The sequence below is a fragment of the Undibacterium sp. RTI2.2 genome (assembly GCF_035018705.1).
Taxonomy (GTDB): Bacteria; Pseudomonadota; Gammaproteobacteria; order Burkholderiales; family Burkholderiaceae_D; genus Undibacterium.
In genome coordinates this window covers 1-57,671 of record NZ_JASJXN010000025.1, presented here as the reverse complement: position 1 = coordinate 57,671, position 57,671 = coordinate 1, and the positions used below count along the sequence as shown (strand labels likewise).

45 protein-coding genes and 2 tRNA genes (1 of these 47 running past the window's edge) are annotated in these 57,671 nt (G+C 47.4%); 30 read left to right on the top strand and 17 right to left on the bottom strand.

Annotated elements, in window-relative coordinates; all coding sequences use genetic code 11:
• The 6 genes from QN395_RS14250 to mutL all read right to left on the bottom strand — a co-directional run.
• Positions 1–1,204 carry the 5' end (the start) of a DUF3320 domain-containing protein gene (locus tag QN395_RS14250; RefSeq protein ID WP_323492232.1) on the bottom strand. It extends 4,628 nt beyond the left edge of the window, so only the first 1,204 of its 5,832 coding nucleotides appear in the window; it begins with the start codon at positions 1,202–1,204; its stop codon lies beyond the left edge, outside the window.
• 121 nt (positions 1,205–1,325) lie between these two features.
• A complete protein-coding gene (locus QN395_RS14245) occupies positions 1,326–1,964 on the bottom strand; it encodes an ORF6N domain-containing protein (protein ID WP_323492233.1) in 639 nt (212 codons plus the stop codon).
• A gap of 39 nt (positions 1,965–2,003) precedes the next feature.
• Positions 2,004–2,402 (bottom strand): hypothetical protein, encoded by a 399-nt coding sequence (locus tag QN395_RS14240; RefSeq protein ID WP_416352055.1) that lies wholly within the window; start codon positions 2,400–2,402, stop codon positions 2,004–2,006.
• A 301-nt stretch (positions 2,403–2,703) separates the two neighbouring features.
• Positions 2,704–2,780: transfer RNA gene (locus tag QN395_RS14235), tRNA-Met, on the bottom strand.
• Positions 2,781–2,870: 90 nt separating this feature from the next.
• The gene (miaA, locus tag QN395_RS14230; protein WP_323492234.1) at positions 2,871–3,809 is read right to left on the bottom strand and encodes a tRNA (adenosine(37)-N6)-dimethylallyltransferase MiaA; all 939 of its coding nucleotides are present in this window, start codon (positions 3,807–3,809) and stop codon (positions 2,871–2,873) included.
• 40 nt (positions 3,810–3,849) lie between these two features.
• A complete protein-coding gene (gene mutL, locus QN395_RS14225; protein WP_323492235.1) occupies positions 3,850–5,751 on the bottom strand; it encodes a DNA mismatch repair endonuclease MutL in 1,902 nt (633 codons plus the stop codon).
• A 76-nt stretch (positions 5,752–5,827) separates the two neighbouring features.
• Between mutL and QN395_RS14220 the strand changes: the two genes are divergently transcribed.
• Positions 5,828–6,472 carry a VTT domain-containing protein gene (locus QN395_RS14220; protein WP_322119960.1) on the top strand — a complete coding sequence of 215 codons (645 nt, stop codon included), beginning with the start codon at positions 5,828–5,830 and terminating at the stop codon, positions 6,470–6,472.
• Positions 6,473–6,557: 85 nt separating this feature from the next.
• Here the strand turns inward: QN395_RS14220 and QN395_RS14215 are convergent, their stop codons facing one another.
• From QN395_RS14215 to tsaE, 3 genes are all read right to left on the bottom strand, one after another.
• A complete protein-coding gene (locus tag QN395_RS14215) occupies positions 6,558–6,827 on the bottom strand; it encodes a hypothetical protein (protein WP_322119959.1) in 270 nt (89 codons plus the stop codon).
• A gap of 108 nt (positions 6,828–6,935) precedes the next feature.
• Positions 6,936–8,372 (bottom strand): N-acetylmuramoyl-L-alanine amidase, encoded by a 1,437-nt coding sequence (locus QN395_RS14210; protein WP_323492236.1) that lies wholly within the window; start codon positions 8,370–8,372, stop codon positions 6,936–6,938.
• On the bottom strand, positions 8,336–8,821 hold the full coding sequence (gene tsaE, locus QN395_RS14205) for a tRNA (adenosine(37)-N6)-threonylcarbamoyltransferase complex ATPase subunit type 1 TsaE (RefSeq protein WP_323492237.1): 486 nt from the start codon (positions 8,819–8,821) through the stop codon (positions 8,336–8,338). The genes QN395_RS14210 and tsaE overlap by 37 nt, the downstream gene beginning before the upstream one ends.
• Positions 8,822–9,074: 253 nt before the next feature.
• On the opposite strand from tsaE, the gene queG reads away from it, so the two are divergent.
• A complete protein-coding gene (gene queG, locus QN395_RS14200; protein ID WP_323492238.1) occupies positions 9,075–10,190 on the top strand; it encodes a tRNA epoxyqueuosine(34) reductase QueG in 1,116 nt (371 codons plus the stop codon).
• 154 nt (positions 10,191–10,344) lie between these two features.
• On the opposite strand, the gene QN395_RS14195 is transcribed toward queG, so the two are convergent.
• The gene (locus QN395_RS14195; protein WP_323492239.1) at positions 10,345–10,935 is read right to left on the bottom strand and encodes a response regulator transcription factor; all 591 of its coding nucleotides are present in this window, start codon (positions 10,933–10,935) and stop codon (positions 10,345–10,347) included.
• Positions 10,936–10,975: 40 nt separating this feature from the next.
• Positions 10,976–13,090 (bottom strand): PAS domain S-box protein, encoded by a 2,115-nt coding sequence (locus QN395_RS14190; protein WP_323492240.1) that lies wholly within the window; start codon positions 13,088–13,090, stop codon positions 10,976–10,978.
• 237 nt (positions 13,091–13,327) lie between these two features.
• Here QN395_RS14190 and QN395_RS14185 point away from each other — a divergent pair, with 237 nt between their 5' ends.
• The 8 genes from QN395_RS14185 to QN395_RS14150 all read left to right on the top strand — a co-directional run bounded on the left by QN395_RS14185 (position 13,328) and on the right by QN395_RS14150 (position 20,218).
• Positions 13,328–14,329, top strand: coding sequence for a TRAP transporter substrate-binding protein (locus QN395_RS14185; protein WP_323492241.1), 1,002 nt, complete (start codon positions 13,328–13,330; stop codon positions 14,327–14,329).
• 200 nt (positions 14,330–14,529) lie between these two features.
• Positions 14,530–15,081 carry a TRAP transporter small permease gene (locus tag QN395_RS14180; protein ID WP_322119952.1) on the top strand — a complete coding sequence of 184 codons (552 nt, stop codon included), beginning with the start codon at positions 14,530–14,532 and terminating at the stop codon, positions 15,079–15,081.
• Positions 15,078–16,358, top strand: coding sequence for a TRAP transporter large permease subunit (locus QN395_RS14175; protein WP_323492242.1), 1,281 nt, complete (start codon positions 15,078–15,080; stop codon positions 16,356–16,358). Before QN395_RS14180 ends, QN395_RS14175 begins: the two co-directional genes overlap by 4 nt.
• 432 nt (positions 16,359–16,790) lie before the next feature.
• Positions 16,791–17,321, top strand: coding sequence for a methylated-DNA--[protein]-cysteine S-methyltransferase (locus QN395_RS14170; RefSeq protein ID WP_323492243.1), 531 nt, complete (start codon positions 16,791–16,793; stop codon positions 17,319–17,321).
• 41 nt (positions 17,322–17,362) lie between these two features.
• Positions 17,363–18,265, top strand: a complete 903-nt coding sequence (gene xerD, locus QN395_RS14165; RefSeq protein WP_322121630.1) for a site-specific tyrosine recombinase XerD — start codon at positions 17,363–17,365, stop codon at positions 18,263–18,265.
• Between the two features lie 81 nt (positions 18,266–18,346).
• Positions 18,347–18,838: a Cys-tRNA(Pro) deacylase gene (ybaK, locus tag QN395_RS14160; protein WP_322119949.1), complete on the top strand. Its 492-nt coding sequence runs from the start codon at positions 18,347–18,349 to the stop codon at positions 18,836–18,838.
• Between the two features lie 125 nt (positions 18,839–18,963).
• The gene (plsY, locus tag QN395_RS14155) at positions 18,964–19,569 is read left to right on the top strand and encodes a glycerol-3-phosphate 1-O-acyltransferase PlsY (RefSeq protein ID WP_323492244.1); all 606 of its coding nucleotides are present in this window, start codon (positions 18,964–18,966) and stop codon (positions 19,567–19,569) included.
• 184 nt (positions 19,570–19,753) lie between these two features.
• On the top strand, positions 19,754–20,218 hold the full coding sequence (locus QN395_RS14150) for a cache domain-containing protein (protein ID WP_323492245.1): 465 nt from the start codon (positions 19,754–19,756) through the stop codon (positions 20,216–20,218).
• 58 nt (positions 20,219–20,276) lie between these two features.
• Here QN395_RS14150 and tsaD read toward each other — a convergent pair whose 3' ends face one another.
• Positions 20,277–21,317, bottom strand: coding sequence for a tRNA (adenosine(37)-N6)-threonylcarbamoyltransferase complex transferase subunit TsaD (gene tsaD, locus QN395_RS14145; RefSeq protein WP_323492246.1), 1,041 nt, complete (start codon positions 21,315–21,317; stop codon positions 20,277–20,279).
• Positions 21,318–21,463: 146 nt separating this feature from the next.
• Here tsaD and QN395_RS14140 point away from each other — a divergent pair, with 146 nt between their 5' ends.
• The 8 genes from QN395_RS14140 (at position 21,464) to ybiB (ending at position 32,584) form a co-directional block, all read left to right on the top strand.
• On the top strand, positions 21,464–22,123 hold the full coding sequence (locus QN395_RS14140; protein ID WP_322121629.1) for an ANTAR domain-containing response regulator: 660 nt from the start codon (positions 21,464–21,466) through the stop codon (positions 22,121–22,123).
• Between the two features lie 473 nt (positions 22,124–22,596).
• Complete coding sequence (locus tag QN395_RS14135) at positions 22,597–23,769, top strand: CmpA/NrtA family ABC transporter substrate-binding protein (RefSeq protein WP_416352057.1); 1,173 nt, start codon at positions 22,597–22,599, stop codon at positions 23,767–23,769.
• Positions 23,770–23,777: 8 nt separating this feature from the next.
• Entirely contained in the window at positions 23,778–24,725 is a 948-nt protein-coding gene (ntrB, locus tag QN395_RS14130) for a nitrate ABC transporter permease (protein WP_416352054.1), read from the top strand.
• 83 nt (positions 24,726–24,808) lie between these two features.
• Entirely contained in the window at positions 24,809–25,576 is a 768-nt protein-coding gene (locus QN395_RS14125) for an ABC transporter ATP-binding protein (RefSeq protein ID WP_416200163.1), read from the top strand.
• Positions 25,577–25,647: 71 nt separating this feature from the next.
• On the top strand, positions 25,648–28,089 hold the full coding sequence (gene nirB, locus QN395_RS14120) for a nitrite reductase large subunit NirB (RefSeq protein ID WP_323492248.1): 2,442 nt from the start codon (positions 25,648–25,650) through the stop codon (positions 28,087–28,089).
• A gap of 39 nt (positions 28,090–28,128) precedes the next feature.
• Complete coding sequence (nirD, locus tag QN395_RS14115) at positions 28,129–28,500, top strand: nitrite reductase small subunit NirD (protein ID WP_323492249.1); 372 nt, start codon at positions 28,129–28,131, stop codon at positions 28,498–28,500.
• A 221-nt stretch (positions 28,501–28,721) separates the two neighbouring features.
• On the top strand, positions 28,722–31,505 hold the full coding sequence (locus QN395_RS14110; RefSeq protein ID WP_323492250.1) for a molybdopterin-dependent oxidoreductase: 2,784 nt from the start codon (positions 28,722–28,724) through the stop codon (positions 31,503–31,505).
• Between the two features lie 71 nt (positions 31,506–31,576).
• Entirely contained in the window at positions 31,577–32,584 is a 1,008-nt protein-coding gene (gene ybiB, locus QN395_RS14105) for a DNA-binding protein YbiB (RefSeq protein WP_323492251.1), read from the top strand.
• 348 nt (positions 32,585–32,932) lie between these two features.
• Here ybiB and QN395_RS14100 read toward each other — a convergent pair whose 3' ends face one another.
• Complete coding sequence (locus QN395_RS14100; RefSeq protein WP_322119938.1) at positions 32,933–35,176, bottom strand: TonB-dependent receptor; 2,244 nt, start codon at positions 35,174–35,176, stop codon at positions 32,933–32,935.
• Positions 35,177–35,868: 692 nt separating this feature from the next.
• On the opposite strand from QN395_RS14100, the gene QN395_RS14095 reads away from it, so the two are divergent.
• From QN395_RS14095 to QN395_RS14065, 7 genes are all read left to right on the top strand, one after another.
• Positions 35,869–37,119 carry an NAD(P)/FAD-dependent oxidoreductase gene (locus tag QN395_RS14095; protein WP_322119937.1) on the top strand — a complete coding sequence of 417 codons (1,251 nt, stop codon included), beginning with the start codon at positions 35,869–35,871 and terminating at the stop codon, positions 37,117–37,119.
• Between the two features lie 308 nt (positions 37,120–37,427).
• A complete protein-coding gene (gene rpsU, locus QN395_RS14090; RefSeq protein WP_005877634.1) occupies positions 37,428–37,640 on the top strand; it encodes a 30S ribosomal protein S21 in 213 nt (70 codons plus the stop codon).
• A 175-nt stretch (positions 37,641–37,815) separates the two neighbouring features.
• Positions 37,816–38,265, top strand: coding sequence for a GatB/YqeY domain-containing protein (locus tag QN395_RS14085; protein WP_322119936.1), 450 nt, complete (start codon positions 37,816–37,818; stop codon positions 38,263–38,265).
• A 38-nt stretch (positions 38,266–38,303) separates the two neighbouring features.
• Positions 38,304–40,097 (top strand): DNA primase, encoded by a 1,794-nt coding sequence (gene dnaG / locus QN395_RS14080; RefSeq protein ID WP_322119935.1) that lies wholly within the window; start codon positions 38,304–38,306, stop codon positions 40,095–40,097.
• 517 nt (positions 40,098–40,614) lie between these two features.
• Positions 40,615–43,170: an RNA polymerase sigma factor RpoD gene (gene rpoD, locus QN395_RS14075; RefSeq protein WP_416352056.1), complete on the top strand. Its 2,556-nt coding sequence runs from the start codon at positions 40,615–40,617 to the stop codon at positions 43,168–43,170.
• A 173-nt stretch (positions 43,171–43,343) separates the two neighbouring features.
• Positions 43,344–43,421: transfer RNA gene (locus QN395_RS14070), tRNA-Ile, on the top strand.
• Between the two features lie 7 nt (positions 43,422–43,428).
• Positions 43,429–44,943, top strand: coding sequence for a DEAD/DEAH box helicase (locus QN395_RS14065; RefSeq protein WP_323492253.1), 1,515 nt, complete (start codon positions 43,429–43,431; stop codon positions 44,941–44,943).
• Between the two features lie 6 nt (positions 44,944–44,949).
• Here the strand turns inward: QN395_RS14065 and gluQRS are convergent, their stop codons facing one another.
• Positions 44,950–45,987 carry a tRNA glutamyl-Q(34) synthetase GluQRS gene (gene gluQRS / locus QN395_RS14060; RefSeq protein ID WP_323492254.1) on the bottom strand — a complete coding sequence of 346 codons (1,038 nt, stop codon included), beginning with the start codon at positions 45,985–45,987 and terminating at the stop codon, positions 44,950–44,952.
• 2 nt (positions 45,988–45,989) lie between these two features.
• Positions 45,990–46,907, bottom strand: coding sequence for a LysR family transcriptional regulator (locus QN395_RS14055; RefSeq protein ID WP_323492255.1), 918 nt, complete (start codon positions 46,905–46,907; stop codon positions 45,990–45,992).
• Between the two features lie 140 nt (positions 46,908–47,047).
• Between QN395_RS14055 and QN395_RS14050 the strand changes: the two genes are divergently transcribed.
• Both QN395_RS14050 and QN395_RS14045 read left to right on the top strand, forming a co-directional pair.
• Positions 47,048–47,749: a pirin family protein gene (locus tag QN395_RS14050; RefSeq protein WP_322119930.1), complete on the top strand. Its 702-nt coding sequence runs from the start codon at positions 47,048–47,050 to the stop codon at positions 47,747–47,749.
• A gap of 95 nt (positions 47,750–47,844) precedes the next feature.
• Positions 47,845–48,417, top strand: a complete 573-nt coding sequence (locus tag QN395_RS14045) for a flavodoxin family protein (protein WP_323492256.1) — start codon at positions 47,845–47,847, stop codon at positions 48,415–48,417.
• A 335-nt stretch (positions 48,418–48,752) separates the two neighbouring features.
• Here the strand turns inward: QN395_RS14045 and QN395_RS14040 are convergent, their stop codons facing one another.
• Positions 48,753–50,144, bottom strand: a complete 1,392-nt coding sequence (locus QN395_RS14040) for a YfcC family protein (RefSeq protein WP_323492257.1) — start codon at positions 50,142–50,144, stop codon at positions 48,753–48,755.
• Positions 50,145–50,305: 161 nt separating this feature from the next.
• A complete protein-coding gene (locus tag QN395_RS14035; RefSeq protein WP_323492258.1) occupies positions 50,306–51,469 on the bottom strand; it encodes a succinylglutamate desuccinylase/aspartoacylase family protein in 1,164 nt (387 codons plus the stop codon).
• Positions 51,470–51,827: 358 nt separating this feature from the next.
• On the opposite strand from QN395_RS14035, the gene QN395_RS14030 reads away from it, so the two are divergent.
• From QN395_RS14030 to QN395_RS14020, 3 genes are all read left to right on the top strand, one after another.
• Positions 51,828–52,811: a MurR/RpiR family transcriptional regulator gene (locus QN395_RS14030; RefSeq protein ID WP_323492259.1), complete on the top strand. Its 984-nt coding sequence runs from the start codon at positions 51,828–51,830 to the stop codon at positions 52,809–52,811.
• Positions 52,812–53,028: 217 nt separating this feature from the next.
• A complete protein-coding gene (locus QN395_RS14025) occupies positions 53,029–55,752 on the top strand; it encodes a TonB-dependent receptor (protein ID WP_323492260.1) in 2,724 nt (907 codons plus the stop codon).
• 115 nt (positions 55,753–55,867) lie between these two features.
• On the top strand, positions 55,868–57,130 hold the full coding sequence (locus QN395_RS14020) for a cyanophycinase (protein ID WP_323492261.1): 1,263 nt from the start codon (positions 55,868–55,870) through the stop codon (positions 57,128–57,130).
• Positions 57,131–57,671 lie beyond the last annotated feature (541 nt).

Below are 57,671 nucleotides of genomic sequence, written 5' to 3'. Positions count from 1 at the left end.
GGCAGATCAAACGCACGCACTTCGCGCCATCGGGCAGATGCAGCAGGCGATTGCGTGTTGTTAGATCAAGTAATTTGCGCTGCCAAAGACTGAGTTTGCTAGCGGGGCTATCAGGTTCAATTTGAATTTCAACATCAAAGCCAGGCAGTAATGGAGCCTCTTCCAACGCGTCAATCGATGCGGGCTTTTCCGTAGCTGATTGATTAAATTGAAAACGTTGCCCCGACAAAGCCAAAGGCCGAATACGCTGCATACGCGCACGCCGTAAATCAATCGCCATGATGAATTCTTCATCATTGACTTGCCGTTTTGCTGCCTCGACAGCCTGACTAAAACTAGATGGAATGGCTTGCGTTGCTAATGTGGTCTCGAAAACGATTAGCTCATTCAGCTCAATTCGTTTTCGAACGGCAGATGCTTCATCTGTGATCAACTGGGAAAATTCTTGCGGCTGAAGCCACACCCCGACAAAGGCATGCCCTTTAGTGAGCAGTAGCAGAGGGTTAAGGCCAGCTTGCTCTACTAACGCAGCGAAAAGCAATGCAGTATCTAAACAAGTCGCAACACCACCATCGAGAATTTTACTCGGCGTTCGGACCTTCTGCCCTTGCATTTCAAAACTGGATGGCGGCAAGGCATAACTGAGTTTCAAGCCGCAAACGGATGACCAAAGCGCCGATGTTAGCTCCCAGGTTCGGGATCTGGACTGGTCTGAATAACCATCAATCGAATCTTTTTTTCCAGCTCTGCGTAAAACGTCAGATGCCGATTTTAGTAGCCGATCTACCGCAGAATCATTGGGCATCGCAAACGCAGCGAGCAGTTCTGGCATCACCCCAGCGCCACCCCACTGGTTATTGGCAAGAATTTCAATATCAAACGACTCTTCCACCAACGTTTGATCCTCACAACTCAGGAGCAGCTTAAGCTCGCCCTTTAAGCTCTCGGACAAATCGGCCAAGTATGAAGCATTGAGTTTTAAATCACGGTCAGTGATATGCAAGCTATCGCCTTTGAGCAAGCGGTCAATTTTCCACGTTTTACCTTCAAGAAATGCTGGCGATGCAGTTAAGATTAACGTGAGGTCGTCATAATCAGATTCACTATTATTTGTAATCTCTAATTCTCGCAGCACTGGAACAGCGTTTTGCTGCGAAGCAAAGCCAAGCTTTGTAGTTACCGTCACATCAATTTTGATGGTCATCACAATGATTCCGTTTGAATAAATAATTTTAGATGTGGTGGAATTACGAGCCACCTCATGTTAGAGAGTAAATCGGTCAAAGAGGGGGGCGCTTTAAAATTCAATGCAACCCCGGGCCATCTTATTTTTTTAATATGTCATTTTTTGCTTTAGCTGCACTTGGTTTGCTCGGCTTTTCATCCTGCTCAATAAACCCAATCGACCGTTTCTTCACTGATTCTAGCTCGGGTTGCGTCATCAATTCCCGTATCGCTTCTAACACTTGTTTTAACTGCAGGCGGGTATTGTGCTCAAAGGTGTCGTGCTTTAATTCCATTAAATCGGTTTTATTCTCTAGCTCATCGAAGCGCTGTGCCAAGTCTTTGTTGGATAGAACCAATTCGCGTAAACGCACGAAGGCGCGTACCACATACACACCGATTTCGACTGCCTGATCTGAGTTGATTATGTTGGCAGCTTGTATCGCGCCATGTTCGGTAAAGGCAAATGGTAGAGTTTTAGAAAATTTCAATTTACTGAGGTGGTCACAATTTGTGACTACCTCTTGCTTTTCAACGGATGTTAGTTGAAACATGAAATCTTGCGGGAAGCGCTGGGCATTACGTTTCACTGCCTGATTCAGTGCCTTGGTCGGCACACCATAGAGTTCAGCCAAATCCGCATCGATGATCACTTTTTGGCCGCGCACTAGCAAGATACGAGTCTCGATGCGCACCGAAGGTGCTAGAGCTGATGGGGATGACATTGTTTCTGTCGTCATTTTTAACGCTTTCCTATGAAAAAGCTGAGTTCAGTTTTACTATTCGACCATTTTGATATTGCTCACGATGGTCAAGCAAACAACTATACATGAGGTAAAGAAAATTAATGTCTTGTCTAAGAAGTAAACCGCCGAACCCCTACCAAACTCCGCGCTCCAGCCGTCGTCTGTACCAAAATCCTGATAGCAATCCGCGCTGTTATTTTCTGTATATGCGAGATCATGCCGACCTTGCGGCTCATCGCTTGTAGGCTGTCTAGTATGTGCATCGCTACGCGCAGCATATCTTCGTCGAGTGCCAAAGCCTTCGTCGATGAACAGCGATTCGACCCGTAAACGGTTCGATGATAGCGATGCCAGGCCTAGCGTTAATGATAATGAAACGAGGAAGGATTCGCCGCCGGGTAGCGAGTTGACTGAGCGTTGTTCGTCACCCATGTCTTGTCTATCGCCATCAGTACTACCGGAACCTTGATGTGTTGCAGCATTAGCGGCGTGATGATCCGTGTAGTTGGCGATTGGCTTAGCGTTCTTGACCTGTGTTTCAGTAAAAGGTTTGGCGAGTTTTGGTATTTTGCATCCAAGTATTTTTGGGGTTAAGCGATTATGTGCTCAAGTCTGGATGCAAAAATGCTGGATGTAAATGGCCGTTAAAAACGCTTAGAGAACAAAAAACCCGCATCAGCACTGGGCTAGAAGCGGGTTTTAAGACGTTAAAGAAGCTCTTTGAACGTGTATCTGGTGGTGATAGGTGGACTTGAACCACCGACCCCAGCATTATGAGTGCTGTGCTCTAACCAACTGAGCTATATCACCAAGAAGCCCGAAATTATGCCATTTCGACTTGGGGGTGTCAATATTAAAATCTGATTTTCCGCAGTTGCTGCGGCTGTTTTGCTTTTTAGATTAGGAATTTTGATAAGAAATTGCTTGCTCTAGTATGGCCGCTGTCGGATTTTGTCCTAGACAATCAATCACAATTCGCTCTGGAATTGACCTTAGCCAGGTGAGCTGGCGTTTGGCTAACTGGCGGGTAGCGATGATGCCGCGTTCGCGCAGTTCTGGGTAGTCGATGATGCCGTCCAGATGTTCCCAGGCTTGGCGGTAACCTACGCAGCGCATGGATGTCATGTTTGGGTTGAGGTCGCCGCGCTGGCGTAGTGTGCGGACTTCGTCCAAAAAGCCTTGCTCCAGCATGATGTCGAAACGTCGGGCGATACGTTGATGTAAAACTGCCCGGTCGGAGGGTTCTAGCGACAGCGATAGCATGTCAAATGGCATTTCGCTTTTGGGTTGTAGCGCTAGTAGTGAGGACATTGCCTGACCGGTCAGTGCGATGATTTCTAGTGCGCGCTGGACGCGTTGTGTATCGTTTGGTTTTAATCGGGCGGCGGTAATCGGGTCTAGTGCGGCGAGCCGTGTGTGCAATGCTGGTGTGCCGTCGCGTGCAGCTTCGGCATCCAGTTCTGCGCGGATTGCCGGGTTTGCCGCGGGCAGATCATCCAGGCCGTTGACCAGTGCTTTGAAGTACATCATGGTGCCGCCAACTAGCAGCGGTAATTTGCCTCGTGCGTGGATATCTTCTACTAAACGTTTGGTGTCGGTTAAAAATTGGGCGACTGAGTAGGCTTCGCTCGGATCGATGATGTTGATCAGGTGATGCGGTGCGGAGGCGAGTTCGGCTGCGCTTGGTTTTGCTGTGCCGATATCCATCTCGCGGAATACCAATGCGGAATCGACGGAGATAATTTCTGATGGAATATGGCGTGCGATTTCCAGCGCGGCGGCAGTTTTGCCAGACGCAGTTGGACCCATGATGGCGATGACTTTAGGGCGGTTGTTCACTTTATTTTATTCAACTTATTTTTCAACTTATGTTCATTTTTTATTGACCGCGCAAAAACATTTTGTCTAGATCATTCAAGCCCATCTGTACCCAGGTTGGACGACCATGGTTGCATTGATCGGCGCGTTCAGTGAGTTCCATCTGACGTAGCAGTGCGTTCATTTCTATCACCGTCAGATTACGATTGGCGCGCACGGCGGTGTGGCATGCCAGAGTGCCGAGCAATTCGTTGCGACGGTCAATTAGCACTCGTGATCCGCCAAATTCTCTGACTTCACGTAATACATCGCGTGCCAGTGATTGCGCGTCAGCATTCTTGAGCAGCGCTGGCACAGCACGTACGGCTAGTGTGGTTGGCGAGATTGCAGCGATATCAAAACCCAGTGATTGTAAAACTGCCTGATGCTCTTCCACCGTGCCGACTTCAATCCCGTCGGCATAAAAAGTAATAGGGATGAGCAGCGGTTGTACTGGCATGCTGTTTTCATCCAGCGCATTTTTTAGTTGTTCGTACAAAATTCGCTCGTGTGCTGCATGCATGTCCACCAGCACCAGACCCTTGCTATTTTGTGCCAGCACATAAACACCATGTAGCTGCGCCAGTGCGAAGCCTAGCGGATGCTCATCATTGGGTAACTCGCTACCCGCAAAGCTGGCAGCGTTTGTCTGCGTGAGCGCATCGCCCATAGGATTGAGGTCGCGTGCAAACAGCGCCCCATAGCTTTGCGTTGTCTGTGCAACGCCGCCTTGCGGATTGTTTTGTGACTCAAAAGCGTAGCCATTAAATTCTCTTGGCTTAGCGCTGAATTCCTGACTAAATTGTTGGCTAAATGATGTTTGTTCGCCACTCGTCCAGGGGATTTTTCCGCTGCCGGTATTGGTTGATCCCATTGCAGTGGCAGGGGCGGGCACTGTGCCAAACGATGTTGCCGAAGTTTGTGCCAATGCACGACTAACCGCATGGAATACAAACTGATGTACAGCACGACCATCGCGGAAGCGGACTTCAATTTTGGATGGATGTACGTTGACATCGACAAGTGCAGGGTCTAAATCTAACGCTAATACATAAGACGGGTAGCGGTCGCCGTGCAATACATCCTGATACGCAGCGCGTACTGCATGGGTTAATAATTTATCGCGGACAAAGCGGCCATTGACATAAAAATATTGGGCATCAGCTCTGGCTTTGGATGCTGTCGGTAGACCTGCAAAGCCGTGTAGGCGCAGAGGACCTGCGCTCTCATCCAGTGCCAGCCGGGCATTGGCGAAAGCGTCACCAAGAATATGGGCACTGCGTTTATCAATCGCGCTGATGTTCCAGTGATCAACGGCTTTGCCATTATGCGATAGTGAAAATGTCACATCGGGACGTGCCAGCGCAATTCTGCGGACGATCTCGGCGCAATGACCAAATTCTGTCTGTTCAGATTTAAGAAACTTGCGGCGCGCAGGCGTGTTGTAATACAAATCCTGCACATCCACAGTCGTCCCTTGCGCGCCAGACGCGGGTGAGATTTTGCCATTCTCAATTTGCCAGGCATGCGGTGCTTCTGCTGTGCGCGTCGTTAATGTCAACAAAGCGACCGAGGCAATCGAGGCAAGTGCCTCACCGCGAAAACCCAGGGTTGCCACATTCTCCAGATCGGTTAACGAGGCAATTTTTGACGTGGCATGGCGTGCTACTGCAAGTGGCAATTGGTCGGCAGGAATCCCGCGCCCATTGTCGCTAATCGCTATCCGTTTGACGCCGCCTTCTTCTAAGCGGATCTGGATGCTGGTAGAGCCGGCATCCAGAGCGTTTTCTAGTAATTCTTTTACCACAGCCGATGGCCGCTCCACAACTTCACCCGCAGCGATTTGCGATATCAGTTGATCGGGTAGCGCCAAAATAGGGCGGGGTGAGGGGGATGCAGGGGATATATTTGGTGTCGCGTTCATCCGCAGATTATACCTGTGCTAAGTACTAGATTCTGCGATCTGTTGGTGTATGATTGCGCCTCTACCCGGGAGACTTATGGATTTTGTAAAGTTGTTAGACATGATTTTGCATGTCGATAAATCATTAGGATTGTTTATCGCGCAATATGGCACCTTGGTGTATGTGGTTTTATTTGCGATTATTTTCTGTGAAACTGCCTTCGTTATTTTTCCATTTTTGCCAGGCGACTCGCTCTTGTTTATTGCCGGCACCTTCTGCGCTCGCGGGGACATGGATCTGGCGCTATTGATGGTGTTGCTCATCACGGCATCGATCAGTGGCAATTCATTAAATTATTGGATAGGTAGTTTAATCGGCCATAAGGTGTTAGAGCGAGATTTCCGGTGGATAGATAGAAATGCCATCAAAAAAACGCATGAATTTTATGAAAAGCATGGCGGTAAAACAGTAGTGCTGGCGCGCTTTATCCCCTTAGTGCGTACGTTTGCGCCATTTGTGGCGGGTGTGTCGGACATGACGCACAGAACATTTCAGATATATAACGTCATCGGTGCTTTGTTTTGGGTGTTCTCGGTGGTGTTGAGCGGTTACTTTTTTGGGAATATTCCTTTTGTCCGTGACCACCTTAATTTGATTGTATTAATCGGTGTTGGTGCGGCTGTTTTCCCTATTGTTTTGGGTGCTCTTTGGAAATTAGGTAAGCGATTTTTGAAAAAGTAATTTCTCAGTGGTTAGCTAAGTTGACCTCGGCTAAGGTGAATGAATAAAGCGCAGCACACTATTTGGCTTAAGCAGCAAGCGCCGGTTAAGCCGGCGCTGGGTCAAGCTTGTAATGGTTGTGGTGTGTGTTGTGCAGCAGAACCCTGTCCAGTGGCCAGGGTTTTTTTATGGCAGTGGCATGGTGCTTGCCGTGCTTTGCAGTGGCAAGATAATGAGAAAATTTATCGCTGCGGTTTGCTGGTGCAGCCAAGGGATTATTTGCGTTGGCTGAGATACGTTTTAAAATGCGTACCGCTGAGTTGGCAAACTGGGACAGAAAAAATAATCCAGCGAGTAATACGACGCTGGATTGCATCCGGGATTGGCTGTGATTCGGACGCTGAAATCCTTGCCGTTAGTGACGATTCTTAAGCTTAAATTTCTTTAGCTTAAATTCAGTCCGACGTTTAAAACTAATCCAATACTAAGTCAATCTGTTCTTCGCCAGCGGCGGGTTCTTGGCAAAATACTTTTTTATCCCTTTGACAATCGCATCTGCCATTTGATCCTGATAAGCATCATCGGTCAGTTTAGCTTCTTCTTCCGGATTAGAGATAAACGCTGTCTCGATCAGAATGCTGGGGATGTCTGGCGCTTTGAGTACCGCAAAGCCCGCCTGTTCGACCGAGCCTTTATGTAAGTCGTTAATGCCTTTGATCTCATTCAGCACGACTTTACCCAACTTCAGACTGTCGTTGATTTGCGCCGTCGTGGATAAGTCCAATAAGACGCTGGCCAGTTGTCTGTCATGAGTTTTAATATTCACGCCGCCAATCAGATCTGCCGAATTTTCTTTGTTTGCCATCCAGCGTGCTGCAGTGGAGCTGGCTCCTTTTTCTGATAGCGCAAATACGGAGGAGCCGCGCGCGCTGGAATTAACAAACGCATCTGCATGTACGGACATAAATAAATCGGCCTGCACGGCGCGGGCTTTTTGTACCCGCATATTCAGTGGCACAAAAAAATCCGCATCGCGTGTCAGCATCACGCGCATATTGGGTTGTTGCTCAATTTTGGCCTTTAAACGCTTGGCAATCGATAGTACGACATCTTTTTCCCGACTACCGCCACGCCCGATCGCACCGGGGTCCTCGCCACCATGACCCGGATCAATTGCGATCGTGATCATACGGGTTAAACCGGAAATTTTTTCTGGTGCTTTATTTGTTTCGGAGTTTGCCGGATCAGTTTTATTTTCTTGTTTATTCCCAAACTTTAATTCGGGCTTGATTTCGGGTTTCAATCCCGGGCTATCGGGTTTAGATGGCGTCAGATCTTTTGGTAGTTCAGTGTTCCAGTTGCCTTTTTCTATCATTACTGCGATAGGATCGGGCGGGTTGGATGGGTACAGATCAAACACTAAGCGATGTTTGTAATTGCCGACTGGCTGTAACGTAAATACTTGTGGATTGACTTCTTCTTTCAGATCAAACACCAGCCTGACGACATTAGGGCGATTTTGTCCTACCCGCACTTGTTTGATGTAGGGGTCGTTAGATTGAATTTTTGCGACTAATTCTTTGAGGGTAGGGTTGAGTTCTATCCCTTCAATGTCTACGACCAGACGCTCTGGATTTTTGACGATGAAATGGCTGGTCTTTAAGTCGCTGTCATTTTCCAGCGTGACGCGGGTATAGTCGTCAGCAGGCCAGACGCGTACTGCCAAAATTTGGGCTGCCTGAGCAATATTCGGGATAAGGCTGGGGACGGTGATGGAAATGAGTAGTGTGCTCCCCGCCTTGAGGAAGGTGCGCCGGGTTTTTACGCCCTTAGTTGCGCTTATAGTTGCGCCCTCAGCTGTGTCTAATGGCGCATCATTTTGGCTTACAGATTGGGAGCGAAATTCAATTTTGCTAAACATGCATTACCTTTGTCAGACAAGGCTTGCAATTCTACCTTACGCCCATCGCCTGCGACGCTTAAAAAGATGTTCAAATCGGCGGGTGGCAAGATACCATCCGCTTTTTCTGGCCATTCGACTATGCAAATTGTGCTGTCATTGAATTCTTCGCGGAAGCCAGCTTCTAAAAATTCTTCTGGGCTAGTCATCCGATACAGATCAAAATGCAGAATATTCACCGCTTGCCCATGCAATTGCACGGTATAAGTTTCGACCAGGTTATAGGTAGGACTTTTGACATGGCCTTGATGTCCTGCTGCATGCAGCATGGCGCGGGTCAGGGCGGTTTTACCTGCACCCAGATCACCGTGTAAATAAATACTCAGCCCGGCTTGCAGGTGCAATGCCAGACGTTTGCCCAGAGCCTGTGTTGCGGCTTCATCCGCGAGGGTCGTTTTATAATGAGACATTTGCTGTAAGACTAAACATGAAATTTCAATTTTTCAATTCACAGGATTTACGCAAAGCCGCTCCCGCTACGTTGCAGCTCCTAGCCGTGCAAGAGTGCTGTCGACATTGCTACGCCTTGCTGGGACAATTTTGCGTAAGTTCTAATTCAGATGGCTTTGTTGCTTGCAATAATTATCTCAGGCTCGCATTGTATTTGCCATTAGCGCAGTCACCATCAGTTCAGTCGCCATCATACCGCGCTGGGTCTCCGTTATGCATGATTTAGCCGATTTGTCTGCATTGGCAGATCAGATCAAAGCTTGGGGCAAAGAGCTGGGCTTTGCCGAGTTGGGGATCGCCGACGTTGATTTGTCGCAGGCCGAGCCGGGTTTGCAAGCCTGGCTCGATGCCGTTTATCACGGCCAGATGGCGTATATGGCATCGCACGGCATGAAGCGCGCGCGCCCGGCTGAGCTGGTGCCAGGCACGGTGCGGGTGATTTCTGCTCGCATGAATTATTTACCCAAAAGTGGTGACGGCGATTGGCGCGTCAAAGAAAAATCCCATGGTGCCGATACCGCCGTGATTTCGGTCTATGCCCGTGGCCGTGATTATCACAAAGTATTGCGTAACCGTTTGCAGCAATTGGCGGAGCGGATTGAAGCTAGTATCGGGGCATTGGGTTATCGCGTGTTTACTGATTCTGCTCCCGTGATGGAAGTGGCTCTGGCAGAAAAAGCAGGTATAGGCTGGCGTGGAAAACACACTTTGCTATTGAGTCGTGAAGCCGGATCGATGTTTTTTCTGGGGGAAATTTTGGTGGATATTCCCTTGCCGGTGGATGCGCCGATCAGCGACCATTGCGGACAATGTAGCTCGTGCATCAGCGTTTGTCCGACCCAGGCGATTATCGCGCCATATGAATTAGATGCCCGCCGTTGTATCTCTTATTTGACGATAGAACTGCACGGTAGTATTCCAGTGGAATTGCGCCCGCTGATCGGTAATCGTGTTTATGGTTGCGATGACTGCCAGCTATTTTGTCCCTGGAATAAGTTTGCCCAAAAGGCGAGTGTGGATGATTTTGAAGTGAGAAATGGTCTGGATAGTGCCAGCATGGTGAGCTTGTTTGCCTGGACTGAGCCGCAGTTTATGCGCTACCTGGAGGGTAGTGCGATCCGCCGTATTGGACATGAGCGCTGGTTGCGTAATCTGGCCGTGGGTTTGGGTAATGCTGCCAGTTCTTTACGTGGCGATAAGACCATCGTCAGTGCCTTGCAAGCACGCTTGACGTACCCGTCTGAGATGGTCAGAGAGCATGTCTGCTGGGCTTTGCATCAGCATGGAATTGCGCTTGCCTCTACTGATCCGACTGACGTTGGTGGTTAGCTTGCAGTCAGTTCTGAGCCAGTTCATAGCAAGTAAGTCTGAAAGACTATTTATTAAATACTAGGGTAGTGTATTTTTAGTTGTCTATATAATTGCTGGTCAATAAGGCTAAAATTGAGCATACTCCCCATTATTTCACAATTAAGAGTGTCGCTTATTTCAGTAAACCAGCTAGTTCCACTGCGGTTTTGACTTGCATCTTGTCAAAAATATGCGCCCGGTGGACTTCGACTGTACGCATGCTGATGCCTAACTGGTCGGCGATCACTTTATTCATTTTTCCGAGCAAGATCAAATCCAGGACTTCACGTTCGCGCGCGGACAGTCTTGCCAGGCGTTCGTGCACGGCGGCTTCTGCGATGGCTTCTCTTGATTGCGCCAAAGCTTCCTGCACTCTGTCCATTAACTTATTATCGTTAAACGGCTTTTCAAAAAAATCGAAGGCACCTCGTTTCAGCGTATCGACCGCCATTGGTACATCACCGTGCCCAGTCAAAAATATGACGGGTAAGCGCCGAGTCACTTGGCGTACGGTCAGCATGTCAAATAAGGTTGTACCACTGATGCCCGGCATCCGCACATCAAGCAAGATGCAGTCGCCTTGCGGATCGTATTGCAGAGGATGATCCAGCGCTGCCAAGAATTTTTCTGCGCTGTCGTAGCTGGTCGCTACAATATTTCTGGAGCGGGCTAACCATGACAGGGCATCTCTGATGACTTCTTCGTCATCGATAATATGAAGCATGCAGTCTCCAGTAGACGATTGAGGAGCGTGAACGCTCTCTTTAAATGGGCAATAAAAATCTAAAGATAGTACCACCAGCGGGATTGTCATGATGGCTAAGCACGCCGCCGTGGAATTCGATCGCGGTACGGCAGATTTTTAAGCCCATGCCCATACCGCTAGGCTTGGTAGAAAAAAATGGTGAAAATAATTGTGCCGCCACTTCGGCAGAAATACCATGACCCTGATCGATCACTTCTACCGCAATATAGTGACCCAGAGTGACGTTATTAATGATGTTGTTCGTGACGTGATTCGTGACGTGACTCGTGACATCGCTAGTGCTGACATCAGGCTTGTCATTGCCATGTTCTATCCGCGCGACGATCCGCAAAATACTGCGCTCAGGTGGCGAATGCTCCATCGCCTCAATGGCATTACGCGTCAGATTGAGTATGACCTGCTCTAGCAAAATCCGATCCGCTTGCACCATCGGCAAGGGCTCCGCGATGGTGTACTGAATGTTGACATATGAGGCTTGCGCCTGCAATTCCACCAGTGGCATCACGCTTTGCAACAGCGCGGCAATACTGACCGGCTCGCGGCTGGATTCTCGTTTCTTCACAAAATCGTGCACGCTATGGATGATGTGACCTGCACGTTGCGCCTGCGCGTTGGCTTTTTCTAACGCGCTTAAGAGCAATGATTGCAGTGGCGTCTGATCAGGTGTTGTGGAGTTCTTTTGTAGATTATCTTGATTATTCTCTTGTGGCGATTGCAGCAAATTGATGGCTCCCGTGGTGTAGCTGGAGATTGCTGCCAATGGCTGATTCAGCTCGTGCGCAAGGATCGATGCGATTTCACCCATAGTTGCTAAGCGAGCACTGGCATGTAGCATCTCTTGCTGTTGCCGTGTCAGTTCCTGAGCGCGTTTGAGTTCAGAAATATCCAGAATAGAACTCATCCAGCCGGTTTGCACACCGTTCTCATCCACTAGCCGGGACTCGTAAATCAGCACGGGAAAACGCTCACCACTAGCACGTTGATAAATCGTTTCAAACCCTTCTGACGGCACCGTACCTGCTAGCAATTGAGTAAAACGGTGGCGATATTCTTCAAACGCTTCTGGTGCCCAATACGGCATCGGTGGCAATCTGCCGACGATGTCTTCTGCCGGGTGTTCCACCATCTTACAAAATGCAGGATTGACGTAAGTAAGTCGACCCTCCATATCGCGCGCGCGCAAGCCAGTAACGAGCGAGTTTTCCATCGCTGTTCTAAACGCGACTTGCTGGCGCAAAGCATCTTCTGCCGCCAGCCGACGATTAATGTCACGCCATAGGGCTAGCAAACTCCAGATCAGACCAAACGACAATAAGATGACGGACAGCACCAATAAATTGGAGAGTAATTTAGGTTCACTCTTATTACTATTAGTACGCAAAATCAGTGTCACGTTTGGTAAATCTAATGGGCGATTATGGGTGTAGACATTTTTGCCGGGGCCGCCAGCGGCGCGTCTTGCAAAGACTTTATCGTCGCTGTCAATTAAGGAAATTTCGTTGTCTTGTGCAAACCACCACGGCACCATCTCGTCTAAGATACCTGATAGAAAATAGGTCACGACCAAGCTACCTGTTCTTTGATTTTCTGCAATCATCGGAATCTGGCAACTCAGTGTAGACATACCGGATTTCCCTGCACCTTGTAACGGTGGCAGGCAGCGTGTTTTGGCATCGACGGCTAATTTAACATCTGCCGGACCCGACTTCGTATGTTCAAAAATGAAGCTACGCTTGTCTGGTAAGCCAACCTCCAATGTCGAGATGACGATCTGATCTTTACTATCAAACCAGATGATGCTTTTGATTTCTTTATTACTTTTTATAATGTGTCTGAAACGATCAAGTGCTTGCGCTGGTGATAATTTACCGGCATTAATATCGGTACCGATCTGATGCAATACCTCTTCATCCCTGCCCAATTGAAACTGTATCGTTTGTTCTACCCACAAGGTATCTGCAATCAATTGCTCTTGACGCTCATTGGTTTCCATTCTTTGCGCCTGCCATGGCAGCCAGATCAAAATAGTGACGAATAAACTCACCAGCAGGATAGGCAACAGCCAGCGCCATTTTTGATTGGGCCACGCTCTAGGTTTAACAAAAGTCTTCATGTCCGGTAGTCTACTTTGCCTGGTTAGGCTTAGGTTTAGTTGCGCGCACTTATTTAGGACGTACTGCGATGTATTCCGATAAATGTTGACGCATTTCAATTTACTAGGTGTTGTCGCTACCCGTCAGCTCTGTCTCATTGTGGTTATCCACAGTTGCACAGTTTAATGTTGCCGCGAATACTCGCAGACTAAAAAAGTTTTTCAAAAAATATTTAAAACAATGATCAGGAGACAAACATGAAACTCACATCCCTATTGTGCTGCTTGCTCACGGCATCCGTCGTTAGTGGTGCCGCATTTGCACAAACCCCCATCGTCATCAAATTTAGTCACGTTGTAGCCAGTGACACACCAAAAGGCAAGGCAGCAGAGCGTTTTAAAGAGCTTGCCGAAAAAAATACCAAAGGCCGTGTCAAGGTCGAGCTATATCCAAACAGCACTTTATACAAAGATAAAGAAGAACTGGAAGCCCTGCAATTAGGCGCGGTACAAATGCTTGCACCGTCGCTGGCAAAATTCGGCCCGCTGGGCGTAAAAGAATTTGAGGTGTTTGATCTTCCTTATATTTTTCCGTTTAAAGATGTATTGCATCAAGTGACCGAAGGCCCTATCGGTAAGAGTCTGTTGCAAAAATTAGAGCCAAAAGGGATCACTGGCCTGGCATTTTGGGATAACGGTTTTAAAATCATGTCCGCGAATAAGCCACTGCATTCACCGGCTGATTTCAAGGGTTTGAAGATGCGTATTCAGTCTTCTAAAGTATTAGATGCGCAGATGCGTGCTTTGGGTGCAAATCCACAAGTACTCGCGTTTTCTGAAGTTTATCAAGCCTTACAAACTGGCGTAGTCGATGGCACTGAAAATCCGCCATCCAATATGTACACCCAAAAAATGCATGAAGTACAAAAGCATGTAACCGTATCAAATCATGGTTATCTTGGGTATGCCGTGATCGTTAATAAAAAATTCTGGGATAGTTTGCCGGCAGATATCCGTACCGAGCTAGATTCTGCAATGAAAGGCGCGACTGCCTATGCAAACGCGATTGCCGATCAGGAAAACGGTCGTGCATTAGATGCGATTCGCAAAACGGGTAAGACCACAATTTATGAGCTGACACCGCAAGAAAAAGCAGAGTGGCGCAAAGCCTTACTGCCAGTGCAGACGGAGATGGAACCGAGGATTGGTAAAGATTTAATTGCGTCGATTCGTAAATTGTCGACGGGCGAAGGCAAATAAATTGCCATTGAAATTACCAACTGAATTTTCTGAGATCGCCTTTGAGATCAGTTGGATATTTTGACTTTTATCATTCCCTTACCTTAGCTAGATAGAACCTGTTAGTCCGCCATTAAGGTATTTGTCTAGCGCATCTGTAATCCCTACTTTTTACAGACAGGTATTGCCCTTTTTCTTTACTCTCACTCCTCAGAGGGACTATGAAATTTTTAGATCACTTAGAAGAATGGCTAATTGCCTTTCTGATGGGCGCCGCTACGCTCATCACTTTTATCGCGGTCTTGCATCGTTATGCGTCCGGCTTCCCCATCCCGGTTGTGCAGGACGCATTGATTAAAATTAACCTTAGCTGGGCACAAGAGCTGACCATTTATATGTTTGTCTGGATGGCGAAATTTGGTGCTGCATATGGAGTCCGCACAGGTATTCACGTCGGCGTTGATGTCTTGATCAACAAAATGAATACGCCTTGGCGAAATAAGTTTGTCGTTCTTGGATTATTGTCTGGCGCTTTATTTACTGCGATTGTTGCTGTACTTGGTAGTAAATTTGTCTGGTCACTGGCGCACACCGATCAAACTTCATCCGATCTGGAGGTGCCGATGTGGATCGTCTATTTGGCGATTCCCTTAGGTTCTTCCCTCATGTCATTTCGTTTTTTACAAGTTGCATGGACTTTCGTGAAAACAGGTGAGTTGCCGAAGCATGATCATTCGCATGTTGAAGGTTTGGAAGAAGAGGTGAAAGCATGAACGCCGCCATTATTTTCGTCCTGTTGTTAGTGCTTATGTTGACTGGAATGCCGATCTCGATTTCTTTGGGCTTAACAGTATTGACCTTTTTGTTCACGATGACCACAGTTCCGATTGAGTCAGTCGCGCTGAAGCTTTTTACAGGAATCGAGAAGTTTGAAATTATGGCGATCCCGTTTTTTATTTTGGCGGGTAACTTCCTGACTCATGGAGGGGTAGCGCGGCGCATGATTAATTTTGCCGCCTCTATGGTCGGTCATTGGCATGGTGGCCTGGCATTGGCGGGTGTGATGGCTTGCGCTTTGTTTGCTGCGGTATCTGGATCTTCCCCCGCCACTGTGGTGGCGATCGGCTCCATTATTTTGCCTGCGATGGTCAAACAAGGTTATCCAAAAGGTTTTGGCGCTGGTGTCATCACAACCTCGGGCGCATTGGGTATTTTGATCCCGCCGTCGATTGTGATGGTGATGTACTCGGTATCTACCAATACTTCGGTCGGCCAATTATTTATGGCGGGAGTAATTCCGGGATTGTTACTGGCAATTTGTCTTGGATTGACGACTTGGTTTTTGGCGCGTAAGCATAATTATCCGCGTATGCCAAAAGCCAGCTGGAAAGAACGTTGGGGTTATTTCCGTAAAAGTGCATGGGGTTTGTTATTAATCGTGATCGTGATGGGCGGCATTTATACCGGGATGTTTACGCCGACCGAGGCGGCTGCCGTCTCAGCTATGTATGCGTTTGTCGTAGCGGTCTTTGTGTACAAAGATATGAGTCTGGCCAAGGTGCCAAAAGTGTTGCTAGATTCTGCCGCTATGTCTGCCATGTTGTTGTACATCATCACTAACGCAGTACTGTTCTCATTTTTGATGACTAGTGAGAATATTCCGCAGGCGATGGCGGGATGGATCATGGACAAAGGTTTCGGCATGATCAGCTTCTTGTTGGTGGTCAATGTGCTGTTGCTGATGGCGGGTAATGTGATGGAGCCATCGTCGATTGTGCTGATCATGGCACCGATCTTATTCCCTGTTGCTACGAAATTAGGGATAGATCCAGTTCATTTTGGCATCATTATGGTGGTGAATATGGAGGTCGGTATGTGTCATCCACCGGTCGGGCTTAATCTTTATGTGGCATCTGGAATCACCAAAATGGGGATTACTGAGCTGACGATAGCGGTGATGCCTTGGTTGTTAACGATGATTGGTTTCTTATTGTTAATTACTTACGTGCCGCAAATTTCTACTTGGTTACCGCAGCTTGTGTACAAATAAATGTTGGATAAAACCGTATTTAGCATTGCTTAATACGGTTTTTAGAAAAATGAAGAGGAATAAATTTGTGATGTCCAGCATAATTTTATGCAATCTCAGTATTTATACTTATATGCAACAACGCCCCATTTTTGTGCAGCTTCTTTTTAAATTCGGTTTGAATGTGTGCAAATTAAGTGCTATATTCTTGGCAGATTAAAAGTTATCAAAAAAAATAAAGAGAACGAATTTACAAGGCGGTAGTGCAAAAAACGGTATCCATGCCGTACACACTGAGGAGACACGCGTTTTACTACAAGCTGAGTGCTAAAAGAGTGAGCTAGCGCTAAACAGCCCGAAACGCGAAAGATGTTTTAAAGGCGCATCCCTGATGCGCCTTTTTTCTTTGGCCTAATTGTTTTTCTTTTTGATTATTTTTTGCCTGGGATTACGATGCAAGACGACAGAGAAACCGGATTATTCTCCGCTATTGTGCATGCTCCGTTCGGCGCAATCGGCATTCGTACCGAGTCGCAGATGATCTGCGAACTGGTCTATCTCCCACCTCGCTTCGCAGAAAAATCGGCGACCGATAAGACCGCAGATAATGCCGCACAGGAAATTACCCGTTATTTTGAACAAGCCGATTTTAAATTTAATCTTCCCCTAAAACCTGTTGGTAGTCCGTTTCAGACTAAGGTCTGGCAAGCAATATCAAGCATTCCACGTGGTGAGATCAGAACTTATGGTCAGATTGCGAAACATATCCAATCAGCACCGCGCGCCGTTGGACAAGCTTGCGGTGCGAACTGGTATCCTTTGATTATTCCATGCCATCGGGTGACTGCCGCAGGTGGTTTGGGAGGCTTTGCACACCATGATGATGAGACAGGATTCCATCTGGGTGTAAAGCGCTGGTTGCTGGCACATGAGGGCGTGTCAGATACCTTTACCAAATCAACTCAGGAGACTTTGTGGAAGTGAGAACGGTAAAAGTTGAATCGGCCACTGAACCCCCGGTTGCTATCGTTTTGCCTGCACAAATACAAGAACAAATCGATCAGTTTTGCGACACTCTCTGGTTGGAAGATGGTCTCGCGAAAAATTCTTTAGAAGCCTATCGACGCGATCTGCGTTTTTTTGCCGAGTGGTTATACAGTAAGCATCAAAAGCATTTGTACCAGGCAGACGACAATCATATTTCAAGCTATGTCGCGCAGAAATACATGGTGTCGAAGGCGACTTCTGCCAACCGCCGAGTCACTGTTCTGAAACGTTTTTATCAACTTGCGTTTCGCCAAAATCTAGTCAGCACGAATCCCTGTACCCGTCTTAAATCGGCTAAACAAGCGACCCGTTTGCCACATACTTTAAGCGAGGCACAGGTAGTTGCTTTGTTGCAAGCGCCAGACGATAGCACCACCTATGGTTTGCGCGACCGGACGATGCTGGAAGTCTTATATGCCTGTGGTTTGCGCGTGACAGAGCTGGTGTCCTTACGATCTATCGAGGTGAGCTTAAATGACGGCGTATTGCGCATCACCGGCAAAGGCAATAAAACCAGATTAGTGCCATTTGGAGAAGTCGCCAGACTGTGGATAGAACGTTATCTCAGCGAAGCCAGAGCCCAAATCCTTAACGAGCAAGTAGACGATGCGTTGTTCGTCACCGCCCGCGGTGGCGCAATGACACGCCAGATGTTTTGGATACTGATCAAAAAATACGCAGCGCAAGCGGGCATACTGGCACCCTTATCCCCACACACTTTACGTCACGCATTCGCCACCCATCTGCTCAACCATGGCGCCGATTTGAGGGTTGTACAATTGCTGCTGGGGCATTCGGATATCTCAACTACCCAAATTTATACGCATGTAGCGAAAGAGCGTTTGAAGAAGCTGCATGCGTTGCATCATCCACGGGGATAAACTTAGTGGCAATATTGTTGAGCAATAGCATCATCCAGATATAATTTAATTCTGATTTTGGTATGACAGACAGAGACTATTTTGGCAAAAAAAGAACACGTATCCGAGACGCAGGCCACGCAGTTCCTGCGCAAACACAAGGCGGTTTTTTCTGAACACCCCTATGCCTATGAGGAGCATGGCGGTACCGCTGTATCTGCACGCGAATTGGGTGTTGATGAGCATGCGGTCGTCAAAACCTTGGTCATGCAAGACGACGCCGCTAAGCCTTTGATTGTGCTTATGCATGGCGACTGCAAGGTATCGACCAAAAATCTGGCGCGTCAGATCGGCTGCAAGTCAGTTGAACCCTGTAAGCCAGAGATTGCGCAAAAGCATTCAGGCTATCTGGTCGGAGGCACTTCTCCATTTGCTACAAAAAAGCAGATGCCTGTGTATGTAGAGCAGGGTATATTGACGCTGGAAAAAATTTATATCAACGGCGGCCGGCGCGGGTATCTGGTGGGAATTGCACCGCAGTTATTGGTGGAGTTGTTGCAGGCGATTTCTGTGCAATGCGCGTTAGAGGATTAAAGCTTGTATTAGCTATGTTAGGGGAGTATCAGTAAAAATACCCTATATTGTCCAGATAATTATTGGACGTTAAAATATACTGTATTGAGTATATTTAATTTAAATAGAACAAAAGAAAGAATTGCATGCCTACTTTGCTCGCGGTGATTGCCGCTTACCTTATCGGATCCGTGTCGTTTGCGGTGGTTGTCAGTCATGCGTTTGGGCTTGCTGATCCTCGTACTTATGGATCAAAAAATCCCGGTGCTACTAATGTGCTGCGCAGCGGTAATAAGCCCGCGGCAATTTTGACTTTATTGGGTGATGGATTTAAAGGTTGGTTAGCCGTTTGGTTGGCGATCAAACTGGGGCCGTCATTTGGATTGGATCATAACGCGGTTGCGCTGGTCGCAATTGCGGTTTTCATCGGACACCTTTGGCCGGTATTTTTTAAATTTGTCGGTGGCAAAGGTGTGGCAACAGCGTTGGGTGTGTTGCTGGCGCTGAATCCTTGGTTGGGTCTGGCGACTTTGGCGACCTGGGTAATTATCGCGTTTGCGTTCCGGTATTCGTCCCTTGCGGCTTTAATTGCCTCAGTGTTTGCACCGTTTTATTGTTTCTTGATGTTTGGCTTGAATATCAAACTTGCTGCTGTTGTAGTGATGAGCGCTTTATTGGTGTACCGTCACTATCAAAATATCCTGAATTTGATTAACGGTAAAGAAAGTCGCCTAGGTAGTAAAAAGACCTGATCCTATCTCGCCACAGAAAATTTCTTCAAAGCCTGATTGTTGATGTGTCATCTCCGTGCTGTGACGAAAAGTTTGCCTCGCCATTGCACTTGATATGTCTGATAATAAAAAAGCTAGGACATACTAACAATGCAGCCTAAGCCATTTGTAGTTTTTGCTTTTTCTTTCATTCAGGAGACATACTATGATTAAGAAATTTGCTTCGTCCACAATCACCTTAGTTGCAGCCTCTTTTTTTCTACTATTGAACTCAGCCTCTGCTGCGGAGCATGGTACTGCAACAGAAGCAAAAGCGATGGTGCAAAAGGTGATTGCAGCGATGAAAAAAACCAGCGTTGACGCCACCGTTGCAGAAATCAATAAGCGTGATGGGCAGTATTCAGACAAAGATCTCTATGTCGTCGTCTACGATATGGCGGGAAAAAATTTGGCGCACTTGAATCCTAAAATGGTCGGTAAAGACATGATAGAACTCAAGGACGAAGATGGAAAATCCTTCATTAATGACAGGATTGAGATCGCTAAGAAAAAGGGCAGCGGATGGCAAGACTACCGATTCTTGAATCCTATTAGTAAACAAATAGAATCTAAGTCGATGTATGTCGAAAAATACGAAAACGTCATCATCGGTTGTGGTATCTACAAATAACCATTTTTGAGTAAGGCTATGCTTTATACATTCGGCAGATTGAGTGCAACCAGCTGAATTAAGCCGCAGCCAGCTCATGCAAAGGCCATCGAGGCCGTACATTAAAACTATAGTCCCGCTGCGCCAGAGCGGGATTTTTTTTGAGCCTCATGGCACCCGCAAAAGCGATCATCGCGCCGTTGTCGGTACAGAATTCCAGCTCTGGATAAAAAACCTGAAAGCGTTTTTTCTGTGCGGCGGCATTGAGTGCGCTGCGTAGCTGTGAGTTAGCACCGACGCCGCCGGCAATCACCAGCCGTTTCATCCCATGCTCTTTCATCGCAGTGACGCATTTTGCTACCAGTACATCCACCAAAGCATCCACAAAACCACGTGCAATATTGGCTTTGTCTTGATCACCAAGCAATCCATTGACCGAGTTAGGGTGATTTTTGACGACGGTCAGTACGGCTGTCTTCAAGCCGGAAAAACTGAAGTTTAAATCTTTGGAGTGCAACATCGGACGTGGGAATTTATACGCCAATGGATCGCCAGATTCGGCTAAACGCGAAATCGCAGGGCCGCCTGGATAAGTTAAACCAAGCAGCTTGGCAGATTTGTCGAAAGCTTCGCCGGCGGCATCGTCCAGCGTTTCTCCCAATAACTGATACTGGCCTACACCATCTACCCGCATCAATTGCGTATGACCACCGGATACCAGCAAAGCAATAAATGGAAATTCCGGCGGCTTACTCGCCAATAGAGGCGACAGCAGGTGTCCTTCAAGGTGATGTATACCTAAGACTGGCTTATCCAAGGCTAGGCCAAGTCCGCAAGCAACCGATGCGCCTACTAATAAAGCACCTGCCAGACCAGGGCCTTGGGTATAGGCAATCGCGTCAATCTGGTCACGTGACAACCCGGCATCACTCAGCACCTCTTCTAACAAAGGAATGGCGCGACGAATATGATCACGCGATGCCAGCTCTGGCACCACACCGCCGTATTCTTGATGCATCGCAATTTGTGAGTGCAAGGCATGCGACAATAAACCGTGCTCGGTGTCATACAAAGCGAGACCGGTTTCGTCACAAGAAGATTCAATGCCAAGAACGATCATAGATTTTTTTCTGGTAATTTGTAACAGAGTGGAGCGATTCTTGCATGTCTGTTCCCAACAAGTGTGTTCAACAGAACATGCCAATTTCGCGCAAGACCAGAATTATAGCGACTACTAGCAATACTACCAGCAAGCATTGGGATCAGATGACCAACCGTAAGCCTACAGATTCTGGTGCAACCCCACCCAGCCTCAAGATTGTGGTGGTGAACACGGTCGTCTTGCATGAGGATGAGCAAGACCCGCAGGTACAGGCGCAGTTGGCGCGCTCACGAGCCTTGCGCATTGGCTTACTGCAAGCTGGCTATAACATCATTGCCTCTATTCCAGGCGATTTCTACATGATAGATCGCATCGCGCAGTTACAGCCCGACATGATCATTATTGATGCAGAATCCGACTCACGCGATGTGCTGGAACACATGGTGCTGGCGACCCGCGACGCGCCCAGACCCATCGTCTTGTTCACCGAGGACGGCAATCAATCCAATATGGCTGCCGCGATGGAAGCGGGCGTTTCTGCCTATGTCGTCGCTGGCTTGCATGCCGAACGTATTAAGCCAGTGCTGGATGTTGCGATGGCGCGCTTCAATGCGGATCAAAAGTTGCGTTCCGAGCTGTCGGATACCAAGGCGAAGCTGGCAGAGCGCAAAACCATCGAACGCGCCAAAGGTTTGTTGATGGAGCGCTACCATTTGTCAGAGAACGATGCGTATCAAAAACTGCGCAAGCAAGCGATGGAAAAAAACCTGAAACTGGTCGATCTGGCGCAGCGTATGTTGGATGTCGCCGATCTTCTGGGCTGATTTTGATGCGTACAAAAATAGTGCGCCGCACAAATTAAGTGCCGCATTTACGTGCAGTCAGCGAATTTAAATCAATTTTTATTGGTAAAAGGATATTTTAAACGCTTTAAATGTAGAAAAATCCTGAAAAAAACCATGGCACGGCATTTGCATTAGGAATAGCAAGCGCCAACGATGGCGCAATTGCGAATCAGGCTAACGGCGGTCGGTTCGTATCAGACAAAGGTGTCTTTCCATGCAACTCTTTTGAGTTTGCTGGTCAGGCGCCTTTTTTTTGTCCCGATTTTTTATGCTGGAGCACAATTATGTCGAATCACAAAACACCGAAGCAGGTACGAAAGCAGGCAATCAAGCAAGCAAGTAGCGACGCAATAACTCATTCCGACAATAATGAAGGCGGTCACGATGATCAGGCAATCAATCTCAAGCGTCGTAGCGTTGTGCAAAGTGCCAGCTTACTTGCAGGAGCTAGCATGATGGGTTTATCGACAGGCGGTGTGTGGGCAGCAGGTTCCGACAAGCCGGAAAAAGAAGAAGTCCGTATTGGCTTCATCCCACTGACTGATTGCGCTTCGGTGGTCATGGCATCGGTGCTGGGCTTTGATAAAAAATACGGCATCAAAATCATACCGAGCAAAGAATCCTCCTGGGCTAGCGTACGTGACAAATTAGTCAATGGCGAACTCGATGCGGCACATTGTTTGTATGGCTTGATTTATGGCGTGCAAATGGGTGTCAGTGGTACCAAAAAAGACATGAATGTCCTCATGACCTTAAACAATAATGGTCAGGCAATCACCCTGTCCAAAAAGCTGGCAGATAAAGGCGCAGTTGATGGCCCCGGTCTAGCAAAGCTAATGCAAATGGATAAACGCGAATACACCTTCGCGCAGACTTTCCCTACCGGTACGCACGCGATGTGGTTGTATTACTGGCTAGCGACCTATGGCATCAATCCGATGAAGGATGCCAAAGTCATCACCGTACCGCCACCGCAAATGGTTGCCAATATGCGTGTCGGCAATATGGATGGCTATTGCGTTGGCGAGCCATGGAACCATCGCGCAATTGCCGATGGCATTGGCATCACTGCTGCAACGACACAAGATATCTGGAAAGATCATCCAGAAAAAGTGTTGGGCACCACTGCTGAGTTTGTCCAAAAAAATCCGAATACTGCCAGAGCGATGACCGCCGCTATTCTAGAAGCTGGCCGCTGGATCGATGCTTCACTGACCAACAAAAATAAGATGGCAGAAACCATCGCAGATAAGTCTTATGTCAACACCTCAGTTGACGTGATCAATCAGCGTATTTTAGGTCGCTATCAAAATGGTTTGGGCAAAACTTGGGACGATCCTAACTACATGAAGTTCTTTAATGATGGTGTGGTCAATTTCCCTTATCTGTCCGATGGCATGTGGTTCCTGACCCAGCACAAACGCTGGGGTTTGCTGAAGACTGATCCTGATTATCTGGCGGTTGCCAAAGCAGTGAATCGTATCGATGTTTATAAAGATGCGGCGGCGATGGCAAAAGTCAGTGTGCCAAAAGAGGCGATGCGTAGTAGCAAGCTGATCGACGGCACAGTATGGGATGGGAAAAATCCAGCAGCCTATGCCGCAGCGTTCAAGATTAAGGCTTAGGAGTCGTCATGAGCACACTGGTCCAGGGCGTTAATGGTGTTGTGAGCGATACGACAAACGTAGAGCAAGTATCCATCGCAAAGTTTGCTGATGAAGTAAAAGAGGTTACCGCCATGCCGAGCATAGAAAATACAGGGAGCAAAGAAAAACCTGAAAAGAAGGCGTCAAAACAACGCTCCATGCGGCCATTTTTTCTCAGTGTTTTGCCACCATTACTTGGTATTGGTTTTTTAGTGCTGGTATGGGAAATCATCGCATTTAAAACGACCTCCTTCCCATCCCCATGGGTCACTTTGCAAGAGGCTATCCATCTTTTTTCAGACCCGTTTTATCGCAACGGACCAAACGATCAAGGCATAGGTTGGAATATTTATGCGTCCCTCAAACGCGTCGCTCTAGGCTTTGGTCTGGCGGCCGTCGTCGGCATACCGTTGGGTTTTATGATCGGCCGATTCCGGTTTTTATCGGGCATGTTTAATCCTATCATCAGCTTGTTAAAACCGGTCTCACCTTTGGCATGGTTGCCTATCGGTTTGCTGGTATTTAAGTCGGCTGACCCTGCTGCAATCTGGTCTATTTTTATCTGCTCCATCTGGCCGATGATTATCAACACGGCGATTGGCGTACAGCGAGTACCACAAGATTATATGAACGTAGCGCGGGTACTTAACTTATCTGAATGGAAGATTATTACCAAGATTTTATTCCCCTCGGTATTGCCCTATATGTTGACAGGTGTGCGTCTTGCGATTGGTACTGCCTGGCTCGTCATTGTTGCAGCAGAGATGTTGACTGGCGGCGTCGGTATCGGATTTTGGGTCTGGGATGAATGGAATAATCTCAACGTTCCCCACATCATCATTGCGATTGTTGTGATTGGTTTAGTCGGTTTGGTTTTGGAACAAATTTTAGTCGCTATTGCTCGTGCTTTTACTTATGAAGAGGTATCGTCATGACCGCATCCGAACTCCTCACGATAGAAGAACAATCTAAAGACCCTGCGGGCGATCAAAAATATATTGAAGTTAATCAAGTCGAGATGATGTTCAATACCAAAAAAGGTAGTTTCCATGCGCTGCGTGACATTAATCTCAAAGTCCGCAAAGGCGAATTTATTACTCTGATTGGTCACTCTGGTTGCGGTAAATCCACTTTGCTCAATTTGATTGCTGGCTTAACTGTCGCCACATCCGGTACTTTGCTTTGTGCGCACAGAGAAATTTCCGGCCCATCACCAGAGCGTGGGGTGGTATTTCAAAACCATTCTTTGCTGCCTTGGTTGACCTGCTATGAAAATATTTATCTGGCAGTCGAGCGAGTTTTTGGCGCAGCCGAAAATAAAACCAAACTACAAAAACGCACCATGCAAGCACTGGCACTGGTTGGTTTAACCCATGCAGAAAAAAAGCGTCCGAATGAAATCTCCGGCGGGATGAAGCAACGCGTCGGTATCGCCCGCGCCCTCGCCATCGAGCCCAAAGTTTTACTGATGGATGAGCCTTTCGGCGCACTCGATGCACTCACCCGCGCCCACTTACAAGACGAACTGTTGAAGATTGTCGCCAAAACCCAATCCACGGTCGTGATGGTGACGCATGATGTGGACGAGGCAGTCTTGCTATCTGATCGTATCGTGATGATGACCAACGGTCCGGCAGCGACCATTGGTGAAATTCTCAGTGTGAAATTAGACCGGCCACGCGAACGGGTAGAGCTGTCACAAAATCCGCAGTACGCCGAATATCGCAGTGCCGTGTTGGAGTTTTTGTATCACAGGCAATCGCATCCATCAAAAGATGCAGCTTAAACGTATTACAAAACTGACATAGAGACAGATGTTCTGTGTTCGCTGGCAGACAGTGATTTGAGGAGTAATGAATGAAAAAGCTTAAGTTGGTGATGGTAGGCAACGGTATGGCCGGCGTCCGCACCCTAGAAGAATTACTGAAGATCGCACCTGATCTGTATGACATTACCGTGTTCGGCGCAGAGCCGTATGCCAATTACAACCGGATATTATTATCCCCCGTTCTGGCAGGTGAACAGACGATACAAGACATCATGCTTAATGATGTGGATTGGTACGAGCAAAACAATATCACTCTGCATCTGGGTAAAAAGATCGTCAAGATTGATCGGGTAAAGCGTCTGGTGATTGCCGAGGATGGTACTCAGACCGAATACGATCGCTTATTACTGGCAACTGGCTCTACGCCATTTATGTTGCCAGTGCCGGGCAAAGATTTAAAAGGAGTGATTGCCTATCGTGACATCCACGACACCAACACCATGATAGAGGCGGCGACCCAGCATCAACATGCGGTAGTGATTGGCGGCGGCTTGCTGGGATTAGAAGCGGCGAATGGTCTGAAGTTGCGCGGCATGGATGTCTCCGTTGTGCATTTGCCAGGTTGGTTGATGGACAGACAATTAGATCCAGTCGCCGGTGGCATGCTAAGAAAATCACTGGAAGATCGCGGCCTCAACTTCTTATTAGAAAAAAATACAGAAGCGATTATCGGCGACGAACATGGTCACGCCAAAGCGATTCGCTTCTCGGACGGTCTAGAAATTCCCGCACAGCTGATTGTGATGGCAGTCGGGATTCGTCCCAACACCGCATTAGCAGAATCCGCAGGCATTTATTGCAACCGGGGCATCATCGTCAATGACACCATGCAAACCTACGATCCAAGGATTTATTCCGTCGGTGAATGCGTCAATCATCGCGGTACGGTGTACGGTTTAGTTGCACCTTTGTTTGAAATGGCCAAAGTATGTGCGACCCATTTAGCCAACTTTGGCATCGGTCGTTATCAGGGATCCGTCACCTCTACCAAACTCAAAGTCACTGGCATTGATTTGTTTTCTGCCGGTGAATTTATGGGTGGCAAAGATACCGAAGAAATTATTTTGTCCGACCCGATAGGTGGCGTCTACAAAAAACTGGTGCTTAAAGATGACAAGCTGATTGGTGCTTGTTTGTACGGTGATACGGTGGACGGAAGCTGGTATTTCTCTCTGCTGCGTGAAGGTAAGAACATCTCAGAGATTCGCGACACATTGATGTTTGGCGAATCCAATACCGGTCGACCTGGCGATGTCGGACATGAAGGTTTTACCAAGGCGGCTGCCATGCCAGATACCGCCGAAGTCTGCGGTTGCAATGGTGTGTGTAAAGGTGCCATCGTTAAAGCGATTAAAGAGAAGGGCTTGTTTACGCTGGAAGATGTGCGCAAACATACCAAGGCATCAGCCTCTTGCGGCTCATGCACGGGATTGGTGGAGCAGATCATTATGTTCACCGCGGGTGGCGATTATTCCAAACCGAATAAAGCCAAAGCCATGTGTAGCTGTACCGATCATACGCATCAGGAAGTCCGTGACGCGATCAAAAAAGAGAAGCTGTTGACGGTCATCTCCACCATGCAAACCATGGCATGGCGCACACCAAACGGCTGTTCGTCTTGTCGGCCAGCGATCAATTATTATTTGATTTCTACCTGGCCGCGTGAGGCGATTGATGATCCGCAATCGCGCTACATCAACGAACGTTCGCATGCCAATATTCAAAAAGATGGCACTTACTCTGTCATTCCGCGTATGTGGGGTGGCGAGACCAATGCCCGCGATTTGCGCCGGATTGCCGATGTCGTAGATAAATTTAATATCCCGACGGTGAAGGTAACGGGCGGTCAACGGATCGATTTACTTGGCGTGAAAAAAGAAGATCTGCGTGAAGTCTGGCATGACTTGGGAATGCCATCCGGTTTGGCCTACGCCAAGGGTTTGCGCACGGTGAAGACTTGTGTCGGTAGCGAATGGTGTCGCTTCGGTACGCAAAACTCGACCTTGATGGGACAACAATTGGAGCGTGAACTGGGACTGATGTATTCGCCGCATAAAGTCAAACTGGCGGTGTCGGGTTGTCCACGTAATTGCGCCGAGGCAGGAATCAAAGACGTCGGTGTGATTGGCGTCGATTCGGGCTGGGAGATTTATGTCGGTGGCAACGGAGGTATCAAAACCGAGGTCGCACAATTTCTGGTGAAGCTGAAAACGCATGAAGAAGTAATGGAATATTCCGGCGCGTTTTTGCAACTGTACCGTGAAGAAGGTTGGTATTTGGAGCGCACCGTGCATTACATCGCGCGCGTCGGTCTTGATCATGTCAAACAAGCAGTATTGGAAGATGAAGAGCGTCGTAAAGATTTATATCAGCGCTTGTTGTTTTCTTTGGAAGGCGAATCCGATCCTTGGCATGAACCAGAAAAAGCGCAAGTCGATACGCGGCAGTTTGAAACCTTATCTGCGTCCTGAACCAAGAGCAGAAAAATCGTTGAACCGAAAGGAAACACCATGTCTCAACAATGGAAACCGATTTGCAAAGTCGATGACGTTCCGGTTTTAGGCGCCCGCATCGTCGCCCGCAGTGCCAAACCGGACGTCGCCATTTTTCGCAATAGCGAGAATAAAGTGTTTGCGTTGCTGGACAAGTGTCCGCATAAAGGCGGGCCACTTTCTCAGGGCATCGTTTTCGGTGAAAAAGTCGCTTGCCCGCTACATAACTGGAATATCGAACTGCAGACGGGTTGTGCGGTGTCACCCGATGAAGGATGTACGCAAAAATTTAGTATCAAGGTGGAGAATGAGCAGATTTTTTTAGATGCTGGCGAGCTGAAAAGTCTGGGGCTGGATGTAGCTGGAGCAATGAGTTTAGTCACTACGTGATTTTTAAGTTTGTAATTTGTACAAAAAATTACGAGAACTCACAAACATTCCCAAGTTATAGGGTGAAATTGACTATACTCCCCCTCATTTTTATAAAAATAGCCTGATTGTCCAGAGAATATATGGACAATAAAAAATACTGGTAATGAGTATATTTAATCTGTGTATGTATTGAATCTACTTGTTCAGTGCTTCAGGTAATCATCAAAAAAGGTAAAAACATGACCGAAACCCTCTCCACCTGTTGCTATTGCGGGGTCGGTTGCGGCGTTATTATTGAGACTGAGGAGGACGCTTCTAAACAACGGCAAGTCATTGGCGTACGTGGTGATCCCAAACATCCTGCCAACTTTGGACGCTTGTGCAGTAAGGGCAGCACTTTGCATTTGTCAGCGCAACCTGCAATCCAGCGACAAACCCGCGCTCTGTATCCCGAGATGCGATCTGCCCGCGACCAGCCTCGTGTGCAAGTAGCTTGGGATGATGTGTTGCAAAATATGGCAGAGCAGTTTGCCACTACGATCAAAGCGCACGGCCCCAATAGCGTGGCCTTGTATGTCTCAGGACAATTGCTGACGGAAGATTATTACGTCTTCAATAAGCTCGCCAAGGGTTTGATTGGTACGAATAATATCGATAGCAATTCGCGCTTGTGTATGTCCAGCGCGGTCGCCGGCTATAAGCAAACCTTAGGTGCCGATGCGCCACCTGCCTGCTATGAAGATATTGATCTGGCTGAGGTCATTTTTATTGTCGGCTCCAACACGGCCTATGCGCATCCGATTTTATATCGCCGGATTGAAGATGCCAGAAAAAATAATCCGCAACTTAAAGTGATCGTCGCTGATCCGCGCCGTACCGACACAGCCCGCGATGCCGACTTGTTTTTAGCGATCTTACCGGGCACCGATGTTGCGTTGTTCAATGGGATGCTGCATTTGTGTTTGTGGGAAGACTTAGTCGATCTTGATTACATTTCAGCACATACCGAGGGCTTCGCTCAACTGAAACAAACCGTAAGAGATTACACACCAAAATTTGTCGCGCAAACTTGCGGCATTAGCGAGGCGGATCTGGTGCAGGCGGCGCGCTGGTTTGGACAATCCAAGGCGACGCTCTCTTTGTATTGCCAAGGACTGAATCAATCCGCATCGGGTACGACAAAAAACGCAGCGTTGATTAATCTGCATCTGGCAACACATCAGATCGGTAAGCCCGGCGCAGGCCCTTTCTCTCTAACCGGTCAACCCAACGCCATGGGCGGACGCGAGGTCGGAGGTATGGCCAATCTGATGTCGGGTCACAGAGATTTGTCTAATCCTGAACACCGTGCCGAGGTTGCTGCACTCTGGGGCGTAGACGAGGTTCCCCCCACGCCGGGTAAAACGGCGGTGGAGCTTTTCGATGCCGTGCTTGCCGGTGAGATCAAAATTATCTGGATTGTTTGTACCAACCCTGCGCAATCAATGCCAGAGCAAAATCTTATTCGCGCTGCTCTAAACAAGGCCGAGTTAGTCATCGTGCAGGAGGCCTACAGCACGACTGCCACCGTGCCTTTTGCGGACATCTTATTACCTGCCACCACCTGGGCAGAGAAGTCTGGAACCGTCACCAATTCGGAGCGCCGCATCACGCGTGTTAATCCAGCGTTGGATAAACCGGGCGAGACCAAACATGATTGGGAAATCGCCACCTTGTTTGCTCGTAAGCTGGAAGTTTTGATGGGTAAAACTACCTCAATATTCCCTTACGAAACGCCTGAGCAAGTCTGGAACGAACATCGCGAAAGTACACGCGGTCGTGATTTGGATATTACCGGTTTGTCGTATGCGATTTTAGAAACTGTCGGTTCCCAGCAATGGCCCTACGCGGAGGGTGCCAGCCAAGGCAAATTGCGTTTATACGAGGACGGTATTTTTCCAACTACCAGCGGTCGCGCTAGCTTTGTCAATACGGTATATCAGCCAGTAAAAGATAAGGTTGATGCGCGCCATCCGTTTCAACTCAATACCGGACGTTTGCGCGACCAATGGCATGGCATGAGTCGTACTGGCACGGTAGCACAGCTATTTGCACACGCTGCTGAGCCGGGTATTGCGATGACTAAACAAGATATGGAAAGACGTCAGCTAAAAAATGGTGATCTGGTACATGTGACTAACAAGCGCGGCTCACAGATTTTTGCCGCACAAGAAAGTGATGAAATGCGTGCCGGACAGGTTTTTGTTGCGATGCATTGGGGTGAAGAATATGTATCGGGTCGCGGCCACGGTGACAATGCTGCTTATGGTGTGAACACACTGACTTCGCCAGCGATAGATCCAAGCTCGAAGCAACCGGAGCTCAAAGCTGCGGCGGTCAAAATTGTGAAAGCAGATTTACCTTGGCGCTTTGTTGCGTTTGCCTGGGCCGAGCCTGAGCAAGTATTCCAGTTGCAGCAAGCCTTACGTCCATTCATGCGTCAGTTTGCCTATGCGACCTGCATCCCTTTCGGACGTGAAAAAACCGGCATTATTTTCCGCGCTGCTGATGATGTCGCTGCCGCACCAGAACTGATACAGCAGATAGAACAATTGTTCGGCATTGCAGGTGAGCAGGTCTTGCGTTATGACGATGCCAGACGCGGCAATGCTCGACATATCACGGTCAAAGACGGCGCTCTCGCAGCGGTGTCATTGGCGGGAGATATCTCGGCCGAGGGTTGGCTCAAAGCCTATTTAACTGATCAGGAACCGGTCGCCAAATTAGGTCGTTTACTACTGATGCCAAGCACCAGCGCGCCGCAAGGTTTTGCGGTGCGCGGCAAAATTGTCTGCAATTGTTTAAACGTTGCAGATACCGAAATCAATCGAGCATTGACGCTGATGGGTGGCACATCGGATAGCACGCCAGATGAGTTGCTGGCAGGTTTACAATCGCGCTTAAAATGTGGCACGAGCTGCGGCTCTTGCGTACCTGAGTTGAAGAAGATGATAGTGCAGCGTGCAGCGCCCGTACCTGCTTAAATATAATAGCTACTTTCCCATGATTGCCGAGCGGTTTGCTCGTTGGCGTACCTTCGGTGTAAGCTATACAGATGACAAATACAGATCACTCTATCAATCAGTCCTCTAATAAAGAGGCTTTCCCTGCAGCCCGGTTTATCAAAGAAATCGGACGTGGTAAGGAAGGTGCGCGCAGTATGTCGCAAGAAGATGCGCAACTGCTGTACAGCGCCATGCTGGAAGGCCGGGTTTCAGATTTAGAAATGGGCGGCATCTTATTAGCGATGCGGATTAAAGGCGAGTCGGTCAAAGAGATTGCCGGTTTTATGGCCGCTGCGCAAGATGCCGTAGTGCGTTTGACTGCGCCACTTGATAGCGATTACGTCCCTGTACTGATCCCAAGCTATAACGGTGCTCGCAAAAAAGCAAACTTAACGCCTTTGCTGGCCTTGCTATTGGCGCGACAAGGGGTGCCGGTGTTGGTACATGGGGTCTTAAAAGATGCCGGACGCGTGACGACTGCTGAAATTTTTCAGGCACTTGGTACACCGTTAGCGACTTCTGCCGCAGAAGCCGAAGCCTTGATGGCGCAGCGAGAACCCGCTTTTATGCCGATCAATATATTGTCGCCAGACATGACGCGCATCTTGGCGATGCGCCGTATTCTTGGCGTGCGCAATTCTACCCACACGCTGGTGAAAATCTTGCAGCCATTTACTAGCGCCGCCTTGCGCTTGACGTCTTATACGCACCCCGAATATCAGATTATGCTGCGCGAGTATTTTTCTCACAGTGCGCCGCATGAGCGTGGCGATGCATTTTTAATGCGTGGTACTGAGGGCGAAACGGTTGCCAGCACAGGGCGAGCGCAGCAGATTGATTGGTTTCACGAAGGCGAATGCACGACATTGGTACAGACACATCAAAGTTTGTCCGGTGACTTACCCGATACGCCGGAGACTTGTGATGCTATAACGACGGCACACTGGATCAGGTCGGTATTGGCAGGTGATATTCCTGTCCCTGCGAATATTGCTGATCAGCTTGAGCACTGTATCTCGGTGGCAAAATTATTGAAACAGCGCACGGTGAATACCTGAATGTTTAAACCCAGATTTTCCATTAGACCGCTACCACTTCACAGAAACGCAGACGGCATGCGGTGTTTAGAGGGATAGCACGACCGCGATTTGAGTGGGAGCGCTACAGCGACAATTGCACCTTTGGCGAACTGCCTGGCGTTGTTGCTCCTCCTAGCAATATGCAGCTTGCGTCGTCGTCGCGTCTAGCCAGTCAGTTCGCCAAAGGCACACTTGTCGCTGTTCCAATGGAAAATCTGGGTTAAATCGTTAAGTGACTGATCGTCGCTGCACAAATAAAAACGCCGGATTAAATCCGGCGTTTTTTTGACTAGCATCTAGTCGATTTTTATAAAGACTTCAAATCAATTAGAAATTTGCCTTCAACTGGATACCATAGCTGCGTGGCTCATTCAAAATACCTGTTAAATTATTGAAGTCAATTGCGGCGATGACTTGTTGCTTGTTCGTGATGTTGCGGCCATAAGCAGCGACTTCATATTTACCATCACCCCATTTGTAACCCACACGCAATCCGCCTTCTAACAAAGACTTCGCTGTGTATTCTTTTGCTTCATACAAGAACATATTGTAAGTATCTTTGTATGCCCAATCGGTAAATACATACAGATCGCCATTGGCAATTGGTGTCGTGTATTTCAGCGTAAAGTTACCAACCCACTTCGGTGCTCGTGGTAATGGATTGCCACCGATGAGTACTGTACCGGCCACTGGGCCAGCAGGATTGGTGACAGTACAGCCGTTACCGCAAGGTGCGACAAATAATTTGGCATCCTTGATTTCGGTTTCGTTATAGCTGGTACCGAACGTGGTTTTCCAATTGCGGTTTAAGTTGGCTTGCAGTTCCAGTTCAAAACCTTGACCGGTTGCTTTATCTGCATTGACCAGTTTGTTTTGATTCACGCTGCCGCTACCTGCTGTCAATTGCAGATCTTTAACGGTGTATTGGAATACGGTTGCGCTGATACGGGCAGTATTGTCAAGAATGTCCTTCTTCACACCAGCTTCAAACGATAGATTTTTCTCTGGGTTTGCAACTGAGATATCATTACCAAACAGTACGCGACCCTGGATACTTGGTGCGCGATAGCCGGTTGCAATACGTCCAAAGAAGTTGGTTTGTGCATCAGCTGCATAGTTCGCACCCAAATCCCAGCTGACGTTGGTAGAGCTAGGATGTGCTGTCAGTTGCGCTGTGCCTGCACCACCGCCTGGAGTCACAAAACGTTGTGCATCAAAGTCTTTTTTATCGCTGGTATAACGCACACCGCCACGCAATTTTAACTTGTCATTGACCGCATAATTAAGCGAGCCAAAAGTTGCCCAGGATTTGGAATGCTGATGTTGATTTGCATAGCCATCTTGTACATTGCCAGCTAAAGAATTGTAGTCAAAACTATCGACCTGGATATCTTCTTTAAAGTAGTACACACCAGCAATCCATTGCAGCGGATCTTTGGTATTGGACTGTACCCGGAATTCTTGAGTGATTTGTTTCAAATCAGGAATGCCGTCGGCTGTTTCTGACGGGAATGGAATAAATCCAGGCCCCATCGGCAATGCAAATGAAGCGCCATAACCACCATCAACGTCAGCGCGGCTATACACTCTGGCTTTGTCGTAACCAGTGACGGAGTAAAGAGTCATGCCATCTAAATCCCAGCGCAGACGCATGCTGGCGCCGCTGGAGTTGAGTGTCTGCTTGTTGATACCGTCAGTAGGATAGACGGAATAATCGAAACCAGGGACGATGTTATTCGTACCTTTTTGAATGATATTGGCGCGGAACAAGGTAGCATTGCCGGACATGTCGCGGCCATGCACATTAAACAAAGCGCTGAAACCACTATTTTTGTAGGCTAACTGGATACGTGCAGCTTTGTCGTCGTAACCTTCCAGTGTCTTGGTACCGGTCGAGCGTGGATTGGTCACGCGGTCATCACGGGTTTGGGATTGTCCGGAAACGCGCAATGCCCAATCGCTATTCAATGGTACGTTGACAGCACCTTCCAGATTAACGGCACCATAATTGCCGAAGCCTGCATTGCCATAGCCTTCAAAGACACCGGTTGGTTTGGTGGATTCAAACTTTACTACACCGGCTGGTGAGTTACGTCCGAACAAAGTACCTTGCGGGCCACGCAAAACTTCAACCTGATCAACGTCAAACACGGGGAAGCCTTTGAGAATCGGGCTCTCTTGTACTACGTCATCATAGATCAGACCAACTGGTTGGGATGCATTCAAATCGAAATCAGTGTTGCCCAGACCACGGATATAAAAACGTGGGAAAGTGCGGCCAAAATCCGATTCAATATTCAAACTTGGCACGCGGGAGGCGAGGAAGCGAATATCCATACCTGCTGCGTTGTAAGTATCGAGTGCCTCACCTTTGATGGCAGAGATCGACATCGGTACTTCTTTGATATTTTCTGAGCGGCGGTTGGCGGTAACGATCACTGTTTCCAATTTAGTCGGATCAGTTTTGGCGTCGGTTGATGCAGGCGCGGTCTGCGCCATCGCTGCGTGCATCGGGAAAGCTGTCGCAACAGCGATCGCGAGCAGGCTTAACTTAATAGTCGGTTTAGGCATTTGATTTCATCCTTCAGGTTAAGTAATTTTCACATCAAGTCAGATCAAGTCACATCGAGTTACATCTACGGAATTACATTTACATCAGATTAAATCGCATCAGATCGGGTGGCCGGGGGAGGGCATCTACCCATTGGATGAGTGTTCAAAGCAGCGTGTGGGTAGTTTCTTTACACATTCGCTCAAAGCATCGTTATCGAACTCGTTACATTGATTTTGTGACCGACAGCGCAATCGTTTGCGTCACCGATGTTTCTGTTATCTCTTCTTGCGTAAGTCAAGTCAAGATTTAGTTAATCTTGTCTTCAAATTTCGTCAATATGTGTAAATTACGTTGCGGATTTAAAACAGAATATTGATATGCGGGAATCTTATGAGGCCATCTTGCTGATATTGAAACGTGTTTTAAATAAGAATAGCGGGGACTTACGTGAACAATCATTGCGGACATGTTTTTAACAAAGTCAAAGGGCGTTTTTCTGATTTTGCGAGCTTAGTGATCATTTATTCAAATGCGTTAAATTAATATACTGGGTAGATGTATATTTAATTGTCCATATAATCATTGGTCTGCAAGAGATTTTTTATAAAAATGATGGGGAGTATATTGGCTTGTCCGTGACTGACTTGCTCATCGGCTACAATCATGGCTTCTATGTAATCGCTTCTACTATCTAAGTAAGAAAATAAAAATGAACGACTCCGTCAGCATCACACCCAAGCCTTCCGGCATATCCAGTAACCCTGGCAAACAATATGATGTCGTCGTCATTGGCGCAGGCGCGGCGGGCATGATGTGTGCGTCCGTTGCTGGACAGCATGGCAAAAAAGTGTTGCTGGTCGACCATGCCAGCAAGTTGGCAGAAAAAATCCGTATTTCTGGCGGCGGGCGCTGCAACTTCACAAACCTGCAAGCGGGGCCGAATAATTTCTTATCTGAGAATCCGCATTTTTGTAAAAGCGCTTTATCGCGCTACACCCCACAAGATTTTTTGGCATTGATCAAACGTCATCACATCGCCTACCACGAGAAACACAAGGGGCAATTATTTTGTGATAACAGCGCCGAAGACATTATTTCTATGCTGAAGTCGGAATGCGATGCCGGTAAGGTGCAATGGCGCATGCCGTGCAAAGTTCTTGAGGTCCAGCATATTGATGACGGATTCTTGATTCAGACCGAGCAAGGCGCTATCACAGCAAAGCAGCTAGTGATTGCGACTGGTGGCTTATCGATTCCTAAAATTGGCGCAACAGAATTTTCATACAAAATTGCAAGGCAATTTGACTTGAAAATTGTTGAGCCCCGTCCAGCATTAGTCCCGCTGACGTTCGATGCCAAAACGTGGGAGCCGTTTGTACCCTTATCTGGTATTTCGCTGGAAGTTGATATAGAAACAGGCGAGAAAAAGAATAAAGCAGTATTTCGTGAGGATTTATTGTTTACCCATCGCGGCTTGTCTGGTCCGGCGGTATTGCAGATATCTAGTTTCTGGCAGGCAGGGCAATCTATTACCGTTAATTTGCTGCCAGAAATTGATATCGCGGAGGAGTTAATCACCGGTAAAGCTAGCATCAAGAAGAATTTATCCAATCATCTGGCGCAGCATTTACCTGCGCGGCTGGTGGATGGATTGCTGACTGCAAATGGTTTTGCAGGCGATGCCAGAGTGGCGGATATGAGCGACAAGCGCCTGCGCCAAGTGGGTGACAGCATCAATCGCTGGCAATTAATCCCGAACGGATCGGAAGGGTATCGTAAAGCTGAGGTGACGCGCGGCGGGGTTGATACACGCGAGCTATCGCAGCAAAGCATGATGGTGAAAAATGTTCCCGGCTTATATTTTATTGGCGAGGCGGTTGATGTGACTGGTTGGCTAGGTGGCTATAACTTCCAATGGGCCTGGGCATCGGGCGTTGCTGCGGGTAATGCGGTTGATTAGCAGGTTCGACTAAAGTTTGATTTAATAATAAAAGACTGACGTTGTTTTTTTATCGGACTAAGGTACTGCCTGCTGTATTTTTATTTGTCCAGGCATTATTTGGACAATAGCTATGGTTTTTAACTATACTCCCTAAAATATTGAATTTTACGATGTGGTTTTTGAGTTTTGGTAATCCCAGTAAAGCAGGTTTGCGATTACTTTTTTGCACAAGATTGCGTAAGATTTAATCAAGCTACTTCCAAACGCCTGAAAACTCTGCTATTATCTCGTTCTTCCTATAAATTTTTCATTGGTTCCGAACTTAAATGACCACAATTCGCCTTAAAGAAAACGAGCCGTTCGAAGTCGCTATGCGTCGCTTCAAGCGCACCATCGAAAAGACCGGTCTCTTGACCGAATTGCGCGCACGCGAGTTTTACGAGAAGCCAACTGCCGAGCGCAAGCGCAAGCTGGCAGCCGCAGTAAAACGCCACTACAAACGCATTCGTAGTCAGCAATTGCCTAAAAAGATGTATTAATTTCGTTTGGTGCTGCTAGCAGTGCCATTCAAAAATGCATTAGTATTTAGCTTTAGCATGCCCGCTCCGGTAATACGCAGCGGGCTTTGTTGTTTTTATCAATTTGCATTAAATCGCACTTAGCTAAGCGGAGTTAAGTCAATTTTTTGTACTTATTCTACTGTCAGGAAATTCCATGAGCTTAAAAGATCAAATCACCGAAGACATGAAATCAGCAATGCGTGCCAAAGAGACGACAAAGCTGGGCACGATACGCTTGATTACTGCCGCCATGAAGCAAAAAGAAGTGGATGAGCGAATTGAATTGACCGACACATTGGTGCTCGCCATCATAGAAAAAATGATTAAGCAGCGCAAAGATTCCATCACACAATTTGAGGTCGGTAATCGCCAGGATTTGGCAGATATCGAAAAAGCAGAGCTGGCTATTCTGTCTGCCTATATGCCCGCTGGTTTGACCGATGCAGAAATGCAGGCAGAAGTTGCTGCTGCTGTCGCCGCGAGTGGCGCAACTGGTGCGCAGGATATGGGTAAAGTGATGGCAATATTGAAGCCGAAATTGGCGGGCCGCGCTGATATGACCGTGGTCTCTGGTTTGGTAAAAGCAGCCTTGTTGTCTCGTTGATATTTCTTGTTTTGCTCTTTGTCACTTAGTTTGCCGCTTTGATTCCTCAAACCTTTATTCAGGATTTGCTCGCCCGCGTTGATATTGTCGATGTGGTGGGTAAGTACGTGCAGTTGAAAAAAGGCGGCGCAAACTATATGGGATTGTGTCCGTTTCACAACGAGAAATCTCCTAGCTTTACGGTAAGCCCGACTAAGCAGTTTTATCATTGTTTCGGTTGCGGTGCGCACGGCACTTCCATCGGATTTTTGATGGAATATTCGGGATTGAGCTTTGTCGATGCAGTCAAAGACTTGGCGCAAAGCAACGGCATGATCGTGCCGGAGGACGATAAATTACTCCCTGCTCAACGTGCAGAAGTCCAGGCAAAAAGTCTAGCACTAACTGATGTGATGACCAAAGCCTGCGATCATTACCGTACACAATTGCGTAGCGCCGAAGGGGCGATTGCCTACCTGAAAAAGCGTGGCTTGACGGGGGAGATCGCTGCTCGTTTCGGGTTAGGTTATGCGCCAGATGGCTGGGATGGCTTGCGCGCAGTTTTCCCTGATTATGCAGCGCCGCCTTTGGTTGAGGCTGGTCTCGTAATCGATAAAAGCGAAGAAGAGGGCGGTGGACGCAAGCGCTATGATCGTTTTCGTGATCGCATCATGTTTCCAATTCGCAATACCAAAGGGCAAGTTATAGGTTTTGGTGGTCGTATTTTGGAGCAGGGTGAACCGAAGTACTTGAATTCACCTGAAACGCCGCTATTTCAAAAGGGTTTTGAGCTGTATGGTTTGTTTGAGGCGCGGCAAGCGATACGTGAAGCGGGTTACGTGCTTGTCACCGAAGGTTATATGGATGTGGTGGCGTTAGCGCAGATGGGTTTTCCGCAAGCAGTAGCGACTTTGGGTACGGCTTGCACGCCAACCCACGTGCAAAAATTGTTGCGTCAGACTGATCATGTGATTTTTAGTTTTGATGGTGATAGCGCCGGACGTCGTGCTGCCAGACGCGCGCTGGATGCTTGTTTGCCGCATGCAAATGATAATAAAGTCATTAAATTTTTATTTTTGCCGACGGAGCACGACCCGGATAGTTATATCCGAGAGCTAGGAAATGATGCCTTTGCTCAGCAGGTTCAGGATGCGATGCCACTGTCACAGTTTTTCATGAAAGAGGTGATTGGTGATAGCGATTTATCTACTGCTGAGGGTAGGGCAAAAGTCCAGTTTGACGCAAAGCCGTTGTTGCAACAAATGCCGCCTTCTGGTTTGCGTTTGCAAATGGTGCGTAGCCTGGCTCAAGTTACTAAGACTACACCGTCAGAAATTGAAGCATTGTTTGAGTTGGCTCAGCCTGTATCGCGTGTAAAAATTGCGCCGCCAAAAAGCAGGCGCAGTGCTCCGGTTGGTCTGGAGCGACAAATCATGCGGATTTTAGTTGCCCACCCGTCGCTCTCTTTATTGCTTGATGCGGCAGCTTTGGCTGATGCAGCACAACTTGCGCCCGATGGTGCTGAGATGTTGACGCAGTTAGTGTTAGTGGCGCAAACCATGGGGCAGCAAGCCAATTTTGCGGCTTTGGCTGAGCATTTGCGGACCACAGGCGCAGACTATGATGCCTTGATTGCAGAAATAGCTGAACAAACAGAAACCGATCTTGATGTGGTAAAGCAAGAACTGGCGGGCGCAATACGTCAAATGCGGTTTCAGGTATTAAAGGCGGAGATGGAGGCGCTCGCTGCCTCAGGTTTGCGTGATGCAGTGGATATTGCCCGTTATCGTGAAATTATGCAGTTGCAAGAGGCTTTGCGTCGTCAGGCTGTGGCAGAAGTGGCAGTACGATGATCTCCGGTTAAGCATGGCGTTGCCTATTTTTTGCTCAATAAAATTGAACTGAAATACGGTGGTGCTAGAGTAAAGCCTATGCTCGTGGTATAATTAAAAGCTTTCGATTCAAGGTCTTAGGTTGTTTCATTCTGAGCGGAGAGGTTTTAGAACTGCTTAGAATGTGTTGTTTAGGTGAGCGTAATGCTCCTCCGAGTAACCCAAAATACTGGCGCTGAGACTCGGGTAGTCTGACATAGAAAAGGGTATAGCTCTTCGTACAGATCAATTGATCTGACGGATGATCATTGTCTTTTTATATGAACTAGATTGCCACCTCTGTTCTGGTAGGTTTGATTCAATGGCTAAAGCAATGAAGAAACCCGCGAACACTCCGATATCCTCAGCAGCAAAAAAAGTGGTGGCCAAAACGGCTGCGGCGAAGTCTGTCCCTAAAGTTGCAGTTGCTAAGGCTGTAATTTCGGCTAATAAAACTAAGCCAGCAACAACAAAAGTAGTGACTAAGACGGCCGTAAAAATGCCGGCAAAAAAAGAGGTTGCGAAAGATGTTAAAGCACCTAAAGTGATAAAAGCAGTGGCTAAGCTGGACGCAACTAAAACTGTTGCAGATAAATCCAAGGCCAGAAATATTGTAAAAGATGATCCCAAAGCTAGCGTTAAAGCGTTAGCTAAGGAAGCGACGGGCAAGACTGCAAAGCCAGTAGCGAAGGCTGATGGCGCATCTAAAGATTCATCCAAAGACGCATTAAAAGACTCAAATAAGCACGCTTCTGATCTGCCGGCGGGCAAAAAAGCGGACAAGCCACAAACTGCACCATTGAAAGCTTCTGTGACAATTAACAAGACCGATCCAAAGACAGTGATTAAACCAACTAAGAATTCAGCAAAGGCTGACAAAGCACCTGAAATTCAGGAAATCAAGTCCGGTTCTGCGCCTGCTGTTAGCCAGACTACGGATGCTGCCGTGTTGGCTGCAATTGACACTTCTGGCTATATTTTGCCTGGCGTTAAAGTGCCTGGTCGTCGTGGTCGTAAGCCAAAAGAATATCAGCCTGAGAATGAAGATCTAGCTGCGCTGAATGCGGTCGAGCGCGCAGAAATGAAAGCGATCGACAAAGCCAAGGCGAAAGATCGTAAGGCAAAAGAAAAAGCTTTGTTGAAAGATGCCTTCTCTGCCGATCCAGAAGCGACCGCAGAAGAGTTAGAGCGTCGTCGCCAAAAGCTGAAAACTTTGATCAAGTTAGGTAAGGATCGTGGTTATCTGACCTTTGCCGAGATCAACGATCATTTGCCAGAAAACGTGGTCGATCCTGAAGCAATTGAAGGCATTATCGGTACCTTCAACGACATGGGCGTCGCCGTCTATGAACGAGCCCCAGATGCTGAAACATTGTTATTGTCTGATAACGTAGTCACCGTTACCAGCGATGATGACGAGGTTGAGGCTGCTGCTGAAGCGGCGTTGTCTACCGTTGATTCTGATTTCGGTCGCACCACCGATCCTGTCCGTATGTATATGCGTGAAATGGGTTCGGTTGAGTTGTTGACGCGCGAGGGCGAGATTGTCATCGCCAAAAAAATCGAAGAAGGTCTGAAGGACATGATTCAGGCGATCTCTGCCTGTCCGACGACGATTGCTGAGATTCTGGTTTCAGCGGAGCGTATTCGCAATGACGAGATTAAAATTGACGAGTTGGTTGATGGTTTAGTTGATCCCAACGCAGTCGAAGAGGAAGAAAAGCCTGTTGTAGTCGTTGTAGAGGAAGAAGAGGAAGAAGAGGAAGAAGAGGAAGAGGAAGAGGAAGAGGATGAAGAGGCAAGTGCCGCTGGTGCCGCCGCTATCTCCGCTGAACAATTAGAACAATTGAAGCGTGACTCCTTAGCTAAATTCGACATCATCTCCACCAATTTTGACAAGATGCGTAAATCCTTTGAAAAAGAGGGTTACAACTCAAAATCCTACATCAAAGCGCAGGAAGCGATTTCCAACGAATTGATGGGCATCCGTTTTACTGCCAAAGTCGTTGAAAAATTATGTGACACTTTGCGCGGCCAAGTGGATGAAGTTCGCCATGTAGAAAAACAGATTCTGGAAGTTGTGGTCAATCGTTGCAACATGCCACGTAGCCATTTCATTAAAGTATTTCCAGGCAATGAAGTTAACCTTAAATGGGTTGAAGGCGAAGTTAATGCCGGCCATTCTTACAGCGCCATTTTGGGTCGCAATGTACCGTCAGTACAGCAGCTTCAGCAAAAGCTGATCGATCTGCAGGCACGGGTAGTTTTACCTTTGCCTGATTTGCGCGGCATCAATAAAAAGATGTCTGCTGGCGAAATGAAAGCACGTAAAGCCAAGCGTGAGATGACGGAGGCCAACTTGCGTCTGGTGATTTCTATTGCGAAGAAATACACCAACCGTGGTTTGCAATTCTTAGATTTGATCCAGGAAGGCAACATCGGTTTGATGAAGGCGGTAGATAAGTTTGAATATCGCCGTGGTTATAAGTTTTCTACTTATGCTACATGGTGGATTCGTCAGGCGATTACCCGTTCTATTGCGGATCAGGCGCGCACGATTCGTATCCCGGTGCACATGATTGAGACCATCAATAAGATGAATCGTATCTCACGTCAGATCTTGCAAGAGACTGGTGTAGAGCCAGATCCAGCGACGTTGGCAATCAAGATGGAAATGCCGGAAGATAAAATCCGCAAGATCATGAAGATTGCTAAAGAACCGATTTCGATGGAAACACCGATCGGTGACGATGATGATTCACATCTGGGTGATTTCATTGAAGACAATCACACATTGGCACCGGCAGATGCAGCGTTGCACGCATCTATGCGTAATGTCGTTAAAGATGTATTGGATTCATTGACCCCGCGTGAAGCTAAAGTATTGCGTATGCGTTTTGGTGTTGAGATGTCCACTGACCACACCTTAGAAGAAGTAGGTAAACAGTTTGACGTAACACGTGAGCGTATTCGTCAAATAGAAGCCAAGGCATTGCGTAAATTACGCCATCCATCACGTTCTGATAAGCTGAAAAGCTTCCTAGAAGGTAATTAATGTAATACAATTGGCGTCGGTTTTTTCGACGCCTGTTTTGCGTTTGAATTTGAGCTTTTTTTGAATTCAACAATTTGCAGGTGACAGCGTTAAAGCGATACCTGCATAACCCTGATAAAGATTCATACACGGATATTTGTCAGATTTAAGCAGCTTAGCTTGCAGAAAGAATTGGGCCTCTAGCTCATGTTGGTTAGAGCAGCGGACTCATAATCCGTTGGTACCGTGTTCGACTCACGGGAGGCCCACCATCATACAATGACTGATATCAAGTCCAATCCTGAGCAGATCGCTACCGTTGTAGTAGATTCTGCCCCCTCTGTACCTACCATACGTTTCGAAGATTTCGGACTGTCGCCTGAGATTTTGCGCGCTTTATCTGATCAAGGTTACGTACACCCCACACCGATTCAAGCTGAGGCAATTCCTATCGTATTGCAAGGCCGCGACGTGATGGGTGCTGCACAAACGGGTACTGGCAAAACTGCTGGCTTCTCGCTGCCGATTATTCAATTGTTGTTAGCGCACGCGAGCACCAGCGCCTCGCCAGCTCGCCACCCAGTTCGTGCTCTAATTTTGACGCCAACGCGTGAACTGGCTGATCAGGTGGCTGAAAATGTTCAGGCATATTCGCGCCATACACCATTGCGTTCCACTGTCGTTTTTGGTGGGATGGATATGGCGCCACAGACAGCAGCCCTGCGTGCCGGTGTTGAGATTGTGATTGCGACACCTGGTCGCTTGTTGGATCACATTCAGCAGAAAACGATTAACTTATCGCAGACGCAAATCCTGATCATGGATGAAGCGGACCGTATGTTAGACATGGGCTTTTTGCCTGATCTGCAACGCATCATTAATTTGTTGCCAAAGCAGCGTCAGAACTTAATGTTCTCTGCTACGTTCTCGCCAGAAATTAAAAAACTGGCTGCCAGTTTTTTAAGCAATCCAGTCATGATCGAAGTTGCCCGCAGCAATGCAACTGCGGACAATGTGACACAAATTTTGTATAAAGTGGCTGAGGAAGAGAAGCGCGACGCGGTCTCGTTCATTATCCGCGAGCGTGGTTTAAAACAAGTAATCGTTTTTTCCAACACCAAGATTGGTGCTTCGCGTCTGGCCGTGCATTTAGTCAAACAAGGTGTAAAAGCCTCAGCAATCCATGGTGATAAATCTCAGGCAGAGCGCATGGCTGCCTTAGATGCATTCAAACGTGGAGAAGTTGAAGTACTAGTAGCGACCGATGTGGCTGCACGTGGTTTAGATATCGCCGAACTGCCTTGCGTCATCAACTACGATTTACCGTATAACGCAGAAGATTATGTCCATCGGATTGGCCGCACTGGCCGTGCTGGTGCGACTGGCGATGCGATTTCTTTGCACACAGATAAAGATGAGCGTTTGCTGCTTGATATTGAAAAATTGATCAAGCAAAAAATCGTCAAAGTGCAATTGGCAGGTTTTGTCGCGCAGACGCAGCAATTAGCGGATCGTAAACCACGTCAATTCAGTAGCGATAGAGCGACTGAAAAATCAACGGATAATGTAGAGGGCAGATCAGCAGGCAGATCCATAGACAGAACGGCTGAAAAGTCATTCGATCGTCCTGCACGTAGTTTTAATCCGCCAAGAGAAAAAGTCGATCCTTGGTTTTTAAAGCCTTACGAACCTAGTGCATCGTCGATCAAAGTAGCGGCAACGAGTGAAAATAAAACAGCGGCCAAACCGCAGAAAAAAGCGGCATTGCTTGGCGGTCTGCGTCGGACTGATTGATTGCCATTAAACCTTAACTTGGTTCCAAATTGGTTCCGACTCAGTTCTACGCCTCTCGCGCTGTTCCAGTAATTGTCTCCATGCTGTAACAGCGCTGTGCCAAAATTCTTCCAAGGTATCTCCGTATTGTTGGGTCTCGATTTTTAATCCCAATAATTCTGCAGCTGGTAGTAAAGCCTGACGCAATACATCACGTTCGCTGCCACTGACATCAATCGCTTGCGCGCCAGTTTGTTTAGACAGTTTGTCGCCATTCGCATTGGCAACCACCGGAATATGCAAATACTGTACATGCGGTAATCCCAGCAAATCTTGTAAATAAATTTGCCTTGGCGTCGAGTCTAATAAATCATCACCGCGTACAACATGAGTTACACCTTGCGCTGCGTCGTCAACCACCACAGCGAGTTGATATGCCCAGAAACCATCTGCGCGTTTTAAAACAAAATCACCTGCCTCGATCGCAATATTCTGACGAATTTCACCTAACCATCGGTCGGTGAATGTCATCAGACCTTGATCTTCATCCGGCACCCGCAAGCGCCAGGCACGGGCGGGTTTGTTGTTTGCCAGACCTGCACGGCAAGTGCCAGGATAAATCACTAAACCAAATCGTGATGTTGACGGTAGCGCTGAGGTTGAGCTTGAGGTTGAGGTTGAATTTATGCTTGAATTTGAGGTTGAAGTAAGAGAACTACGCCGCGAATCAGCAATCTCTTTACGCGAACAGCTGCAGGGATAAATCATCGGGGCTAGTTGCCGGAAAGCGGTGTCGTATAAATGGGTGCGCTGGCTTTGCCATTCAATGGCATCGTTCCATTGCATTTTGCAACGGCGCAATAGTTCGATGATGGCTAAATCAGCGCCTTTGACATCTCTGTCAAAGTCTAAATCTTCGATTCTGAGTAGCCATTTTCCATCGTGGGCTTTGGCGTCTAAGTAACTCGCCATTGCCGCTACTAAAGACCCCATATGTAAGGCTCCCGTGGGTGAGGGGGCAAAACGTCCAACATAGTTATTCAACTTATTCAAGCTAGTCACCATCGTCAGCTGCCCAATAACATGCGCTGTACCACCGGATCAGCTAATCGTTGTAAAAACCACTGTAGCGCCTTTCCTTTGTCGTTTCTGCGCCAGGCAATGTGGTTATTGCCAGTGAGTCTGTTTTCTTGCAAAGTTTTTTCTACCAATGCGCCAGATTGTAGATGTGGCAACGCAAGCTTGCGCGGTAAATTACCACAGCCTAATCCCGCTAATTGCGCTAATAATTTTGCCTGCAATGTGGGAACTGTCAGCGTATCCTGGCCCGCCAGAAGTCCTGCATTGATCGATGGCAGATTGCGACCTGTATCGCCAACGGCGATTGCTCGGTGGCTTTGTATAACGGTCGATGTCAATGGCTCCGGCGCTGTTGCCAGCGGATGTTTGGCCGCAACGGCAAAGACCCAATCGATATTACCCATGCTCTGAGTCTGATACTCACCATGCATGCGCAAGGTATCTGGTCCATCGTAAGCGGCACCAATCGCTAGATCTGCGCGACCAGCGAGCAGTGTTTCCCATACGCCGGATAAGGTTTCTTGAGAAATTCTTAAGCGCGTGCCGCAGGCCTGGTGCTGGAACTCTTGAATCAGTGGCAAAAAATGTTCAAACTGAATTACGCCATCCATGACGATACGTAACTCCGCCTCCCAGCCTGTTGCCGTGCGCTTGACCCTTTGCTCCAGCTCTTCTGCTGCCAATAATAAATGCCGTCCTTGCGTCAATAATTCTTGCCCGGCCGTAGTTAGCTTGGCGCGGTGACCGCGTCGATCAAATAGCAGCACGTCCAGATCATCTTCCAGTTTGCGGATACTGTAGGTGATGGCGGAAGGCACTTTATCTAAGGCGCTTGCCGCTGCCGCAAAGCTGCCTTTGCGGTCGATGGCATCCAAAATTTGCAGTGCTTCGAGAGTTAAATTCATGGTGAATCATTCTTATACAAAAATACTGAACGAGAAGTAGAAAATATTCCCCTTATATTCAAGTTCTGGCAGGTATATATTGCATCACATCATATCAATTATTTGAATAAGGTAGGGTTTCCACCAACCCTAAAAATACGATGCTGACAGTTCATAAATCAGAACAACGCGGCTATGCCGAGCACGGCTGGCTGAGATCTCATCACAGTTTTTCCTTTGCCGATTACCACGATCCGGCACACATGGGTTATGGTCCTTTGCGCGTGATTAATGACGATCATATCGCGGCCGGAATGGGGTTTGGGACGCATGGTCATAAGGATATGGAAATTATTACCTACGTGCTTGAAGGAGCGATTGCGCATAAAGACAGCATGGGCAATGGCAGCACCATTCTCCCGGGTAATGTGCAGTACATGAGCGCCGGAACAGGCGTTCGTCATTCTGAATTTAATCCCTCTGCGGACAATCCCACGCACTTATTGCAGATCTGGATACAGCCGTCCGTGATTAACGCGACACCAGCTTATCAGGAAAAACATTTTAGTCGGGAAGACAAAGCTGGTCGCCTGCGCCTGGTTGCGTCGCCCGATGGTGCGGATGATTCCATTAAAATCCGTCAAGACGCGCGTTTGTATATTGGTCTGTTTGACGGCGAGCAAGCGAGTAGTTTGATCTTATCGAAAGATCGCCTTGCCTATATCCATCTGGCAAGCGGTCAACTGACTGTCAACGGCGTGCAGTTGTCAGCGGGCGATGCGGTGAAATTGCGTGAAGAGGAATTAGTGCAGTTGGAAGCGGGAAAGCAGGCAGAAGTGCTGGTGTTTGATTTACCAAAATAGTTTGGCTGAGCCGATGGGTAAACATACTCTGACGCGATGATTGATGAATGAAATAACGAAATAACGAAATAACGAAATAACTAAAAGGAACTCCCATGAAAAAAGTAGCGATTGTGTACCACTCAGGTTATGGCCACACTAAAAAAGCAGCAGAAGCAGTCCATGCAGGTGCCGCAGCGGCAGGTGCAGCAGCAGAACTGATTGCGATTGATGCCGAAGGCAATATCACTGATGCCAACTGGGCCAGTCTGGCAGAAGCTGATGCGATCATCTTTGGATCACCGACCTATATGGGCACGGTTTCCTGGCAGTTTAAGAAGTTTGCTGATGCCACGTCCAAGCCTTGGTATTCACAAGTGTGGCGAGATAAAATCGCTGGCGCTTTTACCAATTCTGCCAGCATGAATGGCGATAAACTGTCGACGCTTCACTACCTGTTCACCTTGTCGCAACAGCATTCCATGATCTGGGCTGGTACTGGATTGATGCCATCCAACAGCAAGGCAGCGCAGCGTAATGACGTTAATTATCTGGCCAGCTCTTCTGGCTTAATGACGCAATCACCGTCCGATTCTTCGCCAGAAGAAGGTCCGTTGCCAGGCGATCTGGAAACCGCAAAATTATTTGGTAAGCGTATTGCAGAAGTGGCTGCACGGTTCACTAAGTAATGATCCGGCTGCGATAGATGAGTTGATTTGCGGAGGGATGGCTAGCGGAGTTGATCAAGGAAGTGAATCAACGAAGTTAAGCCATTAAGTGAAGCAATCTGATCCATCAGCAGACCCGCCAACATTTTAGCGCCAAAAAAAGCCTGCTCAATGAAAATTGGCAGGCTTTTTCTTTTTTTGATGAGAGTACTACCGAGGTCTAATATAATTACTCCTACCCTGTATATTACAGTTGTCCATATAAAGTCTGGACAATACGGCATATTTTTAAAAAATAAAGGGGAGTATATATAAAGCCTTGATTAAATCTACCGCTTTGGCCTGCCATTTTCAGCCTATTGCCAATACATCAGACAAGGTGGAATCAGCAGCAGCAATGCCAGTACCAGATACATTAATTGCAGCGGGATCATCCACTTTGCCCAAGTTGCCCAGGGTATCCGTGCCAAGGCCAATACGCCGACAGTAATGCCAGATGTCGGGATCATCGGTGTCGTAAATTCACCAAACTGAAAAGCCAGAATCGCGGTTTGCCGCGTCACCCCGACCAAATCCGCCAATGGAGCTATGATCGGCATGGTTAGCGCGGCTTGTCCGCTACCTGAGTGGATGAAAAAGTTAATCACGGTTTGGATCAGAAACATTTTTTGCGCCGCAAACACCGGGCTGGCTGACTGCACAAATGGCATCAGACCATGGAGCATGGTGTCGATGATATTGGCGTCCCGGGCGAGGATCATGGTGCCGCGTGCCAGGGCAATCACCAGCGCAGTGGTGACCAGATCTTTTGCGCCTTGTAAAAATGCCTCGATAAATTCGTCCGAGCTTAATTTGCCGACGACGCCGACGATGATCGCCATGACTAAAAACAATGCCGCAATCTCATTAATAAACCACTCATACTTGACGACGCCCAGCACCATAACGCCCAACGAGGCTGCAAATAACAGCAAGACTAATTTATGCGTGACAGTGACACCGGTAAAGTGCGTAAACTCATCGTGCTTGAGACTTTTTCTTTTCTCTTGATCAAGTTCAAAGGTCGGACTTTTCTCTGGTGATTGTTTGATTTTCGCGGCGTACCACATTAAAAAGCCGATGGTCAGAGTGGTAGCAATCACCCACACAATCACACGGTATTGCAAGCCAGAAAACACCGGCACACCGGCGATGCCCTGCGCGATACCGACATTAAACGGGTTTAAAAATGCCGCAGCAAAGCCGACTTGCGATCCGATAAACGGGATCGAGACTCCCACAATCGAGTCATAGCCCAAGGCCAATGCCAGCGGGATAAAAATCAAAATGAACGGGATCGCTTCTTCACTCATGCCAAAGGTCGCACCGCCGAGCGAAAACATGGTGACAAAGACCGGGATAATCATTGCCCGGATGAATGCAGAATTGGTGTGCGCCTTTGCCACCGACTTGATCATAGAATCGATCGCCTCGGTTTTTTGCAACACGGCAAACGCACCGCCGACAATCAGCACAAAGCCGATGATCAGCGCCGCTTCAACAAAACCTTTGATTGGCGCCATCATCAAGGCCACAAAACCTTGCGGATTGCTGGTGATGTAATGGAAGGTGGCAGGATCGATCAAAGTTTTGCCATTGACGACGTGCGTATCGTATTTGCCGCCGGGCACTAGCCAGGTTGCTAGCGCAATTAAGGCCAATAGAGAAAACAGCAGCACAAAGGTGTTGGGGAGTTTGAGTTTTTTCATTTTTTGCATCTCCAATATTGGTGGATATTCATATACTCCCCCTTATTTATTTAAAATATCCCTCATTGTCCAATGATTATATGGACGATTAAATATACCTAGTGGGAGTATATATATTCACTGCGCTTGCGATATCGACTGAACGTAGCTCAAAGCTAATCTCAAAGCGACAATAATTTCCCTGTCCGGAACGGCACAGTACCCGCGATTTTCGCAATCGCCATTCCGCGCTGTACATAACGGTAGGCGGTGCGGGCAAACATTTTTCCACCGACTTTGGCGATGAGCGGGGTTGTTTTGCCAGAAATCGGATCAATCACCTCGCCGATGATGTCGCCTTGTTGCACCATGTCACCCGGTTTTTTTGAGAACACCAGCATGCCAGCATGCGGCGCGGCGATTGGTAGCACGGCTTCTAACGGCGTCGGTGCACAAAATGCGGCGGGTAGAGGTGGCGTTGCAATGTCGAGCTGTCCTTTGTAAGCAAGGTAGGCAATTAAGGCATTGGCATCTTGCTCTGCCAACTCATGCGCGACATCGACTTCTCCGCGTAATTCAACCGTGACGGGGACGCAGGCAAATGGAATTGGGAATTGATCTTTAAAATGGTTCGCCAGCTCCCACCAGAGCCGACCACAGGTTTCATCAAACGGATCGTCGCCAGATTCGGTAGCAAGTAGCATTGCCTCCGCGCCCAGATAGCGTGCCAGCGGCAACACCTCTTCGGCGACTGGTGTGCCGGTATATAAATGCATTACAGACTGATTGTCACAGTGCAAATCCAGAACGATGTCAGCATCACATGCCAATGATTGCAAGGTTTTACGTAAAGAGTCCGCCTCGCTCGCCGGCTGCCATTGCGCCAACAACAAGAGCACTTGCTCACGGATGATGCTGACATTTTTATTGATGTCACTTCCGAGTAGCGTAGCTAAGCTCTCGCGCAATACCGGTATTAAATTGCGGTAGCCGCGATTAAAGTTGATGCCCGAGGCCAAATCAAAACGCCCAAATGGCTCACCCTGAATCGCCTGGTCCAGACCAATCGGATTAGCCAGCGGTACCAGCACAATCTCACCCCGAATTTTTCCATTTGCCTCTAAGGCTTCTAGCTGCGCGCGCAGATGATGGGCCACCAACATGCCCGGAATTTCGTCCGCATGCAAAGAGGCTTGGATGTAGGTTTTGAGCGACCTCTGTACGCCCCTCGTATCGTTTGTACTATTGCTTCCATCATTGCTGGCGGCTTGCCCAAAGTGATAGCTGACAAATTGACGCTGGGTGCCGATGCTGCGCGCTTCTAGCAGGTGAGTTTTGATTTCCATATTGTTTTAATTGGTGTGGTTACGTAGAGGTTGTATTTTTGGGCAATGCTAATTTTTCAGATGCAAAGGCGGATCTCATTTTAGATGGTCTATTTTTTTCAAGAGTTCTGTAAAACCTTGATGAAAAAATAAACAAAGCGCGGACAGGCGGTAATCAATTGAAATCATTATGACGTATTTTTTACACAAAATGAAGTTATGCAAAAAAATTTACAAATAATGTTGAGTTTGTTCAAAATCAGATATACGATTCATTTCAGCAAAAATGTTTTAAACAAAATTGAAATATAAATAAGACGTGATGTGATTTTTTATTTGTATGATGTAGTCCCTGTTTTCTTTAGACTGAAAAATCCTTATGGTTAAGTCGATCACCCCAAATGTAGTCAATACCGAGGCAGCTACGCCAGAGGTCGCTTTTGCGCAATCCAAACTCGGCAAAATCCTGATTAAGACTCTGACTGAGGGATCGTCCTCATATCAAAGCATTGCGGATTATTTGTTGCGTAATCAGGTCAGAGTAACTGCCTTAGGGATAGAAGATTTAGCGCAAAGTTGCCAGGTATCGACCGCAACGATCAGCCGCTTTGCCCGCGATATTGGTTTCTCCAATTACGCTGCGATGCGTAATGAAGTAGCGGAGACTTTGCAAAGTGTATTTCAGCCAGTAGAAAAATTACGCAATACCATCGAGCGTCGCACGCAAGAGACTAATCCTGCTATTACCAGTCTTGAATACGCATTAGCCAATACCGATGCGACAAAACAAAACTTGTCGATTGAGGTCTTAAACCAGGTGGTGAGTAAGTTAGTCAAAGCGCGCACGGTCTACGTCATGGGCTTTGGCTTAAGTGCGCATCTGGCAGGGATGTTAGCGCTGCATTTACAACCATTTTGCTCGCATGTAGTTGAGGTGGTGGGTTATGGGGGTACCGAGGTTGCTGCCGGACATTTGGCCAGTATTTCTGATAAAGATGTCCTGATCCTGATCTCTTTTCCGCGCTATGCCAATGACGCCATCAAGTTAGCGCAATTCGCGCGTGATCATGACACCTGCATCGTATCGATGACCGATTCAACCGCGTCGCCATTGGCGGCAGTCGGCGATTTTTTATTATTGGCACCGAGTACTCATCCGGTTTTGCCAAGTAGTTCCATTGCGGCCATCGCGCTGATTGAAGCTTTAGTCAGCAGTCTGATGGTATCCAATCGTAAAAATGTAGAAAAGGCGATGAAGCTGACCGAGGCTTTATCCGCTTATTTACATGGGTCTGACGCGAACTCCAAAAGCAGTAGCAAGGAGCTAGCAATGAGAAAGAAGAAGAAATCAGAATCTGACTAGGACCTAAACAGCAGTTTTATTTAATCCCGGTCGGAGTTGAAAAAAATGGCTTTTAAAAAGCCAGGGTGAACTGCTGTCTAAAAATTTTGGTGCACTGGTGCTCAGCTTATAAGTGCTTCAGTATTTTTGTGATTCAAATGTTGGGTTAGTCCTTTGGAGTTAGTGTGTTGAGTGTTTGATTTTTTATCTTGTAAAAAAATTGTGAGGGGAAGTGAAAATGAAAAATAAAAGTAGAGAAATACAGACCAGGCCAACGAAGATTGCTTTATCTATTCGTTATGCTTTAGGTTTGTCGGCGGTCTTGGGTTGTGTCAGTCCTTCCGCGTTTGCACAAGCGGAGGCTGATGCAGCTAAAGTACAGCGAGTAGAAATCACAGGATCGTCCATCAAGCGGTTAGATGCAGAAACTGCGATGCCTTTGCAAATTTTGACCCGTGCTGAAATTGATAAAAGTGGCGTGACAACCGCAGCCGAATTATTGAGCAAAATATCCGCCAGTGCAGCTGCCTTAACTGACGGTGCCAGCTTTAGTGATAACGGCGGAACACAGCGCGGTTTTAACGGTGCCAACTTACGCGGTATCGGCGTATCTTCAACTTTGATTTTGTTGAATGGTCGTCGCCTCGCAAACTTTGCATCGCCGGGTAATTCTTCTGGTGTTGATTTAAATTCCATCCCCGCCGCAGCGATTTCTCGGGTTGAGGTGTTGAAGGATGGTGCGTCCGCAATTTATGGTACGGATGCGATTGGCGGCGTGATTAACTTTATCACGCGTCCTGATTATCAGGGCGCTGAGGTCTCTGCTTATACCGGTGGTACCCAACATGGTGGTGCAGGTAAAAATATCGTGACCTTATCCGGTGGTTTGGGTGACCTGACTAAAGATCGCTACAACGTTATGGCCGTGGTGAACGTGCAAGATAGTCAAAGTCTGCGCTCTACACAAAGAGACTGGATTGGTTCTGCCTACCAACCAGATATTAATCTGGACGTCAGCAGCTCTAATACTTATCCGGCAAACGTGCGTCGTACTAAAGCAAGCGGCAGTGCAACTGGCTCACGTTTAAACCCAAGCGCGCCAAACTGTAATCCGCCATCAACAGTGTATGCGCCAGGTAGTTTTGTCGGTAGTCAGGCCTGTTTGTATGACTATATGCACGACACAGAGATTTTCCCTGAATCCAAACGTTTTTCTCTGTTGTCGCGCGGCCAGTATGCCTTGAATGACGACACGACTTTATTCGCAGAGGTATTGCACAGCGATACTAAGACTACCTACCGTATCAGTCCTTTAACGGTCAGTGATCTTAATTATCCATTACCAAGTGCGGGCGGGATTTATTATCCAAGCAGTTTAATCACCACTAATCAAACTCCTTTGCGCGTAGGTTTGCGTTTGAGCGAGGCAGGTCCGCGTACGAATGAAGTCGATGCCGTTGCACAGCGTATCGTATTGGGCGCTAAAGGTAGCGTTGCCGGTTGGGATTACGACACTGCATTGAACCATAGCGTTAGCACTGTCGATGATAAATACGTGAATGGATATGTTCGTACCTCCTTGTTTAATGCGGCATTTCTGAGCGGAAAAATTAATCCGTTTGGACCTTCTGGTGCCGATGGCCTGGCACTGTTAAATGCTGCAAAAATTAGTGATGCGGCGCGTCATTCGCGTGGTACGACCGATTCCTTAGATGCCAAAGCATCGCGTGAATTGTTTGATATGGCGGGTGGTAAAGCCGCAGTTGCAGTTGGTGCAGAATATCGCCGTGAAAAATTAGACTTCACTCCTTCCGCGTTATTGGCTGCGGGTGAAATCCGTGGTGATGGTGCTGCGGCTGCCTATGGTGGTGACCGTGACGTGAAGGCGATTTATGCTGAGCTTAATTTCCCAGTATTAAAAAATGTGGAGACACAATTCGCACTCCGTCATGATCGTTATAACGACGTCGGTGGAACCACAAATCCTAAAGTCGGTGTCCGCTGGAATCCAACTAAAGAAATCATTTTCCGTGGTTCTTACGGCACTGGTTTCCGCGCACCGACTCTGACAGATTTGCATGAGCCGGCACGTGTAGGGCAAACCAGTGGTGTGTATAACGATCCTTTGGGATGTATCAAAGTCGGGGCGATTGATAACACAAAAAATCCTGATTACTGTGGTATCCAGCCTAATCTGATCAAAGGCGGTACCGCTGATCTGAAACCAGAAACATCCAAGCAATACTCGTTTGGTTTTGTGTTTGAGCCTATGCGTACTTTGACGACCTCGATTGATTACTGGCGCATTCAGAAGTCCGATACTTTGTTAGCTAACGAGGGCGCTTATTTTAGCGATCCTACGCATAACTCGGCATATGTGGTGCGCGCTGCTGCTGACCCAACTTTGCCTGGAATTCCTGGTGCGATTGTGTCGGTCGATGGCCGTACGCATAACATCGGTACCTTAGATACCTCAGGAATAGATCTGAATGTGAACTGGCGTTTGCCTGCAAACGATATCGGTAAGTTTGCTGTGTCTTTAAACGGTACTTATGTATTCGATTACAAAACTAAAACTACCAACGCGAGTCCAGAAATCAATGGTGTTGGCGTGTTCACCGATACTCAAGTGGTTCAACGCTGGCGTCATACCTTGACGTTTGATTTTGATCGCGGTCCTTGGGGTGCTACTTTGCAGCAGACGTTCTATCAAGGCTATCAAGATCAAAATCCTAATCCAGATGGTTCGGTACGTCGTGTTGGTTCGTATGCATTGTGGGATATGAGTGGTAGCTATAAGTTGTCTAATGCGACCAGCTTCCGGGTAGGTATCAAAAACTTGTTAGATACCAATCCGCCGCGCTCTAACCAGGTGTATAGCTTCTTAGCGGGCTATGATCCTAGTTACACGGATCCACGTGGACGCTTCTTTTATGCTTCAGTGAATTACGCTTTTAAATAACATTAAGTCATATTTAAAAGTGGGGTGGCATGCTGTATGCCTCCCCATTTTTCTATCTTTATGACGTATGACGCAGCGATGTATCGCTAGATGATTTTTCAGTGGATCTGTTCTCATGAGTAATTTGTTGTTATTTTTTTTGCGTCAATGTAAACGCATCAGTATTGTTTTCTTTATTCTTACTTTTGGTATGGTGCATGCCCAAACCAGGCTAGACCCAGCCAAGCCGGAGGCAGCAGGCACGCTGGTGATTATTGGCGGTGCTTTGCGCACTGATAATGCTGTAGTGTGGGAAAAAATAGTCGCTTTAAGTGGTGGCAAGGGCGCCAAAATTGCAGTGATTCCGGCTGCTGCTGCCAATCCCGAAAATGCGGGGAAAAATATAGCAGATACCTTAAACCGTTATGGTGCCCGCGCATTTGTGGTGCCGTTAGCGATCAGGCTCAAGGGGTCAGATTATCAAAATGTCGCGAATGATCCATCAGTAGCCTCACAAATTCGTGCCGCTGGCGGAGTCTATTTTTCTGGTGGAGATCAAGGGCGAATCACGCAAGCTTTAGTTAAGCCAGATGGTACCAAGAGCGCAGCATTAGAGGCTATTTGGGATGTGTATCACCGAGGGGGCGTCATTGCTGGTTCTAGCGCCGGAGCGGCAATTATGAGTAGCACGATGTTTTATGACGCCAAGGCCGTTTTACCTACTTTGCAGTTTGGCGTAAATGAGGGAAAAGAAATCGCACCTGGCCTTGGATTTATTGGCGACCAAGCGTTTGTTGATCAGCATTTGATTATTCGCGGCAGGTTTGCGCGGATGATCCCGTTAATGCTGAAAAAAAATTACAAACTAGGTTTGGGGATTGATGAAAATACCGCCATGATTGTGCAGGGTATGGCAGATATCGAAATCCTGGGATATAAAGGCGCAATACTGATGGATCTTAGCGAGGCGATATCCGACGCTCAATTGAATGCATTTAATATTAGTAACGTAAAAATAAGTTATCTGGATCGTGGCGATCGTTATAACCTGCAAACGAAGGTTTTAATCACGTCAAAAGAAAAGCAAAAAGGAGTAGTAGATCCTGCAAATCCTTACAATGCAGAGAAGAAATTTTATCCAGACATATTAGGAAACACGACAGTAGTAGATTTGATGCAGGATTTAATTGATAATAAGCAACTTCAGACAAAAGCGCTTGCTTTTGGTGATCCGGAAGCTCCAAATGCAGAAGCTGGATTTGAATTTACGTTCAGTAAGACTGCCGAAAGTAAGGGTTACTTTTCTAGCGCGCTAGGCTCTGACGCTTATACGGTAATGAATATTCGGATGGATATTCGACCTATCGTAATGCAAACGCCTTTATATCGATATAAATGAGCTTTTTTTTCGTTTAGACGTGGTATTCTTTTGAAAAATGAGTTATTTTACTCTTTTATTTCTGTAATAAAATTACATTTTAATTTATTCCACCTAGGTAATTAATTTTATGGCTTGGTTTAATAATAATTAAATTTGTAATTTTGCTACATTATTGATGTTTTTAAATGAGTGTTTTGCATTCGTAGCAAAAGTTTCAATGATCATAAAAATAGCTGATATCAGATTTGATAAGTCTACTCTGATGCTTGCAAATTTTGAAAAAATGAACGATGCTCTTCGTTTTTTAAAGCACAAACTAATTCGTCGCTAGCGAAAAATAAGTGATGCATAGTTTGTTAGCAGTTTAAAAGTCTTAGTAGTGCATAATAATTCGTAATGTGGTCTCGACTCTGTTTTTTGCATTTAATTAAGCATTAAATTCAGAGGAGCATATTTTTGTAAATGTGGTAACAGGAGGATGGTAGGTATGGATTTTTCAAATCACCAGCAAGAGCCGGGCAAGAAGGTGTTCGGGATAGGGCTGGTAATCGCATTTCAC

Bases quoted from the DNA above. Each gene is read 5' to 3' on its own strand.
- QN395_RS14210 (WP_323492236.1), bottom strand. From the start codon at position 8,372: ATGTTTAGCAAAATTGAATTTCGCTCCCAATCTGTAAGCCAAAATGAT.
- tsaE (WP_323492237.1), bottom strand. From the start codon at position 8,821: ATGTCTCATTATAAAACGACCCTCGCGGATGAAGCCGCAACACAGGCT.
- QN395_RS14020 (WP_323492261.1), top strand. From the start codon at position 55,868: ATGAGTAATTTGTTGTTATTTTTTTTGCGTCAATGTAAACGCATCAGT.
- QN395_RS14035 (WP_323492258.1), bottom strand. From the start codon at position 51,469: ATGGAAATCAAAACTCACCTGCTAGAAGCGCGCAGCATCGGCACCCAG.
- QN395_RS14100 (WP_322119938.1), bottom strand. From the start codon at position 35,176: ATGCCTAAACCGACTATTAAGTTAAGCCTGCTCGCGATCGCTGTTGCG.
- nirB (WP_323492248.1), top strand. From the start codon at position 25,648: ATGAAAAAGCTTAAGTTGGTGATGGTAGGCAACGGTATGGCCGGCGTC.
- ybiB (WP_323492251.1), top strand. From the start codon at position 31,577: ATGACAAATACAGATCACTCTATCAATCAGTCCTCTAATAAAGAGGCT.
- QN395_RS14050 (WP_322119930.1), top strand. From the start codon at position 47,048: ATGCTGACAGTTCATAAATCAGAACAACGCGGCTATGCCGAGCACGGC.
- QN395_RS14190 (WP_323492240.1), bottom strand. From the start codon at position 13,090: ATGAAGACTTTTGTTAAACCTAGAGCGTGGCCCAATCAAAAATGGCGC.
- mutL (WP_323492235.1), bottom strand. From the start codon at position 5,751: ATGAACGCGACACCAAATATATCCCCTGCATCCCCCTCACCCCGCCCT.
- QN395_RS14045 (WP_323492256.1), top strand. From the start codon at position 47,845: ATGAAAAAAGTAGCGATTGTGTACCACTCAGGTTATGGCCACACTAAA.
- QN395_RS14215 (WP_322119959.1), bottom strand. From the start codon at position 6,827: ATGCAATCCAGCGTCGTATTACTCGCTGGATTATTTTTTCTGTCCCAG.
- queG (WP_323492238.1), top strand. From the start codon at position 9,075: ATGCATGATTTAGCCGATTTGTCTGCATTGGCAGATCAGATCAAAGCT.
- QN395_RS14135 (WP_416352057.1), top strand. From the start codon at position 22,597: ATGATGGGTTTATCGACAGGCGGTGTGTGGGCAGCAGGTTCCGACAAG.
- QN395_RS14065 (WP_323492253.1), top strand. From the start codon at position 43,429: ATGACTGATATCAAGTCCAATCCTGAGCAGATCGCTACCGTTGTAGTA.
- QN395_RS14055 (WP_323492255.1), bottom strand. From the start codon at position 46,907: ATGAATTTAACTCTCGAAGCACTGCAAATTTTGGATGCCATCGACCGC.
- plsY (WP_323492244.1), top strand. From the start codon at position 18,964: ATGCCTACTTTGCTCGCGGTGATTGCCGCTTACCTTATCGGATCCGTG.
- QN395_RS14040 (WP_323492257.1), bottom strand. From the start codon at position 50,144: ATGAAAAAACTCAAACTCCCCAACACCTTTGTGCTGCTGTTTTCTCTA.
- QN395_RS14175 (WP_323492242.1), top strand. From the start codon at position 15,078: ATGAACGCCGCCATTATTTTCGTCCTGTTGTTAGTGCTTATGTTGACT.
- tsaD (WP_323492246.1), bottom strand. From the start codon at position 21,317: ATGATCGTTCTTGGCATTGAATCTTCTTGTGACGAAACCGGTCTCGCT.
- QN395_RS14030 (WP_323492259.1), top strand. From the start codon at position 51,828: ATGGTTAAGTCGATCACCCCAAATGTAGTCAATACCGAGGCAGCTACG.
- QN395_RS14150 (WP_323492245.1), top strand. From the start codon at position 19,754: ATGATTAAGAAATTTGCTTCGTCCACAATCACCTTAGTTGCAGCCTCT.
- ntrB (WP_416352054.1), top strand. From the start codon at position 23,778: ATGAGCACACTGGTCCAGGGCGTTAATGGTGTTGTGAGCGATACGACA.
- QN395_RS14085 (WP_322119936.1), top strand. From the start codon at position 37,816: ATGAGCTTAAAAGATCAAATCACCGAAGACATGAAATCAGCAATGCGT.
- QN395_RS14245 (WP_323492233.1), bottom strand. From the start codon at position 1,964: ATGACGACAGAAACAATGTCATCCCCATCAGCTCTAGCACCTTCGGTG.
- QN395_RS14095 (WP_322119937.1), top strand. From the start codon at position 35,869: ATGAACGACTCCGTCAGCATCACACCCAAGCCTTCCGGCATATCCAGT.
- gluQRS (WP_323492254.1), bottom strand. From the start codon at position 45,987: ATGGTGACTAGCTTGAATAAGTTGAATAACTATGTTGGACGTTTTGCC.
- nirD (WP_323492249.1), top strand. From the start codon at position 28,129: ATGTCTCAACAATGGAAACCGATTTGCAAAGTCGATGACGTTCCGGTT.
- QN395_RS14025 (WP_323492260.1), top strand. From the start codon at position 53,029: ATGAAAAATAAAAGTAGAGAAATACAGACCAGGCCAACGAAGATTGCT.
- QN395_RS14185 (WP_323492241.1), top strand. From the start codon at position 13,328: ATGAAACTCACATCCCTATTGTGCTGCTTGCTCACGGCATCCGTCGTT.
- QN395_RS14140 (WP_322121629.1), top strand. From the start codon at position 21,464: ATGACCAACCGTAAGCCTACAGATTCTGGTGCAACCCCACCCAGCCTC.
- QN395_RS14195 (WP_323492239.1), bottom strand. From the start codon at position 10,935: ATGCTTCATATTATCGATGACGAAGAAGTCATCAGAGATGCCCTGTCA.
- QN395_RS14240 (WP_416352055.1), bottom strand. From the start codon at position 2,402: ATGGGTGACGAACAACGCTCAGTCAACTCGCTACCCGGCGGCGAATCC.
- QN395_RS14125 (WP_416200163.1), top strand. From the start codon at position 24,809: ATGATGTTCAATACCAAAAAAGGTAGTTTCCATGCGCTGCGTGACATT.
- rpoD (WP_416352056.1), top strand. From the start codon at position 40,615: ATGCCGGCAAAAAAAGAGGTTGCGAAAGATGTTAAAGCACCTAAAGTG.
- QN395_RS14220 (WP_322119960.1), top strand. From the start codon at position 5,828: ATGGATTTTGTAAAGTTGTTAGACATGATTTTGCATGTCGATAAATCA.
- QN395_RS14170 (WP_323492243.1), top strand. From the start codon at position 16,791: ATGCAAGACGACAGAGAAACCGGATTATTCTCCGCTATTGTGCATGCT.
- QN395_RS14180 (WP_322119952.1), top strand. From the start codon at position 14,530: ATGAAATTTTTAGATCACTTAGAAGAATGGCTAATTGCCTTTCTGATG.
- rpsU (WP_005877634.1), top strand. From the start codon at position 37,428: ATGACCACAATTCGCCTTAAAGAAAACGAGCCGTTCGAAGTCGCTATG.
- QN395_RS14110 (WP_323492250.1), top strand. From the start codon at position 28,722: ATGACCGAAACCCTCTCCACCTGTTGCTATTGCGGGGTCGGTTGCGGC.